At 71.6% G+C, this 49,013-nt stretch carries 29 protein-coding genes and 2 pseudogenes; 18 read left to right on the forward strand and 13 right to left on the reverse strand.

Going from position 1 to position 49,013, the window contains the following annotated elements:
* Nucleotides 1–127, reverse strand: a pseudogene (locus ACWGKQ_RS41785) (DNA gyrase subunit A); the annotation flags it as partial.
* Between the two features lie 91 nt (nucleotides 128–218).
* Here ACWGKQ_RS41785 and ACWGKQ_RS41790 point away from each other — a divergent pair.
* Together ACWGKQ_RS41790 and ACWGKQ_RS41795 are read left to right on the forward strand one after the other, a co-directional pair.
* Complete coding sequence (locus tag ACWGKQ_RS41790) at nucleotides 219–1,781, forward strand: glycoside hydrolase family 30 protein (RefSeq protein ID WP_453297269.1); 1,563 nt, start codon at nucleotides 219–221, stop codon at nucleotides 1,779–1,781.
* 149 nt (nucleotides 1,782–1,930) lie between these two features.
* Nucleotides 1,931–3,160 carry an alpha/beta hydrolase family protein gene (locus ACWGKQ_RS41795; protein ID WP_453297270.1) on the forward strand — a complete coding sequence of 410 codons (1,230 nt, stop codon included), beginning with the start codon at nucleotides 1,931–1,933 and terminating at the stop codon, nucleotides 3,158–3,160.
* Between the two features lie 33 nt (nucleotides 3,161–3,193).
* On the opposite strand, the gene ACWGKQ_RS41800 is transcribed toward ACWGKQ_RS41795, so the two are convergent.
* Nucleotides 3,194–4,708 carry a tryptophan 7-halogenase gene (locus ACWGKQ_RS41800; RefSeq protein WP_453297271.1) on the reverse strand — a complete coding sequence of 505 codons (1,515 nt, stop codon included), beginning with the start codon at nucleotides 4,706–4,708 and terminating at the stop codon, nucleotides 3,194–3,196.
* Nucleotides 4,709–4,745: 37 nt separating this feature from the next.
* A complete protein-coding gene (locus ACWGKQ_RS41805) occupies nucleotides 4,746–12,746 on the reverse strand; it encodes an SDR family NAD(P)-dependent oxidoreductase (RefSeq protein WP_453297272.1) in 8,001 nt (2,666 codons plus the stop codon).
* Nucleotides 12,747–13,066: 320 nt separating this feature from the next.
* On the opposite strand from ACWGKQ_RS41805, the gene ACWGKQ_RS41810 reads away from it, so the two are divergent.
* Nucleotides 13,067–14,218 (forward strand): glutathione-independent formaldehyde dehydrogenase, encoded by a 1,152-nt coding sequence (locus tag ACWGKQ_RS41810; protein ID WP_453297273.1) that lies wholly within the window; start codon nucleotides 13,067–13,069, stop codon nucleotides 14,216–14,218.
* Nucleotides 14,219–14,303: 85 nt separating this feature from the next.
* Here ACWGKQ_RS41810 and ACWGKQ_RS41815 read toward each other — a convergent pair whose 3' ends face one another.
* The 3 genes from ACWGKQ_RS41815 to ACWGKQ_RS41825 all read right to left on the reverse strand — a co-directional run bounded on the left by ACWGKQ_RS41815 (nucleotide 14,304) and on the right by ACWGKQ_RS41825 (nucleotide 17,560).
* Nucleotides 14,304–14,720 carry an acyl-CoA thioesterase gene (locus ACWGKQ_RS41815; RefSeq protein WP_453297274.1) on the reverse strand — a complete coding sequence of 139 codons (417 nt, stop codon included), beginning with the start codon at nucleotides 14,718–14,720 and terminating at the stop codon, nucleotides 14,304–14,306.
* A gap of 107 nt (nucleotides 14,721–14,827) precedes the next feature.
* A complete protein-coding gene (locus ACWGKQ_RS41820; RefSeq protein WP_453297275.1) occupies nucleotides 14,828–15,181 on the reverse strand; it encodes an ANTAR domain-containing protein in 354 nt (117 codons plus the stop codon).
* 201 nt (nucleotides 15,182–15,382) lie between these two features.
* Complete coding sequence (locus ACWGKQ_RS41825) at nucleotides 15,383–17,560, reverse strand: MMPL family transporter (protein WP_453297276.1); 2,178 nt, start codon at nucleotides 17,558–17,560, stop codon at nucleotides 15,383–15,385.
* A gap of 292 nt (nucleotides 17,561–17,852) precedes the next feature.
* On the opposite strand from ACWGKQ_RS41825, the gene hglS reads away from it, so the two are divergent.
* On the forward strand, nucleotides 17,853–19,250 hold the full coding sequence (hglS, locus tag ACWGKQ_RS41830; RefSeq protein ID WP_453297294.1) for a 2-oxoadipate dioxygenase/decarboxylase: 1,398 nt from the start codon (nucleotides 17,853–17,855) through the stop codon (nucleotides 19,248–19,250).
* A 25-nt stretch (nucleotides 19,251–19,275) separates the two neighbouring features.
* Nucleotides 19,276–20,805 carry an L-piperidine-6-carboxylate dehydrogenase gene (gene amaB / locus ACWGKQ_RS41835; RefSeq protein ID WP_453297277.1) on the forward strand — a complete coding sequence of 510 codons (1,530 nt, stop codon included), beginning with the start codon at nucleotides 19,276–19,278 and terminating at the stop codon, nucleotides 20,803–20,805.
* Here the strand turns inward: amaB and ACWGKQ_RS41840 are convergent.
* On the reverse strand, nucleotides 20,792–21,964 hold the full coding sequence (locus tag ACWGKQ_RS41840) for a PP2C family protein-serine/threonine phosphatase (protein ID WP_453297278.1): 1,173 nt from the start codon (nucleotides 21,962–21,964) through the stop codon (nucleotides 20,792–20,794). The two genes, amaB and ACWGKQ_RS41840, sit on opposite strands and share 14 nt — an antisense overlap.
* 372 nt (nucleotides 21,965–22,336) lie before the next feature.
* On the opposite strand from ACWGKQ_RS41840, the gene ACWGKQ_RS41845 reads away from it, so the two are divergent.
* The 3 genes and pseudogenes from ACWGKQ_RS41845 (at nucleotide 22,337) to ACWGKQ_RS41855 (ending at nucleotide 25,482) form a co-directional block, all read left to right on the forward strand.
* Entirely contained in the window at nucleotides 22,337–23,005 is a 669-nt protein-coding gene (locus ACWGKQ_RS41845; protein ID WP_453297279.1) for a glycoside hydrolase family 11 protein, read from the forward strand.
* Nucleotides 23,005–23,691 (forward strand): annotated as a pseudogene (locus ACWGKQ_RS41850) (polysaccharide deacetylase family protein); the annotation flags it as partial. The gene ACWGKQ_RS41845 and the pseudogene ACWGKQ_RS41850, both read left to right, overlap by 1 nt.
* 132 nt (nucleotides 23,692–23,823) lie before the next feature.
* Nucleotides 23,824–25,482 carry a hypothetical protein gene (locus tag ACWGKQ_RS41855; protein ID WP_453297280.1) on the forward strand — a complete coding sequence of 553 codons (1,659 nt, stop codon included), beginning with the start codon at nucleotides 23,824–23,826 and terminating at the stop codon, nucleotides 25,480–25,482.
* Nucleotides 25,483–25,561: 79 nt separating this feature from the next.
* Here the strand turns inward: ACWGKQ_RS41855 and ACWGKQ_RS41860 are convergent, their stop codons facing one another.
* Complete coding sequence (locus ACWGKQ_RS41860; protein WP_453297281.1) at nucleotides 25,562–27,625, reverse strand: SpoIIE family protein phosphatase; 2,064 nt, start codon at nucleotides 27,623–27,625, stop codon at nucleotides 25,562–25,564.
* A 226-nt stretch (nucleotides 27,626–27,851) separates the two neighbouring features.
* Between ACWGKQ_RS41860 and ACWGKQ_RS41865 the strand changes: the two genes are divergently transcribed.
* Together ACWGKQ_RS41865 and ACWGKQ_RS41870 are read left to right on the forward strand one after the other, a co-directional pair.
* Complete coding sequence (locus tag ACWGKQ_RS41865) at nucleotides 27,852–30,347, forward strand: SpoIIE family protein phosphatase (RefSeq protein WP_453297282.1); 2,496 nt, start codon at nucleotides 27,852–27,854, stop codon at nucleotides 30,345–30,347.
* A 225-nt stretch (nucleotides 30,348–30,572) separates the two neighbouring features.
* Nucleotides 30,573–32,090: a hypothetical protein gene (locus ACWGKQ_RS41870; RefSeq protein WP_453297283.1), complete on the forward strand. Its 1,518-nt coding sequence runs from the start codon at nucleotides 30,573–30,575 to the stop codon at nucleotides 32,088–32,090.
* A gap of 182 nt (nucleotides 32,091–32,272) precedes the next feature.
* Here the strand turns inward: ACWGKQ_RS41870 and ACWGKQ_RS41875 are convergent, their stop codons facing one another.
* Nucleotides 32,273–32,998 (reverse strand): TetR/AcrR family transcriptional regulator, encoded by a 726-nt coding sequence (locus ACWGKQ_RS41875; protein WP_453297295.1) that lies wholly within the window; start codon nucleotides 32,996–32,998, stop codon nucleotides 32,273–32,275.
* A gap of 94 nt (nucleotides 32,999–33,092) precedes the next feature.
* Here ACWGKQ_RS41875 and ACWGKQ_RS41880 point away from each other — a divergent pair, with 94 nt between their 5' ends.
* Nucleotides 33,093–34,217: an FAD-dependent oxidoreductase gene (locus tag ACWGKQ_RS41880; protein WP_453297284.1), complete on the forward strand. Its 1,125-nt coding sequence runs from the start codon at nucleotides 33,093–33,095 to the stop codon at nucleotides 34,215–34,217.
* Here ACWGKQ_RS41880 and ACWGKQ_RS41885 read toward each other — a convergent pair.
* Nucleotides 34,108–34,458, reverse strand: a complete 351-nt coding sequence (locus ACWGKQ_RS41885) for a transposase (RefSeq protein WP_453297296.1) — start codon at nucleotides 34,456–34,458, stop codon at nucleotides 34,108–34,110. The genes ACWGKQ_RS41880 and ACWGKQ_RS41885 overlap by 110 nt on opposite strands.
* A gap of 605 nt (nucleotides 34,459–35,063) precedes the next feature.
* On the opposite strand from ACWGKQ_RS41885, the gene ACWGKQ_RS41890 reads away from it, so the two are divergent.
* The 5 genes from ACWGKQ_RS41890 (at nucleotide 35,064) to ACWGKQ_RS41910 (ending at nucleotide 43,063) form a co-directional block, all read left to right on the forward strand.
* Nucleotides 35,064–36,185 carry an FAD-dependent oxidoreductase gene (locus ACWGKQ_RS41890; RefSeq protein WP_453297285.1) on the forward strand — a complete coding sequence of 374 codons (1,122 nt, stop codon included), beginning with the start codon at nucleotides 35,064–35,066 and terminating at the stop codon, nucleotides 36,183–36,185.
* A 133-nt stretch (nucleotides 36,186–36,318) separates the two neighbouring features.
* Nucleotides 36,319–36,765 carry a hypothetical protein gene (locus tag ACWGKQ_RS41895; protein ID WP_453297286.1) on the forward strand — a complete coding sequence of 149 codons (447 nt, stop codon included), beginning with the start codon at nucleotides 36,319–36,321 and terminating at the stop codon, nucleotides 36,763–36,765.
* 462 nt (nucleotides 36,766–37,227) lie between these two features.
* Nucleotides 37,228–40,722 carry an nSTAND1 domain-containing NTPase gene (locus ACWGKQ_RS41900; RefSeq protein WP_453297287.1) on the forward strand — a complete coding sequence of 1,165 codons (3,495 nt, stop codon included), beginning with the start codon at nucleotides 37,228–37,230 and terminating at the stop codon, nucleotides 40,720–40,722.
* A gap of 591 nt (nucleotides 40,723–41,313) precedes the next feature.
* A complete protein-coding gene (locus tag ACWGKQ_RS41905) occupies nucleotides 41,314–41,445 on the forward strand; it encodes a hypothetical protein (protein WP_453297297.1) in 132 nt (43 codons plus the stop codon).
* Between the two features lie 10 nt (nucleotides 41,446–41,455).
* The gene (locus ACWGKQ_RS41910) at nucleotides 41,456–43,063 is read left to right on the forward strand and encodes a serine/threonine-protein kinase (RefSeq protein WP_453297288.1); all 1,608 of its coding nucleotides are present in this window, start codon (nucleotides 41,456–41,458) and stop codon (nucleotides 43,061–43,063) included.
* 6 nt (nucleotides 43,064–43,069) lie between these two features.
* Here the strand turns inward: ACWGKQ_RS41910 and ACWGKQ_RS41915 are convergent, their stop codons facing one another.
* The 3 genes from ACWGKQ_RS41915 to ACWGKQ_RS41925 form a co-directional block, all read right to left on the reverse strand.
* Nucleotides 43,070–43,795 (reverse strand): flavin reductase family protein, encoded by a 726-nt coding sequence (locus ACWGKQ_RS41915; protein ID WP_453297289.1) that lies wholly within the window; start codon nucleotides 43,793–43,795, stop codon nucleotides 43,070–43,072.
* Nucleotides 43,796–43,848: 53 nt separating this feature from the next.
* A complete protein-coding gene (locus ACWGKQ_RS41920; RefSeq protein WP_453297290.1) occupies nucleotides 43,849–44,790 on the reverse strand; it encodes a D-2-hydroxyacid dehydrogenase family protein in 942 nt (313 codons plus the stop codon).
* A gap of 111 nt (nucleotides 44,791–44,901) precedes the next feature.
* On the reverse strand, nucleotides 44,902–45,519 hold the full coding sequence (locus ACWGKQ_RS41925; protein WP_453297291.1) for an NADPH-dependent F420 reductase: 618 nt from the start codon (nucleotides 45,517–45,519) through the stop codon (nucleotides 44,902–44,904).
* A gap of 280 nt (nucleotides 45,520–45,799) precedes the next feature.
* Here ACWGKQ_RS41925 and ACWGKQ_RS41930 point away from each other — a divergent pair, with 280 nt between their 5' ends.
* Both ACWGKQ_RS41930 and ACWGKQ_RS41935 read left to right on the forward strand, forming a co-directional pair.
* Nucleotides 45,800–47,047: a ThuA domain-containing protein gene (locus tag ACWGKQ_RS41930; RefSeq protein WP_453297292.1), complete on the forward strand. Its 1,248-nt coding sequence runs from the start codon at nucleotides 45,800–45,802 to the stop codon at nucleotides 47,045–47,047.
* A gap of 407 nt (nucleotides 47,048–47,454) precedes the next feature.
* Nucleotides 47,455–49,013: MFS transporter (locus tag ACWGKQ_RS41935; protein WP_453297293.1), on the forward strand; the 1,559-nt coding region annotated here is incomplete at its 3' end.

The following is a 49,013-nucleotide window of genomic DNA, read 5'->3' on the forward strand; positions in this document are numbered from 1 at the left end:
GGGAGCCGAAGTTGCCGTGGCCGTCGACGAGGGGCAGCCGCATCGAGAAGGGCTGTGCCATCCGCACCAGGGCGTCGTAGATCGACGCGTCACCGTGGGGGTGCAGCTTGCCCATGACCTCGCCGACGCCGCCCACCGCGAAACCCTTTCTTCACACCTTGACTTAACATCACGGATATTGCTTGGATCGCACATTGCCGTCCACTCGAGGAGTTGCTGTGAGACGTACGATCACCGCGATCGCGGCCGTTACTGTCATGACCCTGCCACTCATCGGCGCGGGGCCGTCGGCGCAGTCCGACCGGACCGGGACCGGCAGCACCGGGCACGGCCGGGTCGTCACCGGCACCTACTCCACCGGCGCGGCGCAGGCGTGGCAGCCCCTGCCGATCGTCAGGACCGGCGCGGACCCGGGCGGCGCCGTCGACGCCACCGTGGTCGCCGACCCGAGCGCCCTGCGGCAGAAGTACACGGGCATCGGCTTCTCCCTGGACGAGACCAGCGTCTCGAACCTGTGGAAGCTCCCCCCCGCCGAGCGGGCGAAAGCCATCCGGCTCCTGGTCGACCCGAAGCACGGCGCGGGACTCGACCGGTTCCGGCTGACCATCGGCAGCCCCGACCTCATCGAGCACCTGCCGTTCTGGTCGGAGGACGACCTGCCCGCCGGCGTCACCGAGGACTTCGGCCTCAAGCACTTCTCCGTGCAGCGGGACCTCGACCTGCACATCATCGACACCATCAAGCTCATCCAGCGCTACAACCCGCACGCCACGTTCTTCGCCTCGGCCTGGAGCGCCCCCGCCTGGATGAAGACGAACAACCGCTTCCTCGGCGAGGTCGCCCTCAAGCCCGGCAGCAGCACGGACTACTACCAGGTCGGCAAGTTGCGGGACGACTGCATCGAGGTGTTCGCCCGGTACTACGTCAAGTTCGTCCAGGCGTACGCCAGGCACGGCATCCGCGTCGACGCGCTCACCCTGCTGAACGAGCCCGGCATGGACGTCGTCTACCCGGCCATGGACATCAGCATCGCGCAGCAGCAGAAACTGGCCCTCGCCATCAAGCGCGAGATGCGCGCCGCCCACCTGGACACCCAGCTCTACGTGCACGACTTCAACTTCTGGGACTGGCACGACCCCAACAGCACCGCGACCAAGAACTACTACCGCATCTTCCAGGACGCCCCGGACGGCTCGGTGACCGGCGCCGAGGTCCGCAAGGCGGCCGACGCCATCGCCTTCCACCCCTACTGGGGCGACCCGACGGTCATGCGCGACGCGTTCGAGGAGTTCGGCAAGCCCGTCCAGCTCACGGAGACCAGCGACCTGTCGCCCTCGACCGTCCTGGACGACTTCCGCCTGGACGCCGGTTCGTACATCCTGTGGGCCCAGACCACCGACCAGGACGGCGGCACCCTGCACTGGACACCGGCCCGGGACAACAACATCGACTGGGACCAGGTCGCCGCCACCACCAAGTGGACCAACCGGCTGGTGACCGTCGACACCGGGACGAAGAAGTTCACGGTCCGCGACGAGCTGTACGGGCTCGGGCAGTTCGCGAAGTACCTCTCGCCCGGTGACGTCCGCCTGGAGTCCAGCGCCACCGAACACGGCGTCAGCAACGTGGTCTACCGCACCCGTGACGGCGGCTACGTCACCGTCCTCGGCAACGCCAACAGCACCGACAGCAAGGTCCGGGTCACCGTCGGCGGCCAGAGCTTCGTGACGACCGTACCGGCGGGCTCCTACGCCACCTACCGGTGGCAGGGCCGGGCGTAGGGCTAACCCCCCGGGCTGACAACCGGCTTGCCGGATGGTGACCGCCGGGCCCGTCCACAAAGCTGAGAGGAGTCACTGAACACGCGCAGTCCGCGCAGTCCGCGCGGTGCGCACAGTGCGCGCAGGCTGCGCAGCCGAGGAGGCCCGCCTTGCTCACCCGCCGTACCGCCCTGCTGTCGGCCGTCGCCGCCACCGCCCTGTCCGCCGTCGCCGCGCGCACCGCGTCGGCCGCGCCGCACCCGGCAGGGCAGCTGGGGCTGACCCTGCCCACGCCCAGCGGGCCGCATCCGGTGGGCACGGTCTCCCTGCGCCTGGTCGACACCGCACGCGCCGACCCCTGGGTCACCGCACAGCCGTACCGGGAGCTGATGATCAGCATCCGCTACCCGGCGCGGGACATCGGCGGCCGCCCCCGGGCACCGCAGATGCTGCCCGGGGAGGCCGCCGGTTTCGCCGCCGTCAACAACCTCGCCGGCGTGCCCGCCGACCAGGTCGACTGGGCGGCCACCCGCACCCACGCGCACGAGGGAGCCCCGGTCGACCGGAACCGGGCCCCCTACCCGGTCGTCTGCTACTCACCCGGTGCCGGCGACCCGCGCTCCCTCGGCACCACCCTCTGCGACGACCTCGCCTCCCGCGGCTACGTCGTGGTGATGCTCGACCACACCTACGACGCCACCGCCGTCCAGTTCCCCGACGGCCGGGTCGAACACACCGTGCTGCCCGCGGAGTACGACAAGGCCTACCCGGACAAGAAGCGCATCAGGGCCCTTCTGAAGAAGACGATGGCCGTACGGGTGGCCGACACCCGCTTCCTGCTCGACGAACTGCCGCGTGCACTGCCCCGGGAACTGCGCGGCACACCGGACTGGGACCGCATCGGCATGTTCGGCCAGTCGGCCGGCGGCTTCACCGCCCTCCAGGCGATGCACGACGACCGGCGGATCGTCGCGGGAGCCAACCTGGACGGCGTGGTCGCCTACGTCCAGGACGACGGCGACTCCGGCAGCCTCTCCACGGTCGCCGTCGAAGGCCTCGACCGCCCCTTCCTGCTGCTCGGCAAGGACGGCAACGACCTGAGCACGGTCCCGTCCTGGAACGCCCTGTGGCGGCACAGCCGCGGCCCCCGCGAGGGCCTGACCCTGCGCGGCGCCGAACACGCCACGTTCACCGACGAGGAGGCGATGGTCCCGCAGCTCGCCCGCCGGCTCGGCCTGCCCCGCAAGACGGTCGTGAACCTCATCGGCACCATCGCCCCGGCCCGCGCGATCTCCGCCGAACGGGCCTGCCTGGCCTCCTTCTTCGACCGCCGGCTGCGCGGCCGGGACGACACCGGGCTGCCGGGCCGGGTGCCGGAGGTGCAGCCCTTCGCGCGGTGAGCGGCCACCTGATCGACAGAGGCCGTGGGGGAGTCACACCGGAAGCCAGGACAGACCGTCCTCGGTCACCCCGAGCGCCCCGGGGGCGGACGGCGGCAGGACCGGACCGTCCAGCGGGGCGCCGTACAGGGCCTGCTCCTGGAGGTCGTTGCCGGTGCGGAAGGTCTCGGTGACGACCCGGGTGGTCAGCAGCGGGTTCGTGCGGTCACCGGCGGTGGCCAACCGGCCCACTGCGCCGTCCAGTTCGGCCGCCGCGCCGCTCCACCGGACACCGAGCCCGCCGGCCGCCGGTATCCCGGTGTCACCCGACGCCACACCCCCGGCCAGCTCGGCGAAGGCTGCGGCCTCGTCGACGTCCACCCGGGTGATCTTCTTCGCCGACCAGAAGTACGAGTCCTCGTCCCGCTCCATGTCGTAGAACGCGACGAGGAACTCGTAGAACACGCCGTACTCCCGGCGGTAGCGCGCCTCGAACTCGGCGAAGCCACGCTCCTCGGGCACGCTGCGCTCCAGCGCCGCGTTCACCGCACGGGCCGCCAACAGGGCGCCGTAGGTGGCCAGATGGACACCCGAGGAGAGCACCGGGTCCACGAAGCAGGCGGCGTCGCCGACCAGCGCCATGCCCGGGATCCACAGGGACGTCTTCCAGTAGGAGTAGTCCTTGCGCACCCGGACCCGGTCGTACGGCGGCTCGGTCGCGACCGGCACGTCCGTCAGCAGCCGGTCGACCTCGGGGCAGGCCTTGATCATGTCCTGCCACGCGGCCCGCGGGTCGTTCTGGACGGCCGCGTAGTGCTCCGGCGCGATCACGGCGCCGACGCTGGTCAGGTCGGAGCGCAGCGGGATGTACCAGAGCCAGCCGGCGTCGAACGCGGCGCAGAAGATGTTGCCGTCGTTCGGCGCGGGCAGCCGTCGGCCGCCCGCGTAGTAGCCGAACACGGCGAGGTTGCGGAAGAAGTCCGAGTACACCCGGGCCCCGCCCACCCGGGCGTGGATCCGGCTGGTGTTGCCGGACGCGTCGACGACGAACCGCGCGTGCGCGGTGCGCGGGGTGCCGTCCCGGCCGGTGTACTCGACACCGCACACCCGCTCGCCCTCGCTCAGCACCCGGCGCACCGGGCAGCCCTCGCGGACCTCGGCACCCGCGCGTGCCGCGTTGCGCAGCAGGATCTCGTCGAACCGGGAACGCTCCACCTGGAAGGCGGTCGCCGTGGGATCCGGCAGCCGGGGGGTCGTCGCGAAGGAGAACTGCCAGGGCTCCGGGTCCCGGCCCCAGCGCAGGGTCCCGCCGCGCTTGAGGGTGAAACCGGCCTCCGCGACCTCGTCGGCGACCCCGAGCAGACGGCACAGGCCGTGGACCGTGGCGGGCAGCAGCGACTCGCCGATCTGGTAGCGGGGGAAGGTCTCCCGCTCCAGCACCAGCACGCGGTGCCCGCGCCGGGCCACGGCCGTCGCGGCGGTCGAGCCGGCCGGCCCGCCCCCGACGACGATCAGGTCGTACTCCTCATGGTCCACGTGCTCCTCGTACTCCTTGTGCCGCGAAGACATGCGGGAGCTCCTTTTCCGAACGAGCCGGGGGCGGTGGTCAGTTGGGCAGCCAGGCGCGGATCGCCGTAGCCGTGCCGGCGGCTTCCTGGTGGAGCAGGGAGTAGTGGTCGCCGGGCACGTCGACGCCGTCGTGCGGCAGCGGCCAGTGCGGCCGCCAGTCGGCGCCGGGCGCGCCGCGCAGCATCTCCGCGGTGGGCCGGCCGCGCAGCAACAGGGCCGGGACCGGGGACGGTTCGGGCCGCCAGCTCTCCAATACCCGGGCGTACCCGCCCCCGACGATCAGCAACGAGTCGTCCAGCCGGTCGACCACCTCGGCGTCGAGCGCGGCACCCGCGGCCATCAGCGCCTGCCCGCGAGCGTCCCCGCGGCGCAGCACCCCGGCATGCGTGTCGAGCAGCACCACCCCGGCCGGCGGTTCGCCCTCCGCCGCCAGCTCGCGTGCCACGGCATGGGCGATCGCCCCGCCCGCGCAGTAGCCGACCAGGACGGGCGGCCGCTCGACGGGCAGCGAGCGCACGGTGTCGGCGTGCGCCCGCACCAGCGTGGCCACGCTGTCCGGAACGGCCCGCCGGGTGCCGAAACCGGGATGCTCCAGCACATGCAGATCCCGCTCGCCGTCGAACTGCCGGGCCAGGCGGGTGGGCAGGCGCAGGTGCGGTGCCAGGTAGTCGGGGAGGTAGACCAGCGGGGTGCCGTCGCCGTGGGCGAGCTGGAGCGGCGGGACGGTGTGCCGGGCCCGCTCCTGGTCGGAGAAGACCGGCAGGGCGTACGACGCGAAGAAGCGCAGCGTCATCGCCTCCTTCGGCCCTTCCTCGCGCAGGACACGGTGGTAGAGGGGGCTGAACCGGTACGGGGCGTGGGGGAGTCGGGCGGGCGAGGTGGTCGGTGGCGTGGGCTCGGGCCGGGGTTGCCGGGCGCCGTCGGCAGGCTCCGGATCCGTTTCCGTTTCTGCTCCCGGTTCCGGTTCCGGTTGCATGTCCGGTCCCGGCACCGCGCCGTCGTCGAGCAGCACCCCGTGGATATGTGCCGTCAGCTCGGGAAGCGTCGGGTACTCCAGTACGACCGTCGGTGACAGCCGGACCCGGGTGAAGGCGCTGAGGCGGTTGCGGACCTGCACCGCGGAGAGGGAGTCGAATCCGATCTCGGTGAAGGAGCGTTCGGCGGGCAGCGCGGACGGGTCCGGGAAGCCCAGCACCGCCGCGATCTCGGCGCGGATCAACTCGGCCAGCAGCTGCGCGCGTTCGGGGGATGCGACGGCGGCGATCCGCTCGCGCCAGGCGCCGGGCGTCCGGGTGGTGTCGTCGTGGGGCGTCGCGGCGACCGCGGCCGGGCTGCGCGGCAACAGGTCGGCGAGGACGGGCGGCGCGTCCGGTCCCGCGGCCGCCCGCAGGTCCAGCGGCACCGGTACCAGGACCGGTTCCGCACGGCGCAGCGCGGCGTCGAGAAGAGCGATGCCCTCCCGCTCGCCGACGGGCAGCACACCGCCCTCGCGGAGCCGGTCCGGCGCCACCCGGCCCGCCATGCCCTCCGCGCCCGCGGTGGTCCACGGTCCCCATGCCAGCGACTGCGCCGGCAGGCCGCGGGCCACCCGATAGCGGGCGAGCGCGTCCAGGAACCCGTTCGCGGCGGCGTAGTTCGACTGTCCCGGCCTGCCGAGCACGCCCGCGGCCGAGGAATAGAGCACGAAGGCGGCCAGACCGAGGTCCTGCGTCGCCTCGTGCAGATGCCAGGCACCGTCCGCCTTCGGTGCGAGCACGGCCGCGAGCCGCTCGGGCGTCATGGCGTCCGTCACGCCGTCGTCCACCACCCCGGCCAGATGGAAGACCGCGGTGAGCGGCGGCCGGCAGGACGCGACCAGCGCGTCCACCGCCGCCCGGTCGCTCACGTCGCACGCCACCACGCCTACGTCGGCGGCCAGTTCGCCCGCCCAGTCCGGTACCTTCCCGCTCCGGCCGGCCAACAGCAGGTGACGCACCCCGCGTTCGGCGACCAGGTACCGGGCCAGGCTCGCCCCGAGCGCACCGGTGCCTCCGGTGACGAGGACGGTCCCCTCGGGATCCAGTTCGGCAGGCTTGGCGGCCTCGGCGGTCGGCGGATCGGCGGGGGCCAGCCGGGGTGCCATGACGACATCGGCGCGCAGGGCGAGTTCCGGCTCGCCGGAGCGCAGCGCCGCCGCCACGGCCGCCGTCGTGGCCGGAGCGCCCTGCCGGTCGACCAGCACGAGCCTGCCGGGATGTTCGGACCCGGCGCTGCGGACCAGCCCGGCGACGGCGGCCTCGGCCAGGTCGGGCGCGTCCCCGGTGGCATTCCCGGTGAGGACCAGCAGCCGCCCCGGCCGTGCACCGGCGGTCCAGTCCCGCACCCGCTCCAGCACGGCGGTGAGCAACGCCCGTACCCGGTCGGGCAGGGGCGTGTCCGGGGGCAGGGCGGCGGCCAGCGAGGCCACGTCGAGCACTTCGTGCTCCGGGCTCGCGGCGTCGGCCTGGCCCGCGCTGCCGTCCGGACTCGCGTTGCCGGTCGCGGTCGCGGTCGCGGTCACGGGCCGCCAGGTGAGCCGGTACGTCTCGGCCTGCGGCCCGGCCGCCGGGATCGTCCGGGTGACCACGGACTCCACGGCCGCCACCGGCAGCCCGGCGCGGTCGGTGAGGGTGACGCTGAACTCGTCCGGGCCGAGCCGTCGTACGACCGCTCGCGCGGCGGCGGTGCCGGTCGCGTACACCGTCACCCCGGAACAGGTCACCGGCGCCTTCGGCTCGCCCGGCTCCTCGGCCAGCAGCGCGGCGTGCAGGGCCGCGTCGAACAGGGCCGGATGCAGGGTGTACGACCGCGCGGTCACCGCTTCACCGGGCGGCAGCGCCAGTTCGGCGAAGGTCTCCTCGTCCCGGCGCCAGAGCGCGGTCACCGCGCGGAAGGCCGGCCCGTAGCCGTGGCCCAGGTCGGCGAGGCGCTCGTAGTCGACGGCGATCCCCGCCGCGCCCGCCGGCGGCCAGACGCCGGGCGCTTCCGCGGGCGGCGCCTCGGCCGGGGCGGTCGTCGCGGTGGCGTGCCGGGTCCACGGCCCGGACGTGTCGGCCCGCCGGCCCCAGACGGTGACCGGCCGCCCGCCCGTCCCGTCCGGCGCCCCGGCCACCACCTGCACCTGCGCCGCCCGCCCGGGAGCGAGGACGAGCGGGGCGTGCAGGGCGAGTTCGGCCAGCCGGACCGGCCCCGCCGAGCCGTCGGCACCGGCCGCCAGCTCGGCGAAGACGGTCGCGGGCACCACCACCCGGCCGCCGATCGCATGGTCGGCCAGCCAGGGATGGCGGTCCAGGGACAGCACGGCGGTGTGCCGGATCCCGGGGCCGTCGGCATCGGGCACCGGCTCGCCCAGCAGGGGATGCCCGGACCCGCTCTGCTGCCGGGCGGCGTCCAGCCAGTAGCGCTGCCGCCGGAAGGGGTGGGTGGGCAGCGGACGCCGTCGGGCACCGGAGTCCGCGTACACCGACCGCCAGTCCACCCCGGTCCCGTGCACGTGCAGCGCGGCCAGCGCCTCGACCGTCGTCCGGGCGTCGCCGCACGACACGAACACCGCGCCCGCGTCCGGCCCGACGCACTCCTCGGCCGCCACGCCGAGCGCGGGGGACGGCCCGGCCTCCACGAAGGCCGTGACGCCGTCCTCGGCGAGCACACCCACCGCGTCGGCGAACCGGACCGTCTCACGGGCCTGCCGCACCCAGTGCCCGGCGGTGGCGAGCGCGTCCGTCTCCGCGCGCCCGGTGAGCGTGGACACGACCGGTACGGACGGCCGCCGGTAGGTCACCGACTCGGCGACCGCGCGGTACTCGGCCAGCACCGGGTCCAGCAGCGGCGAGTGGAAGGCATGGCTCACCCGCAGCCGGCGCCGCGGCCCCCCGACGGCGGCGGCCAGCGCCGTCACCGCGTCCTCGGGCCCGGAGAGCACGACCGACTGAGGGCCGTTCACCGCCGCGACCGCGACGGCCCGCCCCGGAACCCCGTCGAGCAGGGGCGCCACCTCGGCCAGCGGCGCCCGGACCGCGATCATCGCGCCGCCCGCGGGCAGCTCCGCCATCAGCCGGCCGCGCGCGGCGACCAGCCGTACCGCGTCGGCACGGGAGAACACCCCGGCGACATGGGCGGCGGCCAGCTCGCCGACCGAGTGCCCGACCAGCCGGTCCGGCCGTACGCCGAAGCCGGCGAGGAGGGAGTGCAGGGCAACCGCGTAGGCGAAGAGCGCGGGTTGCGCGTAGTCGGTACGGTCCAGCACGGCCGGGTCCGGGTCGTCGATCACCTCCAGCAGGGGGCGGTCGAGCCAGGGGGTGAACTCCTCGCACAGACCGGTGAACGCCGCGTCGAAGGCGGGGAAGGCCGCCCGCAGGTCGCTGCCCATCCCGGGGCGCTGGGCGCCCTGACCGGGGAAGAGAAGCGCCACTCTGGGACGTGGGCGCGCGGTGCCTCGCAGCAGTGCCGGACCGTCGTCGCCGACGGCGAGCTCGCGCAACCCCCTGAGCAGGCCTTCGGCGTCCGTGGCCGGCACGGCCGCCCGCTGTGACAGCGGGGCCCGGGTGGTGGCCAGCGAGAACGCGACGTCCAGGGCGTCCGCGTCGTCCCGTACGCCGGCAAGCTCTTCGGCCAGCCTCGCGGCATGGGCGCGCAGCCCGGCCTCGTCGCCCCCGCCGACCAGCCAGGGCATCGGCGGCAGCGGCCGGGGCAGCGGCGCGGCCGGGTCCACGCCGGCCGCGATGCTCTCCGCCGGTTCGGCCTCCGTCGGCTCCTCGATGATCACGTGGGCGTTCGTGCCGCCGATACCGAACGACGAGATCGCCGCCCGCCGCGGACGGTCCCGGCGCGGCCACGGGCGGGCCCGGTCGAGCAGCCGCACCGCACCGCCGGACCAGTCGACGTGCGGCGACGGCTGCTCCGCGTACAGCGAGGCGGGCAGTTCGTCGTGGCGCAGCGCCTCGATCATCTTGATCAGGCCCGCCACCCCCGAAGCGGCCTGGGTGTGCCCCAGGTTGGACTTCACCGAGCCCAGCCACAGCGGGTCGGCCGGGTCACGGCGCTGCCCGTAGGTCGCGAGCAGGGCGCCCGCCTCGATCGGGTCGCCGAGCGCGGTGCCCGTACCGTGCCCCTCGACCGCGTCGACGTCGGACCCCGCCAGCCCCGCGTCGGCCAGTGCCAGCCGGATCAGGTCCCGCTGCGCCTCGCCGTTGGGGGCGGTCAGGCCGTTCGACGCCCCGTCCGAGTTGACGGCGGAACCGCGCAGCACCGCCAGCACCGGATGGCCGTTGCGGCGGGCGTCCGACAGCCGTTCCAGCAGCACCAGACCGACGCCCTCGGCCCAGGCGGTGCCGTCCGCGCCCGCCGCGAACGACCGGCAGCGCCCGTCCGGCGACAGCCCGCGCAACCGGCTGAACACGACGAACGGCCGCGGATTCGACAGCACCGTCACCCCGCCCGCCAGCGCCAGCGAACACTCCCCGGCCCGCAGCGACCGGGCCGCCAGGTCCAGCGCCACCAGCGAGGACGAACACGCCGTGTCCAGCGTCAGCGCCGGACCGCGCAGCCCCAGGACGTAGGAGATCCGGCCGGACGCCACGCTCGGCGACGAGCCGATGCCGAGCTGGGCCTCCAGCTCCTGCGCCGACCGTCCGCCGCCGTACCCGCCGGCGTGCATCAGGCCGACGAACACCCCGGTGTCGCTGCCGCGCAGCTCCGGCGCCGGGACACCGGCGCGTTCGAAGGTCTCCCAGGCCACCTCGAGGAGCAGCCGCTGCTGGGGATCGGTGGCCAGCGCCTCGCGGGGCGACATGCCGAAGAACAGCGGGTCGAAGTCCGCGACCCCGTCGAGGAATCCGCCGCGGCGCGTGTACGTCGTCCCGGGCCGGTCGGGGTCGGGATGGTGCAGCGACGCCAGGTCCCAGCCCCGGTCGGTGGGGAACCCGCCGGTGGCGTCGCGTCCTTCGGCCACCAGGCGCCAGAGGTCCTCGGGCGAGCTCACGCCGCCCGGGTAGCGGCAGCCGGCCGCCACGATGGCCACCGGCTCGGCCTCCGGACCGCGCCGGGGCCCGCTCCCGGCCGCCCCGGCCGTGCCGTTCCCGGCCGTCCCGTCCGGCGCGGGACCGGCCGTCCCCGCGAGGGCGGGCCCGGCCGTACCGTGCAGCAAAGCGTCCAGGTGGGCCGCGACCGCGGCCGGGTTCGGGTGGTCCCACACCAGGGTGGCCGGCAGCCGCAGCCCGGTGCGGGTGCCGAGCCGGTGCCACAGGGTCATGGCGTCCATCGACGTCAGACCGAGGTCGGCGAACGCCGTGCCCGGATCGGCGGCCGTCCCCCGGATCGCCGCCGTCTCCGTGCACACCAGGTCGGTCAGCGCGGCCCGCCGCTCACCGGGCGTCCGGCCGGCCAGTTCGGCGAGCCCCGGATCGGCCGGGCGGTCGGTGAGCGCCCGGCGCAGCAGGGCCCGGCGCGGTTTGCCGCCGGAGGTGCGCGGGACCGCCGGGGTCAGCAGCACCTCTTCGGGCACCTTGTGCGCGGAGAGCACCGCGGCGCAGCCGCGCAGCAGCGGCGCCGGGTCGAGGTCCGGGCGGTCCGGCACCACGAACGCCACCGGAACCTCACCGAGCAGCGGATGGGCCCGCCCGACCACGGCCGCGTCCCGTACCCCGGGCAGCCCGCACAGCACCCGCTCCACCTCGGCCGGGTCGACGTTCTCGCCGCCGCGCACGATCCGGTCGCCCGCCCGGCCGGTGACGGTCAGGAAACCGTGCTCGTCGAGCCGGCCCAGGTCACCCGTGCGGTACCAGCCGTCCCGCAGTACGGCGGCGGTCTCCTCGGGCCGGTCGTGGTAGCCGAGCATGACGCCGGGGCCGCGGACCCAGATCTCGCCGTCCTCACGGTCCCTGCCGTCCCCACCGGTCTGCTCCGCCCCGACGGCCGCCCTCACCTCCACCTCCATACCGGGCAGCGGCATCCCGCTGCTGCCCCGCACGCGCGGCCCGCTCGGCGACTCCATGGCGATCTTGCCGCAGGTCTCGGTGCTGCCGTAGCCGTCCAGCAGCGGGGCGCCGAACCGCGCCTCGGCCTCCTCCCGCAGCCCGGGGTCGCAGGGTGCGCCGGCCGTGACGCACAGCCGCAGCGAGGGCACGGCACCCAGTCCGGCGTCCAGCAACTGCCGGTAGGTGAGGGGCACCCCGGCCAGGACGGTCGGCGCGAACTCGGTGACCAGCCGTACCAGCGCGGCCGGTTCCCGGACCGTGGTGATCCGGGCGCTCGCCCCGGCCATGGTGGTGCCCAGGACGCCGAGCGAGTGGGCGTAGGTGTGCGAGAGGGGCAGCGGCCACAGGACGCGGTCCGCCGCCGACAGCCCGAGCCGGGGCAGATAGCAGGCGGCCGACGACCACAGCGCGGACCGCTGGCTGGAGATCGCGGCCCGGCTGGTGCCGGAGGTCCCGGAGGTGTAGAGCAGCCAGGCCGGCTCGTCCAGGCCGAGGTCGTCCGGGGGAGCGGGCGACGGGGTCACGGCCAGTGCCTCCCAGGCGGCGAGCCGGTCGCGCAGCGGACCCGCGTCGGCGAGCAGGTCGGGCAGCGGACCCGCGTCGGCGAGCAGGTCGGGCAGCGGACCCGCGTCGGCGATCCGGCCGGGCAGTGGTTCCTCGCCGGTGACCAGCAGCCGGACGGGACGGCCGGCCGTCAGCCGGGTGATCCGTGGCAGGCCGTGTCGGTCGGTGACCAGCACCGCCGGATCGCAGTCGGCCAGCAGCCCGGCGAGCTCGGCGTCCGTGGCGCGGGAGCTCAGCGGCACCCCCACCAGGCCGGCCCGCACCGTGGCGAGCAGCCCCTCGACCAGCTCCACGCCGTCGTTCAGGCAGAACGCCACCCGGGCGGCGCGGCCGATCCCCGGTAGGAGCCTCAGGCCGGCTGCCAACCGGCCGGTCCTGAGCTCCAGCTCGGCCCAGCTCACCGTCCGCCGGTCATCGGCGAAGGCGACTTTGCCGCCGTGCCGCACGGAGTTCTCGACGAGCAACTCCGCAACGGGCCGCACAGCCGACGCCCTCGTCACTCCCACCAGGCTCCCCCTTGGTCCAACACCCTTGCCGGTCATCCCCGTTGGCGAGCCTACGGCCGACCGCACCGCAGGTGTCCGCGGCTCGCTGGGCCAGGCACTTTCCGTGTAGGAGGGCGTCGTCGGGGCCGGGGTTGCAGCGCCTGTGCGATCGGCGTTCTCTGGAAGTATCCGATGGTGAAACAAGAGCGCCCAGGGTCGCGGTACGGACCGTGGGCTCCGTCCCGGCTGTTCCCCCTGGCCAGGCCTTGGCCCGCGCGGTCCGTCGTCGCCCGGCGTTCGACACGGAGGTGAGCCAGGTGAAAGCCGTCGTCTACGAGAAGCCCTTCAGTGTCACGGTCCGGGACGTCGACGATCCGCGCATCCAGCACCCGAACGACGTGCTGGTACGGGTCACGTCGACCGCCATCTGCGGATCCGACCTGCACATGTACGAAGGGCGTACGGCCGCCGAGTCGGGCATCGTCTTCGGTCACGAGAACCTCGGCATCGTCGAGGAGATCGGCTCCGGCGTGACCTCGCTGTCCGAGGGCGACCGGGTGGTCATGCCCTTCAACGTCGCCTGCGGTTTCTGCAAGAACTGCCTGGCCGGCCGGACCGGCTTCTGCCTCACGGTGAATCCGGGCTTCGCCGGCGGTGCCTACGGCTATGTGGCCATGGGCCCCTACAAGGGCGGGCAGGCAGAGCTGCTGCGGGTACCGTTCGCCGACTTCAACTGCCTGAAGCTGCCGCCGGGCAACGAGTTCGAGACGGACTTCGTGCTGCTCGCGGACATCTTCCCGACCGGCTACCACGGCTGCGAGCTCGCTCAGGTGATTCCGGGCGAGAGCGTCGCCGTCTTCGGGGCCGGCCCGGTCGGGCTGATGGCCGCGTACTCCGCGCTGCTGCGCGGTGCGGCCAAGGTGTTCTCGGTCGACCGCGTGCCCGAGCGGCTCGCCAAGGCGGAGCAGATCGGAGCGATACCGATCGACTTCACCAAGGGCGACCCGGCCGAACAGATCAAGGAACAGACCGGGGGCGAGGGAACGGACAAGGGTGTCGACGCCGTCGGCTACCAGGCCCAGGCGCACGACGCGAGCCACGAGGAACCCGCCGTCGTCCTGAACACCCTCGTCGAGACGGTACGGCCGACCGGCATGCTCGGCGTACCGGGCCTGTACGTCCCGTCCGACCCGGGCGGACCCGACGAGCACGCCAAGCACGGCCAGCTGCTGGTGTCCATCGGCAGGATGTTCGAGAAGGGGCAGCGGATGGGCACCGGTCAGTGCAACGTCAAGCAGTACAACCGGCAGTTGCGTGACCTGATCATCGCGGGGCGGGCCAAGCCCAGCTTCGTGGTCTCCCACGAACTGCCGCTGGAGGAGGCGCCGGGCGCCTACGAGAAGTTCGACCAGCGGATCGAGGGCTACACCAAGGTCGTCCTGCACCCGGGGCACGCTCTCGCGGCGTAGCACCGGCGACGACACGACACGACACGACACGCGCGCGGTGGGTCGGCCTCCGTGACCGGCCCACCACGTGCGGCCACGGCGACCGCTACGGCTGCCGGGCGCCGGTCACGCCGGTTCCTGCACCAGGGGCCGGGGCGAGGGCGGTGATCCACTCGGCGGGCCAGGGGGTACTCGTCCGGTCCGCCCGCTGCGGCACGTGGACGACCGTGTAGCGGCCGGACGCGGCGAGCTGCCTGGGCCGGCCGTCGATCTCCTCGCCCCACACCTCGAACCCGAACGTCATCGAGGACGTGCCGACGCGCTCGACGGTCAGGACGGTCGTCACCTCCTGCTGGAACCAGAGCGGAGCGGTGAAGTCGACCTCGTAGCGCACCCGTGGCGCGGCACCGAAATAGCCGACGACGCCCCGCTCGCGCACCAGGGCCGCCTCGGCCGCCTCCACGAACCGCACCACCGCCGAGTTGTGGTAGTGCCCGGAGGCATCGGTGTCCGGCCACTCCACCCGGCACCGGTGGACGGCTCGGACCGCTTCAGGAGCCGGAGTAGCCAACGGAGCCGTCCTTTCACCGCGATCTGGCATCTCGTATTTTTCACGATCGTCACGCGAAGTCAATGCCGCGAGGGAACCCCACAGGCCCAGCACCGGTCGATCGCCCGCCGCAGGGCGGCCTTGTCGAAGTCCGGCACGGGCTTGCCCTGCGCGTACGTCAGGACGTGCTCGGCGACGGTGCGCAGCTTGGTGTTGGTGTGCTGGGACACCTCGCGCAGGACCTCCCAGGCCTTCTCCGGAGACATCCGGCCGAAGGCGACGACCGCGCCGATGGCCTGGTCGATGACGGCGTGCGACGTGACGGCCTGTCGCAGCTGGGCGGTCTCGGCCCGGAGCCGGTCGTGCTCCGCGGCCAGTTCGGTGGCCGACAGCAGCCGCAACGGCTGCGTGCGGGAGAGCGCGAAGAACGTCATGCATCACCTCGACGAGGACGGGGTCCGGGGTCAGCTCTACGGCTTCCCCCGGACCCCGCCCGTACGCGACCGGAATCGCGCCCCTCGCGGACCGCGGTTCGGCAGCGCCCCAAAGGGGCGCGGGGAACTGCGCGACCAGCCACGACGGCGCCGCTGACGGCTGACGGCAGACGGCACATCGCGGCACTTCCAGCGGAGCGCCTAGCTGCGCCGCCCCGCGGGCGTGTTCCGGTCCTCCCCGGCCACCGGCGCCGCACCCTCGTGCCCGGTGCCCGTGCCCGCCGCCGGTTCCGCCCGGTCGGCATGGCCCGGCCACCAGGCCGCGTGGCCGATCAGCGCCGTGAGGCTCGGGGTGAAGAACATCGCCATGACGAAGGCGGCCACCGCGATGCCGAAGGAGACCGCGAAACCCATCTCCGTGAGCAGCGCGTTGCCCGCCAGCATCATCGTGGCGAAGGTCGCCGCCAGGATGAAGCCCGCCGCGGCCACGGTGGGACCCGCGTGCCGCAGCGCCATGCCGGCCGCCTCGCGCGGCTCCCGGCCCTCGCGGGCCTCCTCGCGGAGCCGGGCGATCATGAGGATGTTGTAGTCCGTGCCGATGGCGACCACGAAGAGATACATGATCACCGGGAGCATGAACATCAGTCCCGGCTTGTTCTGCGCCTCCTGGAAGATCCAGACCGTGGCGCCGAGCGTGGCGCCGAAGCCGAGTCCCACCGAGGCGATCAGGTACCAGGGAGCGACCACGCTGCGCAGCAGCAGCCCCAGGATCACCATGATCAGCAGGGCGGCGACGGGGAACACCGTCCGGTAGTCGTGGTTGACCGCTGAGTCGATGTCCTTGTAGATCGAGGACATGCCGCCGACGAGTGCCTCGGTCCCCGAGGGGGCGTCGGCGTGCGCGACGTCACGCACCCGGCCCACGGCGTCTATCGCCTTGTCCGTGGACGCCTCGTACTTGAGGGTGACGGTGAAGTCCGCCGTGGTTCCGGCCTTGTTCACCTGGGCCATGCGGGCGCTCGCGACCCCGTCCACGGCCCCGAGCTTCCGCGCGTACGCGTCGAAGGACGACGTGTCCAGCGGCTTGCCGTCGGTGCTGGAGAGGTAGACGTCGGTGGGCGCGGCGGCACCGGCCGAGTACGCGCTCTGCATCCGGTCCTGGACGACCATGGACTCCTTGGTCTTGGGCATGGAGCCCGACGCCAGGTCGAACGTGGCGTGGAAGCCCAGGGTGCCCAGTGACAGCACCACCAGCACGAGACCGGAGACCGCGGCGGTCAGCCCCGGGCGGCGCTGCACACCACGGCCCAGGGCCGCGAAACGGGCGTTCGAGGGCTCCTGCTGCCAGGACTTCGAGGGCCAGAACACCTTCGGGCCGATCAGCGACACGACGGCCGGGATCAGGGTGAGGCCGGCGACCAGGGTGACGGAGACCGCGATGGCCAGCGCCGGGCCCATCTGCTTGAGGAACCCGAGCGTGGACAGCACCAGCGCGAGGAAGGCGATGATGACCGCGCCGGCCGCGGAGGCGATGGCCTCGCCGACCCGCGCGACCGCGTTGACCATGGCCTGCTTGGGTTCGTCACCCGCGCGCAGGCGTTCGCGGTACCGGAACATCAGGAACAGGAAGTAGTCCGTGCCCACGCCGAACAGCACGACGATCAGGATCGACGACACGGAACTGTTGGCCTGGAGGCCGAACAGCTTGGTGGCGTACGCGATGAGCCCGTTGGCGATCGCGGACACCACACCGATCACGATCAGCGGCAGGAACGCGAGGATCGGCGCCCGGAAGATGATCAGCAGGGTGACCAGGATGATCACGAACGTGCCGATGCCGATCAGCGCCTCACCGCGCTTGGACGAGTCCTGCTGGTCCAGGGCCTGCGCGGCCGAACCGCCCAGTTTGACCTCCAGGTCCGTGCCCTTGGCCAGTTGCTTGACGTCGTCGCGCAACACCTTGGCCGCGTCCGCCTGCACGGGCTGACCGGCGTTCTTGCTGTCCATCTGCACCAGGATCAGGTCGTACCTGCCGTCCTTCGACGGCTGGCCGGGGACGACCTTCTGGACCTGGTCGATGTGCTTGCCGCCCAGCTCGGTGGCGAACCGGGAGACGTCCTTCTTGTCCTCGGCGGTGAGCGTGCCGCCGTCGGTGCGCTGGTAGAGCGCGATCGCGGACGGGGTGAAGGCGCTGGGGAACGCCTTCGCCTGGAGATCGGCCGCTTTGATGGACTCGTAACTCTTGGGCAGGAAGCTGCTCTCGTCGCTGTTCGAGGGCAGGCTCGGGGCGGTGGCGACGATCGCCACCGCCGCGATCAGCCATGCCACGATCGTCCAGACTGGATGTCGGACGACGGCAGTGCCAATTCGTCGGAACATGCGGAAGGTCCTCCTGGGTAGGAAGATCACCGCAGCCCGGGGAGCGGACCCTGGCATCGGCGACCCCGACCGGCCCGCGTTCCAACGAGCCGGTCGCATGGTTGTCTTGACGCCATATGTTAGGGATCACCTGTGAAGATCGGTCCACTGGGTTTTCCGCACCGCGCCCATCTGCGCTTTTCCCGGCGCCCTCAGGCGGCCCTGTCATCTGTACGGCGGCGGTCCGGTCGGCGACCATCGAAGACGTGATCGCGGCACCGTCGCCCGTCCCCGAAAGGGCCGAACCATGTCAATGACCGGTCAGTGGCAGCTGCGGGCCGCGTTCGCGGTGCGGCTGTCGGAGATGTACGGCCGGGAGGTGCCCGCCTACACGACGCTGGTGGACGTCTCCCGCGAGGTCAACGAGGACGTCCTGCGCACCCGCGGAGCCGACGCCGAACGCCTCGGCTCCATCGGCAGGGTCACCGCCGAGCGGCACGGCGCCATCCGCGTCGGCACACCGCGCGAACTGCACCAGGTCGCCCGCGTCTTCGGCGCCCTCGGCATGCACCCGGTCGGCTTCTACGACCTGCGGGAGGCCGCGGCCAGCGCCGTCCCCGTCGTCTCCACCGCCTTCCGCCCGGTCGACGGCGAGGAACTCGCCCGCAACCCCTTCCGGGTGTTCACCTCCCTGCTCACCCCGGACGACCCCCGCTTCTTCGACACCGGCCTGCGCGCCCGCCTGGAGACCTTCCTCGCCGCCCGCGAGCTCTTTCCCCCGGAACTGCTCACGCTCGCCGACCGTGCCGCGGCCGACCGCGGACTGCCGGCCGAGGACGCCGAGCGCTTCCTCGAACTGGCGGTAGGGGCCTTCGAGTTGTCGTCCGAGCCGGTGGACCGGGCCTGGTACCGGACCCTGGAGAAGGTCTCCGCCGTCGCCGCGGACATCGGCGGCGTCCGCAGCACCCACATCAACCACCTCACGCCGCGCGTCCTGGACATCGACGAGCTGTACCGCCGGATGACCGACCGCGGCATCGAGATGATCGACACCATCCAGGGCCCGCCCGCCTGGAAGGGCCCCGACGTCCTGCTGCGCCAGACCTCCTTCCGCGCCCTGGCCGAACCCCGCGCCATGCGCACCGAGGACGGCAGCGTCGTCAGCGGCGCCCTGCGGGTGCGCTTCGGCGAGGTCGAGGCCCGCGGCATCGCCCTCACCCGGGAGGGGCGTGCACTGTACGACGAACTCCTCGGGCGCGTCGACGAGCAGACGGCCCGGCACCCCGCGGCCGCGCGCGCCGACATCGCGCGAGCGGTCTGGGAGCAGCACCTGCCCGGCAGCGAGGAGGAACTGGCGGCCCAGGGGCTGGCGTACTTCACCTACCGGCCCGCCGACGACCGCCCGCACGACGGCCGCACACCGCCCACCGGTGTCGCGGAACTGGTGCGGCAGCGCTGGGTGCGCGCCGAACCCGTCGTCTACGAGGACTTCCTGCCCCGCTCCGCCGCCGGCATCTTCCAGTCCAACCTCGGCGGCGAGGGCGAGGCCACCCGCGACGACGACCGGCAAGGCACCGCCTACGACGCCGACTGGCTCTCCGGCGCTATGGGCCGCGAGGTCCTCGACCCCTTCGCCCTCTACGAGCAGCAGCAGAACCGCTCCCTCGCCCGGGTCGCCCGCACCCTCGGCCTCACCGGCGCCCTCCGCTGACCCCCCCACCCCCTGGAGGACCAGGATGACCAGCACCGCGCTGCCCACCACGGACGAACTGCGCGCCCGCGCCCGGACCTGTCTGCGGAACATCGGTGCGGAGGTGGCCGAGGGCGACGGCCTCCCGGCCCGCACCCCCGTCACCGGCGAGCACCTCTTCGGGCTGCGGGCGGCCACCGCCGACGACGTCGAAGAAGCCCTCACGGCCGCCCGTGCCGCCTTCCTGACCTGGCGCACCACCCCCGCCCCGCGCCGTGGCGACCTGGTGCGCCGCCTCGGGGAGCTGCTGCGCGAGCACAAGGGCGACCTGGCCGACCTGGTCACCGTCGAGGCGGGCAAGATCCGCTCCGAGGCGCTCGGCGAGGTCCAGGAGATGATCGACATCTGCGACTTCGCGGTCGGCCTGTCCCGCCAGCTGTACGGCCGTACGATCGCCTCCGAACGCCCCGGCCACCGCCTGGCCGAGACCTGGCACCCGCTCGGCGTGGTCGGCGTCGTCTCCGCCTTCAACTTCCCCGTGGCCGTCTGGTCCTGGAACACCGCCGTCGCCCTGGTCTGCGGCGACACCGTGGTCTGGAAGCCCTCGGAACTCACCCCGCTGACCGCCGTCGCCTGCCACCACCTGCTGGTCCGGGCCGCCGAGGAGACCGGCGCCCCGCGCGACGTGCACCGCCTGCTGCTCGGTGACCGCGCGGTCGGCGAGCGACTCGTCGACGACCCCCGGGTGGCCCTCGTCAGCGCCACCGGCTCCACCCGCATGGGCCGCGAGGTCGGCCCGCGCGTGGCCGCCCGCTTCGGCCGCAGCCTGCTGGAGCTCGGCGGCAACAACGCCGCGATCGTCGCCCCCTCCGCCGACCTCGACCTCGCCGTCCAGAGCATCGTCTTCGCCGCGGCCGGCACGGCCGGCCAGCGCTGCACCACCCTGCGCCGGCTCATCGTCCACCGCGACATCGCCGACACCCTCACCGATCGCCTGACCGCCGTCTACGGCAAGCTCCCCGTCGGCAACCCGTTCGACGACACGACACTGGTCGGGCCGCTCATCACCACCGACGCCCTCGACCGCATGCAGCACGCCCTCACCCGCGTCCGGGCCGAGGGCGGCAAGGTCCTGGCCGGCGGGAACCGGCGGCTGGCCGAGGCGGCACCCGCGGCGGCCTACACCGAGCCCGTCCTGGTCCGCGTCGACGAACAGACCGACGTCGTACGCGAGGAGACCTTCGCCCCGATCCTGTACGTCCTCACCTACGACACCCTCGACGAGGCGATCGCACTCCACAACGACGTCCCGCAGGGCCTGTCGTCCAGCATCTTCACCCGCGACCAGCGCGAGGCCGAGGTCTTCCTCTCCGCGGCCGGCTCCGACTGCGGCATCGCCAACGTCAACATCGGCACCTCCGGAGCCGAGATCGGCGGCGCCTTCGGCGGCGAGAAGGACACCGGCGGGGGCCGCGAGTCCGGCTCCGACGCCTGGAAGTCGTACATGCGCTCCGCGACCAACACGGTCAACTACTCCGGCGAACTCACCCTGGCCCAGGGCGTCAGCTTTCTCTGACCGGCGGTGGCTCGCCGAAGTTCCCGGTGACCGTGTCGTCCTGGCCGCCCCCGGCCGCGTCCGCCGCCCCCTCGGGCAGCAGGAAGGCGGTGAGGGCGGCGGTGTCGTCCTGGAGCTGGTCGTGGCTGTAGTCCAGCAGGTCCTGATGGAGCCGTTCCAGCAGCTCCGGCGGCGGCATCGGGCCCCAGGAACGCAGCCGTTGGAGCAGGGGATAGAAGGAGCCGGCCGGATCCCGGGTCTCCGTGACGCCGTCCGTGTACAGCAGCAGCTGGTCGCCGGGGCCGAAGGAGTAGGTGTCGACACGGTAGGGATCCCCGACCAGCATGCCGAGGTTCAGCGGCGGACCCGGCTGCCCCCGGTCCAGCTCGCGCACCTCGCCGGGGCGGATGAGCAGCGGCGGCGGGTGGCCGCAGTTGAGGATGCGGACGACCCTCTCGGCCTCGGGGACCTCGGCGAAGACGGCCGTGACGAACCGCTCGCCCAGCTCGGTCCCGCCCAGCCGGTCGGCCCGGCGCGTCATGCTGACGTCCACCCGCTCCACCAGGGCACGCAGGTCGGGTTCGTCGTGCGCGGCCTCCCGGAACGCGCCCAGCATCGCCGCCGCGGTCTCCACCGCGAGCAGTCCCTTGCCGCGCACGTCCCCGATGAGCAGCCGCACCCCGTGGGCGGTGGGCACGGCCTCGAAGAGGTCGCCGCCGATCCGTGCCTCCGCGGCGGCGGACAGGTAGAAGCTCTCCAGCAGCAGGTTCCCGATCCGGTGCGGGACCGGTCTGAGCAGCACGCGCTGCGCGATCTCGGCCACGAACCGGACATCGGCCAGGGTGCGTTCCCTGCGGGTCCGGTGCGCCGCCAGAATCGTGCCCAGGGCTCCCACCAGGGCCGTACAGATGTAGGCGGCCACGTAGTGCCGCTCCCAGATGTAGCCGACGGAGCGCCCCGCACAGCACGGGGTTCCGGCCAGTAAAAGTTCGAGCCCGACGGCGAAGGCGGTGGCGACGGCGACGATGACGGGCGGGTGTGCGAAGGCGGTCACCAGGGGCAGGGCGATCAGTACGAAACTCACCGGCCACTCGACGGGGGTGACCGGTTCGATCAGCAGGACGCCGGCGACGTACAGGACCGGTAGCCAGCGCATCCACGCGGGGGGCGGCGCGGGCATTGGTGGGTTGCGACCGTCGTGCCTCACCCGGGACTCCTGGCATACGAATCTGGACAAGACGCCAAGCCTCCCGGGCCACCGCCCGGCACGCCGGTGATTGCTCCACTCAGCGGCATGTTCCAGCCCCGCAGAAGCATTCGCGCCAGGCGTCGAAACATTCGGAGTTCGGGCAGTCAATGAATGGATCTCATATCTGCTCGCTCCTGGTGGTATCGATCTCTGATTCGTGAATCAGATGTCCCATCTGGGAAAACGGTTCGTCGATCACATCGAAGGTTTCGAAATAATTACCGAAACCGTTGACAGGTGACATGGCCAGACCAAAACTCCCCACCAGGCCACACCCGCACAGGCCACACGAGGAGGCATCCCATGAACCCGCTCGACCACGCCCTGAGCCGCAGGAGTGCCGGCGCCCTGCTGCTGGGCGCCGCCGCCGGGCTTGCCCTGCCCGGCACCGCCCGGGCCGCCACGGTCGTCACCACGAACCAGACCGGCACCAACAACGGCTACTACTACTCGTTCTGGACCGACGCGCAGGGCACCGTCTCCATGACCCTGGGCTCCGCCGGCAACTACGGCACCAGCTGGAGCAACACCGGCAACTTCGTCTGCGGCAAGGGCTGGAGCACCGGCGCCCGCCGGAACGTGACCTACTCGGGCAGCTTCAGCCCCTCCGGCAACGGCTACCTGTCCCTCTACGGCTGGACCTCGAACCCGCTCGTCGAGTACTACATCGTCGACAACTGGGGCACCTACCGGCCCACCGGAACGTACAAGGGCAGCGTCACCAGCGACGGCGGCACCTACGACATCTACCTGACGACGCGGTACAACGCCCCGTCCGTCGAAGGCACCAAGACCTTCAACCAGTACTGGAGCGTCCGCCAGGCCAAGCGGACCGGCGGCACCATCACCACCGGCAACCACTTCGACGCCTGGGGCAGGGCCGGCATGTCCCTCGGCAGCTTCAGCTACTACCAGATCCTCGCGACCGAGGGCTACCAGAGCAGCGGCAGCTCCAACATCACGGTGGCGTGATGAGTGCCGTGCCGGAGCGCTCGTTACGTCCCCTGGTGGCGACCGCCGCCGCCGTCGCGCTGGCCGCCGCGGGCACCCTCGCCGTCGGCGCGGCCCCCGCCCACTCCGCCACCTGTGCCGGCTACGTCGGACTCACCTTCGACGACGGGCCGTCCACCGCCCACACCCCGGGCCTGCTCAGCGCGCTTAAGGCGAACGGACTGCGGGCCACCATGTTCAACGAGGGCCAGTACGCGGCCGCCTACCCGGCCCAGGTCAAGGCCCAGGTCACCGCGGGCATGTGGGTCGGCGACCACAGCTACACCCACCCGCACCTGACCCAGGAGACCCAGGCCCAGATCGACTCCGAGATCTCCCGCACCCAGTCGGCCATCGCGGCCGCCGGCGGCGGGACACCGGTCCTGTTCCGGCCGCCGTACGGCGAGACCAACGCGACCGTGCGAGCGGTCGAGGCCAAGTACGGGCTCACCGAGATCATCTGGGACGTCGACTCGCAGGACTGGAACGGCGCGAGCACCGACGCGATCGTGGCCGCCGTCGCCCGGCTCACCAGCGGCCAGATCATCCTCATGCACGAGTGGCCGGCCAACACCCTGGCCGCGATCCCGCGCATCGCACAGACCCTGGCGGCCAAGGGGCTGTGCTCAGGACGGATCTCCCCGCAGACCGGACGCGCGGTCGCACCCTGACCGACCACGGCGCGAGCCGCCACCAGCGGCGCCGAGCGGCGCGGCGGGGTCCGTCAACCGCCGCGCCCCTCTCATGACTTCGGATGAACGGGAATCATCGGTCCGGTCCGCGTCGGTAGGTTCGTCGCCGTGGACTACTACGACCTGGGCAGTCACAGCCGGCGCGTGACGACGTCGTCCCCCGAGGCGCAGACCTGGTTCGACCGGGGCCTGAACTGGACCTACGCCTTCAACCACGAGGAGGCCGTCCGCTGTTTCGAGGCGGCCGGCGCGGCGGACCCGGACTGCGCCATGGCCGACTGGGGCGTGGCCTACGCCCTCGGCCCCAACTACAACAAACCCTGGGAGTTCTTCGACGAGGAGGACCTGACGCGCACCGTGGAGCGCACGCACGCCGCCGTGGAACGCGCCCACGCCAAGGCCGTGCAAGCGACACCCGTCGAACGCGCCCTGATCGAGGCGCTGCGCGCCCGCTACCCGCAGGCCACGGCGCCGGACGCGGCGGCCTGCTCGGTCTGGAACACCGCCTACGCCGACAGCCTGCGGACCGCGTACGAACTGGCGCCCGACGACCTCGACGTCGCGACCCTCTACGCGGACGCGCTGATGAACCTCACCCCCTGGCAGCTCTGGGACATCCGTAGCGGCCGGCCGGCCGACGGGGCCCGCACCGAGGAGGCGCGGACCGTGCTGGAGCGGGCCCTCGCGGCCGAGGCGGGCACCAGACACCCCGGGCTGCTGCACCTCTACATCCACCTGATGGAGATGTCGCCCACGCCCGAGACCGCCCTGCCCGTCGCCGATCTACTGCGCGACCTGGTGCCCGACGCCGGGCATCTCCGGCACATGCCCTCGCACCTGGAGGTCCTCTGCGGCGACTACCGGCGCGTCGTGTCCGACAACGCCGCGGCCGTCGCCGCCGACGAGAAGTACCACGCCCGCGAGGGCGCGATGAACTTCTACACCCTCTACCGCTGCCACAACCTGCACTTCGGCATCTACGGCGCGATGTTCCTGGGCCGCCTCCAGGACGCCCTCGCCATCGCCGCACGGCTCGAAGCCGCCGTACCGGAAGAACTGCTGCGCGTGCAGAGCCCGCCGATGGCCGACTGGCTGGAGGGCTTCCTGGCCATGCGGGTGCATGTGCTGGTCCGTTTCGGCCGCTGGGACGACATCCTGCGGCTGCCGCTGCCCGCCGACCCCCTGCTGTACTGCGTGAGCACCGCGATGCTGCACTACGCGCGCGGGGTCGCACACGCGGCCACCGGCCGGGTCCCCGAAGCCGAGGCCGAGCGTTCCCGCTTCCGGGACGCGGTCGCAGCGGTCCCGGAGACCCGCATGCTGTTCAACAACACCTGCACCGACATCCTGGCGATCGCCTCGGCCATGCTCGACGGCGAACTCGCCTACCGCAGGGGCGACTACGACACGGCCTTCACCGAGCTGCGCCGGTCGGTCGAGCTGGACGACAACCTCCCCTACGACGAACCCTGGGGCTGGATGCAGCCCACCCGGCACGCCTATGGCGCCCTGCTGCTCGAACGCGGCCGGGTCGCCGAGGCCGAGGCGGTCTACCGTGCCGACCTGGGCCTGGACGACACCCTGCCCCGGCCGTTGCAGCACCCGGGGAACGTCTGGGCTCTGCACGGCTTCCACGAGTGCCTCCGGCGGCTCGGCAGGGAGGGCGAGGCGGGGATCGTGGCGCAGCAGCTGAAGCTTGCGGGGGCTGTCGCGGATGTGCCGATCAGGGCGTCTTGCTTCTGTCGGGCGGAGTGTTGCGGTTCGTAGTGAACGCCGCGGTCTGCCGTCGTTCGTCTGCGGCGCCGCTGTGGCTGGTCGCGCAGTTCCCCGCGCCCCTTACGGGGCGCTAAAGCGCCCGCGCTACCAGAAGTGCGACGTCGTCGTGGTCGTCGGGGTGGCGCAGGCCGTGCAGGAGCAGGTCGCAGGTCTCCTCCAGGGGGCGTTGGGGCTCGTCGAGGAAGCCGAGGAGGACGTCGAGGCGGTCGTCGATGGGGTGTCGGCGGGTCTCCACCAGGCCGTCGGTGTACAGCACCAGCAGGTCACCCGCGTCGAGACCGACCGTCGTGGTCTCGAAGGGAACACCGCCGACGCCGAGCGGCGCGGCCGCCGGCAGCTCCAGCAGGGCCGGCGGCCGGCCGGCGTGCACCAGCGCGGGCGGCATGTGGCCCGCGTTGGCCATCTCGCAGCGCCGGGTGTGGGGGTCGTACACCGCGTACAGACAGGTGACGATGTAGTGCTCCAGATCGCAGGTGATCTTGTCCAGATGCCGGAGCACCGCGGCCGGGGGCAGCTCCAGATCCGCGTAGGCGCAGGTGGCGGTGCGCAGCCGGCCCATGGTGGCGGCCGCGTCGATGCCGTTGCCCATCACGTCGCCGACGACCAGTGCGGTCCTGTCCTGCGACAGCGGGATCACGTCGTACCAGTCGCCGCCCACCTCGCTCGTCGCCTGGGCCGGTTCGTAGCGGGAGGCCAGTTCGAGACCGGTGTGCTCGGGCGGGTGCTCGGGCAGGAGGCTGCGCTGGAGGGTGAGGGCGGTGTTGCGGACGCTCTGGAACCAGCGGGCGTTGTCGATGGCCACGGCCGCCCGGCCGGCCAGCTCGCTGGCGAGGACGACGTCGTCCTCGTCGAAGGGGAGCGGATTGCGGGTCCGTTTGAGGTCCAGGACGCCGAGCACCTCACCGTGCGCGATCAGCGGCACCGCGAGATACGAGTGCACGCCCGCCTGCTCCAGCAGGGCGCCGGCCTCCGGGCTGCGGGCGATGCGCGGCAGGTCGTGCCGGCCGACCTGCGGGACCAGCACCGGGCGGCCGGTGTGCACGCACAGGGTGACCAGCCGGTCGCCGTCATAGGCGGCGAGGTCGCCGGGCGGGTCGGCGGCCCGCAGGGCGACCGTGGGATGGGCCGCCTCGAGGGCGAGGGCCCGGAACAGCTCCGGGCCGTTGTCCGGGCGGCGCGAGCGGCGCAGGGCCAGCGCCGCGTCCAGCACGTCGACGGCGACCACGTCCGCGAGCACCGGGGTGGCGATCTCGGCCAGCTCGTGCGCCGTGCGCTCCACCTCCAGCGAGGTGCCCACCCGGGCCGAGGCGTCGGCGATCAGGGCGAGGCGGCGCCGGGCCCGGTCGGCCTCGGCGGCCGCGCGGTGCCGTTCTGTCACGTCGACGACCGAGATCGCCGCGCCCAGCACCCGGCCGCCGGGATCCTCGAGGCGGTAGAACGACAGTGACCAGGCGTGCTCGTGCTCCGGATCGGCGGGCGGCCTGCCCACGTGGTACTGGTCGAGCAGCGGGGTGCCCGTGGTGAGCACCTGGTGCAGTGCCGATTCCACGGTGTCGATGTCGGGCAGCGGCAGCGTCTCCCGCAGATGGCGGCCGATGTGCTCCTCGGCGGGAACGCCGTCGATCCGCTCCAGGGCCGGGTTCACCAGCAGATAGTGCAGGTCGGGGTCGAGCAGGGCCAGGCCGATCGGGGACTGGCTGATCAGCCGCTCGCACAGCGCCAGGTCGGTCTCCAGCCGCTGCAGCAGAGTGTGGTCGGCGACGATTCCCAGGGCGTAGACGTCGCCGAGATCGTCCAGCAGCCGCATGGTGCGGAACTCCATCAGCCGGCTGCTGCCGTCCTTGTGCCGGACCGGGAAGGCGCCGGCCCAGCTGTGCCCGGTCTCCAGCACCTCCATGAAGAGGTCCACCGCAGCTTTCAGATGATCGGGGTGCACGAGCAGTCGCGCCGCGTACGCGCCCAGGGCCTCCTCGGCCGAATAGCCGAAGAGCTCCTCGGCCTGCGGGGTCCAGAACACGATCCGGCCCTGTGAGTCCAGGGCCACCGCGGCCACGCTCAGCACGTCGAGCAGACCGGTCGGACGCGGTCTGCCGGAGCTGTCGGTGTCACCGGACCGCAGGGAACCCGTAGCCATCCCTCAACCACCTCCACCGGCTCGCGGGCCGATGCCGATGCCACGGCCCTTCCATGCTGCCCCGGGCCCGCAGCGCGCCCCAACTCCAGACCGGGTACCCCGGTCCGCGCACGACCTCACCCACCGTGTCCGGCACCGCCTCCATCGGCCCGTTCCGCCGCCCGGGCGGGGCCGTGCGCATCGGGCGGACAAGCAGGAACATTGGGGTACGTACAGGATGTAGCCAATGGATTCTCCGCGAGAAGACCGAGAAGATTTCGACGTGCCGACCACCGTGGGGCCGCACGACCTCCTGGACGCCTCCAGTGACGCCGCGGCGGTGCTGTCGGCCGAGGGTGACGTGATCGGCTGGACCCGTGGCGCCGAGGCGCTGCTCGGCCGTCCGGCCGCCGCGGTGCTGGGCCGCCCCGCGGCGCCGCTGCTCGCCATGCGCGTCGACCCGGCCCGTGCCGCCGGTGTCGCCGAGCGCTGCCGCTCCGGCATGGGCTGGAGCGGGCTCGTCCCGGTGCGGCACCACGACGGCCGCGCCGTCATCGTCGACCTGCGGGTCTCCGCGTCCTTCCGGATCGCCGGCACGGAGTGCTTCCTGCTCTCGGCGCGCGAGCAGCGCCCGCAGTGGACGGTGGGCCAGTCCGTCCTCGACGGCTTCCTCACCCGCTCGCCGATCGGCATGGCCGTGATGGACCTGGAGCTGCGGTACGTCTGGCTGAACGACACCCTGGAGCAGTTCGGCGGTGTCCCGCGCGAGCAGCGCCTGGGGCGCCGGCTGAGCGAACTGCTCCCCGGGTTGCAGGGGAGCACCATCGAGAGCCTGATGCGCAAGGTCCTCGCGACCCGGGAGCCGGTCACCGACTACGAGTACCTCGGCTGGAGCTGGTCCGATCCGCACCGCCAGCGCGCCTACTCGACGTCCTTCTTCCCCCTCGTCGACGCCGACGACTCCGTGACGGGCGTCTGCTACATGGTCTCCGACGTCACCGAACGCTGGAACGCCCGGCAGCTGCTGTCGCTGGTCAACGAGGCCGGCACCCGCGTCGGGACCACTCTCGACGTGCTGCGCACCGCCCAGGAGCTCGCCGACTTCGCCGTTCCCCGCTTCGCCGACTTCGTCATCGTCGACCTCCTGGAGCCGGTCCTGAGCGCCGGGGGACACGGCGCCTGGCTGACCGACGCGGGACCGGCCCCCGCCCGGCCGCTGATGCGGCGCGCCGCCCTGCGGACCGTGCGCGAGGGCAGCCCCGAGGCCGTGGCCCAGATCGGCGACACGGTGGACTTCCTGCCCCCGCCGCACGGCGTCGACCTGCTCATCAGCGGCGAGGCCGTCCTCATCCCCGAACTCGACCCGGAGGACCCCTTGTGGGTCACCCGCCAGCCCGAGCGGACGGCCCGCATCCGGGAGTTCGGACTGCACACCCTCATCTCGGTCCCGATGCGGGCGCGCAACACCACCCTGGGTCTCACCACGTTCGCCCGCTCCGTCAACCCGCTCTCCTTCCAGCCCGACGACGTCCTGCTCGCCCAGGAACTGGTCGCCCGCGCCGCCCTGTGCGTCGACAACGCCCGCCGCTACACCAGGGAGCACACGGCGGCCGTCACCCTCCAGCGCAGCCTGCTGCCCCAATCCCTGACCGGGGGGACGGCCCTGGACGTGGCCTCCTACTACCTGCCGGCGGACGCGACGGACGGTGTCGGCGGCGACTGGTTCGACGTGATCCCGCTGTCCGGCGCCCGGGTCGGCCTGGTCGTCGGCGACGTGGTCGGCCACGGCCTGGCCGCGGCGGCGAGCATGGGCCGGCTGCGCACCGCCGTACAGACCCTCGCCGACATGGAGATGCCCCCCGACGAACTCCTCGCCCACCTCGACGACCTGGTGCTGCGGCTGGGGGAGGAAGGGAACGCCGGCGCGGCGGTGGAGGGCAGCACGGACACGTTCGTCGGGGCGACCTGCCTGTACGCCGTCTACGACCCCGTCACCCGGCGGTGCGCGATGGCCAGGGCCGGACACCCGCCCCCGGTCGTCGTGTCACCCGACGGGCACGCCCACTTCCCCGAGATCCCCGCCGGCCCGCCGCTCGGGCTCGGCGGCATGGCCTTCGAGGCCACCGAGATCGAACTCGCCGAGGGCAGTCTGTTCGGCCTGTACACCGACGGGCTCATCCAAGGCGCCGACCAGGACGTCGAACTGGGCATGGCCCGCCTCCGCTCCGCCCTGGCCAGCCCCGGCAGCGACCTCGACACGCTGTGCACGGCGGCCGTGCAGCAGCTGGTCCCGGTGCCCCAGCCCGACGACATCGCCCTGCTGCTGGCCCGCACCCACGCCCTGGGTGCCGACCACATCGTCTCCTGGGACGTGCCCGTGGATCCGGCCGCCGTCGCCGACGTCCGGGCGAAGGCGGTCCGTCAGGTTGCCGCGTGGGGTTACGACGAACTGGCGACGACCACCGAACTGATCGTCAGCGAACTGGTCACCAACGCCATCCGCTACGCCGAACCGCCCATCCGGCTGAGGCTGTTGCGTGACTCCCGGCTGACCTGCGAGGTCGCCGACGCCAGCAGTACCGCACCCCGGCTGCGGCACGCCCGCAGCACCGACGAGGGCGGCCGCGGCCTCTTCCTGGTGGCCCAGCTGGCCCACCGCTGGGGCGCCCGCTACACCGGAGAGGGCAAGATCATCTGGGCCGAGCAGGAGATCCCTGGGGGGATGACCGGCGCCGTCGGGTGACCGGGGCCGTCCGGACCGCCCTTGGGCCCTGTCGAATTCGCACGTATGGCCGTACGCTGTCAATTCATAAGGATTCGGCAGCAATTGGGGGGAGCCGCCATGTCCGGGGACTCGTACGGTCCGAACCAGGAACTACCGAACCAGGGACCGCCGAGCCACGGCTTCCCGAGCCAGGGTTTCCCGAATCCGGGCCCCTTCGTACCGCCCGCGCCACCCATGCCGCCCATGCCGGCGAGTCCGCCGCCCGCCCCGCCGGACGCCCTGCGCGCCACCGCAGTCGCCCTGCTCAACCTGAGCGGCCTCGGCCTCGGCTATCTGCTCCTGCGAAGATGGATCCCGACGGCCGCGTGTCTGGCGGCCACCGTCGTCCTGCTGCTCGTGGCCCTGCCCGCGGACGCCGACGGCGTATCGGGTACCGCACTCGTCCTCTACGCCGTGTTCCTCCTGCTGGCCGCCGTCCACGGCTGGTTCGCCGGCCTGCGCACCCGCCTGGTGTGGCCGGGACAGCGACCCGTCGCGCTCGTGCTCGGCATCGTCCTGCTGGCCGTCCCGGTGGGCGGCGCGCTCTGGTATGACAGCGCGCAGAACGAAGCCGTCGAACGCGCCCTCCTCGGCCGTCTCGACCGCGCCGACCAGCAGGTGACCGCGGCCGGCCGGCAGGACTTCACCACCGCCAAGTCCGACTACCGGGACGCCCTGGCCGTCTACCGCGACCTCGCCGTCCACCACTCCGGCTCCCGCGCCGCCGCCCAGGTCCCCGACCGCCTGAAGACCTACTACACGACGGTCGCCGCGGCCTACAGCCACCGCGACTACTGCTCGGCCGTCGAACCGCTCAAGTACCTGCGGACGGTGCCCGATTCCATCCCCAAGGACCAGCTCGGCACGCTCGCTCACTGGCCCGACGACCGGCTGGCCACCTCGTTGTACGAGTGCGGGGCGGACGGTCTCACAAGCGGCGGGACCGGCTGGGTCACCCAGTTCGGCGACCTGCTGGGCACCTTCCCCGACTCGGACCAGGCCGCCAAGGTGGTACCCGCCGTGGACACCGCCGAGAAGAAGGCGGCGAAGGCCGTCTCCGGGAGCGATCCCTGCACCGCCGTCAAGGACCTGCACACCCTGAACACCCAGATCCTCCAGCTGTCGAACGGCAGCAGCGCCGGGTCCGACGGCCTGGTCAAGGTCGCGGCCCGGGCCGACAGCAGCGGTGACGCGGGGGAGTACGAGTGCGGCGTCAAGCAGTACAAGGACGGTGACTTCGAGCAGGCGCAGCAGACCATGCAGCAGTTCGTCACCGACAACCCGCACCACAGCAACGTCGCCCGGGCCCGGAAGATAGTCATCGGCGCCGAGGTCGCCCAGACCCTTCCGGCCGCCGGCAAGAAGCTGCCCACCACCTCCTCCGGCGGCGGCATCTCCGTGACCGTCAAGAACGACAGCCCCGACGACATCACCGTCCTGTACACGGGCCCGGTCACCGGCAGCTTCACCCTGAAGGCGTGCGGCAGCTGCAAGGCGTACTCGTTCGCCAGCTCGCTCATCAGCGGCTGGCAGCCGTGCAGCGACAGCGGCAAGAACTACCCGCAGCGCACGATCAGCCTGCCGCCCGGCACCACGTACTTCGTGCACAAGCCGAAGAACGACACCACCGCCACCCCGGGCTCCGACACCGCCAAACTGCGCTACGGCTACATCTACACGGAGTGCGCCTACACGACGCAGACGCTGGGGTCCACTTACTGAGCTTGTTCCCTGCGGTCTGAGGGGGATGCCGATTTCTGGTCTGGGCGCGCGGCCATCCATCATGCTTTGCGGATGTTCCGACGTGCCCGGCAAGCCCGGGAGAACCGGCGCGTGGCGGTCTGGATGAACGACTTCTATCGCGAAGGGCGCCTCGGTGCCATGTGGCCACCGTACGTCGCAGGTCAACCGGATGCGGGCCGCAGGTTGTTCATGAGCAGGCCGAGGGTGAACTCGAAGCGGTCGTGTCCGGTGCCGGAGATCAGCTCGGCGGCGTGGCGTCGGGTCTGCGGGAATTTCTCGGCAGGCAGTGCGGTGAAGCGGTCCAGCAACTCCTCGCGGCTGAGCACCCATTCCTGATCCTGGTGCCGGCGCCGTTGCTGGACCAGCGACTGCTCCATTGCGTAGGCGCTGACGTAGAGGGACAGCGCGTCGCGGGCCCATCCGGCCGCCCGCGGTTCGATGCCGCCCGCGAGCAGGATCGCCAGGATTCCCTCGCCGACCCGCAGCGTTTCCAGGTTGGTCGGCACCGTGGCCAGCGCGGCGCGCGAGACTCCGGGGTATTTCAGGTACAGGTCGCGGATCTGTGTGTACACCGCGAGCAGCTGCTCGCGCCAGGCAGCCGGGTCCGGTTCGGGGAGCACGACCTCGGCGTAGAGCCTCCCGATCAGCAGATCGTCGATGTCGTCCTTGTTCACGATGTGCGCGTACAGCGACGACGGACCGGTGCCGAGCACGGCGGCGACCCGGCGGATGGTCAGCGCGTCATACCCCTCGGTGGCGACGACTTCCAGGGCGGCGTCGGTGATCCGGTCTACGGTGATCGGCTTCTTACGTGGTCCCGACGCGGCGACCTCCCCCGCGGGTTGGGCATGGCGAGCTGCGCGGCGTTGGCTTGGATCGGCGGACATGACGACCACTGTAGCTTGACACGATCTAAGTTCGTTAACTAGAACTTAGATCGTCTGAACGAACTAAGTTCGTGTCGATATCCGGAGGTGTGTCATGCGAGTTTCCGTTGTCGGGGCCGGTCTGGGAGGTCTGGCTCTCGCGCAGGGGCTGCGTGGTGCCGGGATCGAGGCCGACGTGTTCGAACGCGACCCGGGGATCGTCGCACGGTTCCAGGGCTACCGGCTCGTGCTGAACCCGATCGGTTTCCAGGCGGTGCGCGACTGCCTGCCGACGCGCTGGCACCCGCTGCTGGACGAGATCGTCATGGACGCCTCCGCCGAGCAGCTGATCCTGGACCCGCAGCTGAACGAGATCGGCAAGCTCGGCGCGGGCCGGACCGGCATCGTGGTCGACCGGCAGGTGCTGCGACACCTGTTGCTGACCGGCCTCACCGTGCATACGGATGCCGCGCTGACCGGCTACGACGTGCTGGCCGACGGCAAGGTCCAAGCCCGGTTCGCCCGCCGCGACCCGGCCACCGCCGACCTGCTCGTCGGCGCGGACGGCGTCACCTCCATGGTCCGCGGGGTGTTGTCGCCGCAGACCACCCCGACCGACACCGGCGTCCGGTTCGTCATCGGCCGCACCCCGCTGACCGACGAGTTCGCCAGCCTGTCCAAGGCCTACGGCTCGAAGATCACGGGCGACGGTGTCAGCCTGCTGCTCGGCGCGATGCGCTTCCGTACCCCGCCGAAGCGGGCCGCCGAGCAACTGGCCCCCGAAGTCACGCTGCCCGACATCGGCGACTACGTGCGCTGGGCCGTGATCCTGCCGCCGAACGGCTCGCTGGGGGACCTGACCGCGCAGGACGCCGTGCTGTCCAGGATGGAAGGTTGGCACCCGGAGCTGCGTGCGCTGATCGAGCAGGCCGATCCGGACAACAGCACGCTGCTGTCCATCCGGGTGGTCGAGCCCGGTGAGCGCTGGGCGTCCGGCCCGGTAACGCTGCTCGGCGACGCGATCCACGCCACCTCCCCGACCGGCGGCAACGGCGCGAACACCGCGCTGCGCGACGCCGACCTGCTGCGCCGCTGCCTGGTCAAGGCCGACGAAGGCCACCAGGATCTGCTCAGCGCGGTCGACGACTACGAGCGGCAGATGTTCGAGTACGGCGCCGAGGCCGTGCGCAGCAGTCTCGAGAAGCTGCCCGCCTTCGCCCCCCAAGCGAAACTGTCCTGAGGCCGACATTCACCCTGTGCGATCGACCGGACTCGTCGCTGGTGGCGGCATCGGGACGCAACCAATGGGAGACGTCCATGGCCAGGACCAGCCGGCCAGGCGCAGCCCGCGGCAGCGACACAACAGCCAAGGAGCGCCGCAGCCGGCCGATGTCGATGAGGCCCCGGTTCAGGCCGCCGTACACGGTGTCGTGCGCGCGCCGGTGCTCGGGCGCCGGCGCCAACCCGGTCGGCGTCTTCACCGGTCCCTCCGGGCACGGCAGCGCGTCCGCGGGCTCGAACAGCTCGTCGCTCGGCCCGGCCGGACGGTCGTGGAACTCGCCCTGAAAGCGGCACAGTTCGGCGAACGCGTCCCTGCCGGTCCTGTCACACGACGCACTCGTCCCCAACGGCTTTCGATCCGATCATCCGCCCCTAGTACTGCCAGGCTGGTTTCGTGATCTATTCCGTGGGCCCGACGGCGGTCCGTCGTCGGGAGTGGCTGCGTCGGGTTGTTGCCCGTGGCGTCTGCGCCAGATGTACCGGAGCGGGCGAGTGCCACCTTTCCGGGTAGCACCCCGACGACACCCCCGAGCACTGCCGAGCCGGTCGAGGCGGTTGTCGAGGATGGGCCCGGCGGGCGCGGTGCGTCTCAGAGTTGGCGGACCCGGCTACCGCGAGGCCGACTCCGAGCTATAGTCCTGTGGTCGCGAAAAGCGGTGTTCCGCGGGTTCCTCCGCAGGACATCGTTCGTACATCGATGCAGATGGTTCTGATCGTTGAGCGTCTCCTTGCTGAGACCGGGCATCCCGTCCGCTCCCGGCACTGACCATCGTCGGCGAGTGCCGGCGCGACAGAGGAGCGCACTATGCAGAAGACCATCGCCATTGTCGGAGCGGGACTGGGCGGGTTGACGCTCGCCCGGGTGCTTCAGGCTCACGGCGTCGCCGCGACGATCTACGAGGGTGAGGCTTCGGCGACGACCCGTACGCAGGGCGGCCTGCTCGACATCCACGAAGAGACCGGCCAGGTCGCGCTTCGCGCAGCCGGTCTGTACGACGAGTTCCTCACTCTGGTCCGCCCGGGCGAGGACGCCAAGCGTGTGGTCGACCGCCACGGCACGATTCTGTTCGACATGCCTGCGGACCCCGGTTCGGCCCGTCCTGAGGTGGACCGTGGCGAACTCAGGCGCCTGCTCATCGACTCGCTGGCGCCCGGGACGATCAGGTGGGGTCACAAGCTCGCCTCGATCCGGCACCGTGTGGAGGGCGGCTACGACCTCACCTTCGCGGAAGGTTCCGCCACGCGCGCCGACATCGTCATCGGCGCGGACGGTGCCTGGTCGAAGGTGCGTCCGCTGCTCACCCCCGCCAAGCCTCTCTACAGCGGAACCTGCTTCATCGAGATCGCTCTCGCCTCAGGCGGTCAGAACTGTCGGGCGAGCGTGGCCGCGATCGGCAGCGGCACGCTGATGGCGGTCGCACCGGGCAAAGGCATCATCGCCCATCGCTACGCCGACGGGCGCGTGCTCGGATACGTGGCGCTGAACAAGCCCGAGGAGTGGATGAGGTCGATCGACTTCGGCGACCCGTCCGCGGGCCTCCGTCAAGTTGCCGACGAGTTCGATGGCTGGTCGCCGCTGCTCACGGCCTTCGTGACAGAGAGCGATGCGGAACCGTGGCTCCGACTCATCCATGCCCTTCCCGTCGGGCTCAAATGGGACAGGGTGCCCGGCGTGACGCTCGTCGGCGACGCCGCGCATCTGATGTCGCCCTTTGCCGGCGAGGGCGCGAACCTCGCCATGTACGACGGCGCGGACCTGGCGAGCGAGCTGGTTGAGCAACTCGACATCGAGGTCGCGCTCACCGCCTACGAAGAGCGGCTGTTCCTGCGCAGCAGCGACGCCGCCGGCCGCTCGGCGCAGAACCTGGAGATCTTCTTCGGCCGGGAAGCACCGCAGAGCGCAGTCACTCTGTTCGATCACTCCTGATATCTCAGTCCATGCGCTGGCCGGCGACGCGGCGGCCACCCGACGCTATGGGCGTGCCATCGAGGTGTACGAGAATGCGGTCGACTGGCCACATCAGGTCCTGGCTGACGGATACGACCATTACGGCCGGGCGATGCACCTCATCGGCGACCCGGCGGCGGCACCGGCCTTGCGCCACGCCGTCGATCTTTACCGCAAGCACGATGTGCTGTTCAGAGGGCGGTACGACGTCGAACAGTTCATTGAGACCGTGTTCCTGGTCGCGGATACCGCTAAACCGGTCACCGCGGCCGCGGCACCCGAGATACTTTCCATGCTGGGGGACGCCGCCGCCTGGGCCGGACGGCTTCCACGGACGATCCGGTCGCCGCACCCGCTGCTTCCTTCGCCGCAGTACTACATCGACTTGTTCGACATGATGTCGATCCAGAGACGGATGGCCCAGTGGCTTGAGGTGTTGGACGCGCCGCAGCTCGCCGAGTGTCACGACAGACTCGGCGAACTCTATCCTCGCGGCCCAGACGGTCCCCTGTTCTGGTCCAAGATCCAGCAAGCTCTCGATGAGCAGGGCACCCCCTGACATCGGTGCGGCCACCGCGAGGGTCTCCGAAGTGCGGTCGGGCAGCACATCCTCGACCGTCTCGCACGCCATGGCGGGAAGCACCCTGCCGAAGCGATCCCGCATCCGCGGCTTCGTCGTCGAGCACCTGCACCACGAGGATGCGGTGCTGGTCGTGGATGCGCCCGGCACGGCCTGCAGAAGGGCACGGGCACAGTGGGGGTGCAGCGTCAGTGCACAGGCCGTGCCGGGCGCATCGAGTCCACCCGGGTCGCCGTCCACATTGCCCACTCGACTTTGCTCGGACACGCGGCGATGGACCGGGAGCAACGGCGGTCATTCGGGCCTGGCGGTTGTCCGGACCTGGCCGGCGTCCGGGTCCGGGCCGGCGTACGGCCGGATGGCACCTTGACTGCGAGGGACCAGCCGTCCCAGGGCCCGGCGCGCATTGGCCAGTGAAGGACCGGTGCCGTACTTTGCGAGATGGCGAGGCATTCGAGAGCGACGTGGGGATGCGGGGAGGGGTGTCGGCCGGTGGCTCGTCCGGAACGTCCGCTGGATGCGAGTGCCGGACCGGCGCAACGGCTTGCACACGAACTGCGCCGGCTTCGGCGGGAGGCCGGCAGTCCGACCTACCGGGCAATGGCGCAGCATGCCGGCTGCGTGGCCAGTACCCTGTCCCAGGCGGCGGCAGGGGAGCGGCTGCCCACCCTTCCGGTGATGCTCGCCTACGTCCGGGCCTGCGGCGGCGATGCCGCGACGTGGGAGGAACGCTGGCGTGACGCTGCCCGGGAAGCTGCGGTCCGACCGCAGGCCCCGGATGACGCACCTGCACCGTATCGAGGCCTGGCCCGGTATGAACCCGCAGACGAGGCGCTGTTCTTCGGCCGCGACCAACTGTCCGCCGATCTGCTGCGGTTGGCTTCGCGCTGCAGGGTGAGCGCCGTGGTCGGTGCCTCCGGCAGCGGCAAATCCTCACTGCTGCGAGCCGGATTGATCCCGCGACTGCGCAGAGGAGACATAGAGGGCGGCCGACCGGCGGCGGTGCGTATCCTCACACCAGGACCGCACCCGATACGCACATATGCCGCCCAGCTGGTGCCAACTGACGCTGAGGCCGACTCCACCCCTGGTGACACGTGGCTGGTCGTAGACCAGTTCGAGGAGCTGTTCACGCTCTGTTCTGACTCCGGCGAGCGGGAGGAGTTCATCGGCCGACTACTGGCCGCGCGTGATGCCGGCAAACGATTACGAGTGGTGCTCGGGGTACGGGCGGACTTCTTCGGCCGCTGTTCCCAACATCCCGATCTGGCCGCCGCGCTGCGAGCCGGGACGCTGTTGGTCGGCCCCATGGAGCCGGCGGAACTGCGGCAGGCCGTGATTGGACCGGCCCAGCGCGCCGGCCTGGTGGTTCAACGCGCCCTGACCGACCGGCTTCTACGAGAGGTCGCGGCCGAACCGGGCGGTCTGCCGCTGTTGTCGCACGCCCTGCTGGAGACCTGGCGTCGTCGCCACGGCCGGATTCTCACCGAGCAGGCATATGTCGCGGCCGGCGGTCTGCATGGTGGCATCGCCCGCACTGCTGAGGACTGCTACACCAGCTTGCCCCCTGACCAACACGACCTGGTCCGCCGTCTTCTGCTAAGGCTGATCACTCCCGGCGACGGCACCCCAGACACCCGCCGCCCGGTCGACCACGTCGAACTCGATCTCGGCCCGTCGGCCGACACAACGACCGTCATAGAGCGACTGGCTCGCGCGCGGCTGCTCACCCTCGACGGCACCACCGTCGACCTCGCCCATGAGGCTCTGATCACCGCCTGGCCCCGGCTGCACGGGTGGATTGAGGACAGCCGTGACCAAATCCGCAAGCACCGCCACCTCACCGAGGCCGCCTCGGCCTGGCAGGCCCTGGGCCGAGATCCCGGCGCGCTGTATCGCGGCACCCGCCTGGCCGCTGCCGAAGAGACCTTCGCAGCGCCCGCGGCACACAGCAGCCTTACCCCACTGGAGCATGATTTCCTCACCGCCAGCGCCGACGCTCGCGACCGTGAGAACCAGGCGGCCGCCCGCTACACCCGGCGCCTACGCCTCTTCGGTCTCGCGGTGTCGGTCCTGCTCGCCTTTGCCCTGGCCACAGGAGCCATTGCCTGGAAGCAGTACCAGAACAGCGAACAGAAGCGGCTCACCGCCGTCGCCGCCCAGCGGACCGCGCTCTCCCGGCAACTCGCGGCCCAGTCCGCCGGCCTACTGGGCAACAATTCAGATCTCGGCTCGCTGCTCGCCATCCAGGCGTACCGCCTCAGTCCAACCGCCGAGGCCACGGCGAGTCTCTACGCTGCTGCCGCAATGCCTCTGCTTCGTCGCTTCACCGGCCATGTCGGCCAAGTCGAGGCGGTGGCGTTCAGTCCCGACGGCAAGACAGTCGCCACCAGCAGCGCGGACAAACCTGTGCGCTTGTGGGATGTGGCCACCGGCCGTCTTCGCGCCATACTGACGGGCCACAGGGCCAAGGTCTACTCGGTGGCGTTCAGTCCTGACGGCCGTACTCTGGCCTCCGGCAGTTATGACAAAACCGTGCGGTTGTGGGATACGGCCACCGGCCGCCTTCGCGAAACGCTGACCGGCCACAGCGCCAAGGTGCATTCGGTGGTGTTCAGCCCGGACGGCCGCACTCTGGCCACGGGGAGCGCGGACAGGACGGTGCGATTGTGGGATGTCGCCACAGGCCGCCTTCGCAGGACCCTGACCGGCCACAGCGGCAAGGTCTTCTCCGTCGCGTTCAGTCCTGACGGCCGGACCGTGGCGTCAGGGAGCGCGGACAGGACGGTGCGGTTGTGGGACACGGCCACCGGCCGGCACCGCACAACCTTGACGGGCCACTCCGACATGGTCGAGTCGGTGGCGTTCAGTCCTGACGGCCGGACCGTGGCGTCGGGGAGCGCGGACAGGACGGTGCGGTTGTGGGACACGGCCACCGGCCACCACCGTAAAACCCTGACCGGTGACACCGACATGGTCATGGCGCTGGCCTTCAGCCCTGACGGTCGCAGCCTGGCGTCGGGCAGTTGGGACCGCACGGTGCGGTTGTGGGACACGTCGACCTGGCGACTCCGCACCACCTTGACCGGCCACACCGACGGCGTCTCGGCGATCGCGTTCAGCCCCGACAGCCGTACTCTCGCCTCTGGCAGCTACGACGAGACGGTGCGGTTGTGGGACATGTCTGCCGGTCAGCCTCGCAAGACCCTGACCGACCACACCGGAAAGATCCTGTCGGTGGTGTTCAGTCCTGACGGTCGCACTCTGGCCACGGGGAGTACCGACAGGACGGTCCGCCTGTGGGATGCGCGATCCGGTCGTCTTCGTATGACGTTGAGGGGGCACGCTGGTGTGGTCGAGTCGGTGGTGTTCAGTCCTGACGGTCGCATCCTGGCCTCCGGCAGCGACGACAAGACCGTGCGGTTGTGGGACGCTGCCGGCGGCCGGCCTCTTGAAACTCTGACCGGCCACGACGACTACGTCATGGGAGTGGCCTTCAGCCCGGACGGTCGTACCCTGGCGTCGGGCAGTTGGGACCGCACGGTGCGGTTGTGGGACACGTCGACCTGGCGACTCCGCACCACCCTGACCGGCCACACCGACACCATCACGACTGTGGCGTTCAGCCATGACGGTGGCACGCTGGCCTCCAGCGGTTATGACGACACGGTGCGGTTGTGGGACACGTCCACCGGCCAGCCACGCGAAACCCTGACCGGCCACAGCGACAAGGTCGAAGCGCTGGCGTTCAGTCCCGACGGCCACAATCTGGCTTCCGGTAGCGACGACAGAACAGCACGTCTGTGGAACGAGGAATCCCTCACCCCGGCACAAGCAGCAAAGAAGATCTGCCGGACGATCCACCGTGACCTGACAGCCGCTGAGCGGGCGGTATATCTTCCCGGGCAATCAGTCCGCGCAGTGTGCCGCTCCTAGCGCACGAGCCGCTGGACGAACTGGTCGTGGACCGCTCGCGTCCGATCAACCCGACAGCGCACGGTCCTCGAACGGATCGACGGCCGCAGACGGAAGGGCGAAGAAGCCCAGCGCCACGAGGACCACCACTCTCGCCGCGAGCACCAAGGCGCCTGGACAGGACCGGGTTGCGACCGGTCCGGCGATCGCGGCTCCCGGGGCAAATCCCGTGATCTTGGAGCCGGCGCGGTGGTGAGGATCGCCCGCGGAGTCGTTCCAGCGCCTCCCGGCGCCGGGCCGTGAAGAAGGCGGGCGCTCGGGGCCCTTCACCGATCCCAACGATGAGCGCGGCCACGACGGACACGGCTGGCTGATCCGAGATGCTGAGGCGATGCGCACGGCTGCCGCCCTGCTGCGAGAGGCCTTCGCCGCGGAGCACGCCGATGACGCCGCAACCATGCTCAACCGCCTCCTGCACGAACACACCGGATCTAGCCGCCTGACCTCGCACGGCAGAAGCACCCCCCGGCATCGTCACCTCGACCGCGACGACAACACCCCCTGGGAGCACCCGGCAGGATCTGCGCATCACCCAGCTTCGAGCACGTCTTCATTTCGGAGGGCAGCGGCCCTGAACGCCGCTGCTGCTCCCGCGGATGCGCAACCCGCGAACGCGTCGCAGCCCACCGGCACTCCCATTCGACAGAGCAGTCGGGGGGAGAGGCTGTCGGCGGGGCCAACTAAGCTCCCGCGCATGAACGACGAGGGCAGGGGCGACCCCGCGAGACGGGTTGTCGACGGGCGGTTCGAGCTGGTGGCACGGCTCGGTGGTGGCGGCATGGGCATGGTGTGGCGCGCCACCGACCTGGTGCTGCACCGGAGTGTGGCCGTGAAGGAGGTCCGGCCGTCCGACCCCGGGCTCGCCGAGTGGGACCCAGAGGCCGCGCGGCTGCTGCGGGAGCGGGTGCTGCGGGAGGCCCGTGCCCTGGCCCGGGTCGACCATCCGAACGTGGTGACGATCCATCACATCGTCGACGGCGGCCCGGGGACCTACCCGTGGATCGTCATGGAACTCGTCACCGGCGGCTCGCTGGCCGACCGCCTCGCCGCCGGCCCGATGAACCCCGTCGAGGCCGCGCGCATCGGCCGCGAGGTGCTCGCCGCCCTCCGCGCCGCCCACGCGGCGGGCATCGAACACCGCGACGTCAAACCGGCCAACGTCCTGCTGCGCCCCGACGGCCGCCCGGTGCTCACCGACTTCGGCATAGCCGCCGTCCGCGAGGCCACCGCCCTCACCGCCACCGGGTCGGTCATCGGCACTCCCGACTACATGGCGCCGGAGCGCGTCTCCGGCAAGGACGGCGGGCCGGCCGCCGACCTGTGGTCGCTCGCGATGATGCTGTACGTCGCCGTCGAGGGCCACCATCCGCTGCGCCGGGGCACGACCCTCGCCACGCTTGCCGCGGTCCTCGGCGAGGACGTCCCGCCGCCGGTCCGAGCCGGGGTCCTGACGGACGTCCTCACCCGCGTCCTCGTCCGCGACCCGGCGGCCCGCCCCGACGCCGCCGAACTGGAGCGGATGCTGGCCCGGGCCGCCCGGCAGACCGAGTCGCCCACCTCCTTCCCTCTGCAACCCCCGTCGGCGCCACCGCGGGACGCCCCGCCCCAGGACGCCGTACCGCAGGACACGGCGCCCACGTCCCCCGGACCCGCCCCGCGCCGCCGCCGGACCCTGCTCCTCCTGCCCGCGGCCGCGGTGGCCGTCGCCGGTGCCATCGCGTTGACGCAACTGCCGGGCACCGGCAGCCACGACTCCGGGGCCAACGACCCCACCACCGCGCCCGCCACCACATCGCCCTCGGCCGGGAGCACCGCCTCACCCACGGCCGCACGGACGGCCGCCACGACCGACCTGCTGACCCCGCAGGGCATCCGCACCGCCGCCGCGGCCTTCGAGAAGCAGACCGGCCGGGACCGGTTCGGCAAGTTCGCGGTGTATCCCGACTACGTCATCGCCTGGGTGATGGTGAAGGGCAGCGACACCGCGTACGACATGTACACCTACCGCCCCGGCCAGGGCGTGCAGAAGGACATCATCGAGGGCGCCCTGCCCGGCAACGAGACACCAGTCCGCCTGGACGGCTTCGACTGGGACAAGGTCCCCTCGCTGCTGGCCCAGGCCCGGCAGCAGCTCAAGGTGCCCCACCCGACCAGCCGCTACCTGCTGGTGGACCTGCCGGGCAACGCCCTCGGCGACCCCGCCGGGATGTCCGTCTACCTCAGCAACGAGCACACCCAGGGCGGGTACCTTCAGACGGACGCGAAGGGCAAGGTCGTCAGGGTGATGCCGTACGACGGCTGAGCGGGCTCACGTGCCGGGAGCGGCCGTGGAACCGGACGGGGACCACTCCGCGGTGTCGATCGGGGACCAGTTGCCCGGCTTCGCGTCCAGCCGCTCCATCCGGCGCCCGCGCCGGGCCTCCAGCACCTCCTTGTCGAGAGGCGTCGTGAAGACGTTGTCGACCAGGGTGTATTCGGCGGCGAGCCGGCCGACGGCCGGCAGCGCGGCGGTGTCGATGCGGCCGCGCTCCAGGTACAGGTCGTCCCGGACGTGGAACCGTACGACCCTGCCCCACACCACGTGGTCGACCCCGTCGTCGCCGACCGGAATGATCCGGTCGACGACGCACTCGAAGGAGATCGGCGCCTCCTTGACCCGGGGCGCGCTCACCACGACGGACGGTGCCTTCGCCAGGCCGAGCGTCTCGAACTCGTCGACTCCGGGCTCGTACTCGAACGCGGACGCGTGCAGGGCGTCGGCCTGCGGCAGGGTCGCCATGTTGGTGACGAACTGCCCGGTGTCACGGATGTTGAGGTACGTGTCCTTGAGGGTCGTCCCGTCCGCGAGCGGTTGCAGGGTGAGCGAGACCATCGGCGGCCTGCGGCCGACGACCGTGAAGAACGAGACGGGCGCGAGGTTGGCGACGCCCTCCCGGGACACCGTGCTCACCCAGGCGACGGCGCGCGGAACGACGCTGCCGATCAGCAGTTTGTAGGCGTGGGCGGCGTCCAGTTCTGCCGCGTCGATGATCATCGGAGAGACCTCCATCGATTGTGGCGCCGTACCGCCGGCCGGCCCGCCGGCGGTCAGAAGAGGGTCCGCACCGGCGTTCCGGCCTGCCAGGCCGCGATGTCCTCGACCGCGTCCCGGTAGAACACCTCGTACAGGTCCCGGCTGACGTAGCCGATATGGGGGGTCACCACGGCGTTCGGCAGCGAACGCAGCGGGTGACCGGCCGGCAGGGGTTCGCGGTCGAAGACGTCCAGTGCCGCCGAGGCGATCCGCCCCTCGCTCAGTGCCCTGATCAGCGCCGCCTCCTCCACCACGGGCCCGCGTGAGGTGTTCACCAGGATCGCCGTCGGCTTCATGAGGCCCAGTTCGCGGGCACCGACCAGGCCCCGGGTGCGCTCGCTCAGCACCACGTGCACGCTCAGCACGTCGGAGCGCTCGAACAGCTCGTCCCGTGCAACGTAGGTCACTCCCTTCGCCCGCGCATCCGCAGGCGTCAGGTGCTGGCTCCAGGCGATGCATTCCATGCCGAAGGCGCGCCCCACCTCGGTCACCGCGGTGCCCAGCCGGCCGAGGCCGAGCACGCCCAGCGTGGCGCCCCGCAGACTCGTCCCCAGGCCCTGCTGCCAGCCGCCCCGGCGCACCGAGTCGACCTGCTGCGGGATCAGGCGCGCCGCGGAGAGGATGAGCCCCCAGGTGAGTTCGGCCGTCGGGTACGAGAAGTACCCGGTACCACTGACCGTGATCCCCAGCCGGCGCGCGGCGTCCAGGTCGATCGCCGCGTTGACCGGCCCGGTGGTGACCAGCAGCTTCAGGCGCGGCAGCCGGTCCAGGACGGACGCCGGAAAAGGGGTCCGCTCGCGCATGGCCACGACCACCTCGAAGTCGGCGAGCGCGGCCACCACCTCGCCCTCGCTGCCGAAGGCGTCCGAGAAGACCTGCACGTCGACGCCGAGTGAATCCCAGTCCGCCAGGCTCAGCGCCACACCCTGATAGTCGTCCAGGACCGCGATCGTCATCCGCATTCCTCTCGATCCCCGCTCTTGGCTCCGAGGTCCAGGTTGGCACCCCAGTCGTACCGGAGGCATCACGTACGGCACGTGGTCCGCGGCCGGCCTTCGGGCGGCTTGTCAGCCGACATCCTGCAACAGCAGGTGCCTCGCGCTGAGCGGACCGTCCAGCTGCATCAGCCGCCCGCCGTCCCGCAGGCCGCCGAGGTCCAGGGCGGCGAACCCGAACGAGTCCAGCACCTCGGCCACGGCCGCCTTCGCGTCGGCATCGTCACCCGCGTAGAAGGCGACCTGCCGGCCTTCGGCATGCCGGGGATCCGCGGCGATGAACGGGGCGAAGAGGGTGTTGAGGGCCTTCACCACCCGAGCACCGGGAAGGTGCCGGGCGACCCACTCGCTGCCCGTGAGGTCACCGACGTCGTACCGGCCCCGCCAGGGGTCGGCCGCGGCGAACTGGTTGGTCGTGTCGACGACCGTCTTCCCGGTCCAGTCGGTGAGACCGGTCAGTTCCGGTACCGCGAAGAACGGTACCGCGAGAAACACCAGATCCTGCCGTGCGGCCTCCGCGGCCGCCCCTGCCCGGGCTGTCGGCCCCAGCTCGCTCACCACCGCCCGGAGGGAGTCCGGGCCCCGGCTGTTGCCGATGACCACCCCGAAACCGTGCCGGACGGCCTGACCGGCGACCGCCCGGCCCACCTCGCCCGCGCCGAGTACACCGATCGTGCTGTGCCTGCCCATGCTGCGCTCCCTCCGTCGTGTCCGACCGGCTGTCCCGGCGTCCAGGAGGACTTTGCTGTTCTTCTCGAGGTACACCGCAGGGCCCGCCGTACGGCGTCCTCCTCGTACCAGGGTGCCGCCTCCTCGGTGCGGTTGTCGCCGCGCGGCAGGTGGAACGGGACGGTGAGGCGGTCCCACAGGGCCTACTTGGTCTGCACCATTGACATGTACGCGTAGCGGGGCCTTCAATGCGGCTCAGCCGGATATGTATCCGGCGGTCACGTATGAGGAAGGCCGCCGCATGATCACCCCCCACCCGCACCTCACCTGGCCCCGCACCCTGTTAAGACTGTTCGCCCTGGTCGCCGTCGTGCTCGGCATCCAGGCCGGCCCCGCCCACGGCAACGCCCACGCCGCCACCCCCGTCAATGTGATCGCCTTCTACGACGGCACGTACGACGCGGCACACATCAGCTTCGACCACGAGGCCAACACCTGGTTCCCGCAGGCCGGCGCGCAGAACGGCTTCACGTACACCGCGACCACGGACTGGAGCCGGCTCAACGCCTCGACCCTGGCCAACTACCAGGTCGTCATGTTCCTGGACAACTATCCCCACACCGCGTCGCAGCAGACCGCCTTCCAGAACTACATGGCGGGCGGCGGCGGTTTCATCGGCTTCCACGTCTCGGCGTACAACGACGACACCAGCGACTGGCCCTGGTACCACAACACCTTCCTCGGCACCGGCACCTTCAAGAGCAACTCCTGGGGGCCGACCCAGGAAACCCTGCAGATCGACGACCCCTCGCACCCGGCGACCGCGAACCTGCCGTCCACCATCACGTCCTCGGTCAGCGAGTGGTACAGCTGGCAGAACGACCTGCGGCAGAACCCGGCCATCGACATCCTCGCCTCGATGGCCCCGTCCACCTTCCCGGTCGGCACCGACCCCAACCAGACCTGGTACAGCGGCTACTACCCGATCGTCTGGTCCAACCGCAACTACAAGATGGTCTACAACAACTTCGGCCACAACGCGATGGACTACGCGACCAACACCACCCTGTCGTCGACGTTCGCGAGCGCCCAGCAGAACCAGCTCCTGCTGCAGGAGATCAAGTGGGCGTCCGGGCAGTCCGGTCCGGTCACCCCGCCCACGAACGCCACCGGCCCGATCCACGGGTACGGCGGCAAGTGCGTGGACGTCGCGGGCGCGAGCAGCACCAACGGCACCGCCGTACAGCTCTACGACTGCAACGGCACCACCGCCCAGAACTGGACGGTCGGCAGCGCCGGAACCCTGGGCGCCCTCGGCAAGTGCATGGACGTGACCGGGGCCGGCACCGCCGACGGCACCAAGGTGCAGCTGTACGACTGCAACGGCACGGCATCGCAGGTCTGGCAGTCCGGCGCGAACGGCTCCCTGGTCAACCCGCAGTCGGGCAAGTGCCTCGACGCCACCGGACCGAGCTCGGCCAACGGCACCAGGCTGCAGATCTGGTCCTGCTCGGGAGCCGCCAACCAGAGCTGGACACTCCCGTCCTGAACCACCCGGCACTCACCTGAGACGCGGGCATGCCGCCACGCAGCACACGGCCTTGGCGCGGCTCGGGTTTTTGCGTGTGTCGGATTTTCCGCGTTTACGGTGATCGGGGGCGGCGAGACCGTAGTTAACCGTATGTTGGAGGGCCAAGGGCATCTCCGCAGGCCGCAGGTCGGTATACGGTCCGAACGCCTGCCCCGACAGCAGTGCCTCACGTCAATGGAGATTCCGGTCGAACCCGCCGCGCAGGCGCCGCGCGGACGGCAGCCGGGACCGCCATGGCGCGGCTCCCGCTGTCGGTCCGGGCGGCAGAGCCGCGGTGCACCCGTCGATCGGGAGTCGACAGGTCACCCCAGCGCCGCCCAGATACGTCGCCCTGTCACTCCACTGCTCCGAGGTGCCCTGTGGCCATGCCTTCTCCTGCCTCGTCCCCGTCCGCGCCGCCCGACACCGGCAGCCGGCACATCACGGCCACCATCGTGCTGGCCTGCCTCGGGGTGTTCGTCTCCTACCTGCCGGTCGTGGGGGTCTCCGTCGCGCTCCCCGTCATGCAGCAGGCACTCGACGCCTCCACCGAGGGCCTGCAGTGGATCACCGACGCCTTCATCCTGCCGACCGCGGCACTCCTGCTGACCTGCGGCATGGTGGGTGACCTCTACGGCCGCAAGAAGACGTATCTGGCCGGACTCGCGCTGTTCTGCCTCGGCTGCGTGGTCTGCCTGACCGCCGGCAGCGTCGTACAGGTCTGTGTGGGCCAGGCCCTCACCGGCGTCGGCACCGCCGCGCTGCTGCCGTCCACGCTCGCCCTGATCGGCCATGTCATCCCCGACCCCCGCAAACGCGCCCGCGCGATAGCCCTGTGGACAGCCGCCCTCGGCCTCGGACTGACCCTCGGCCCGGTGGTCAACGGCGTGATCGTGGCGCACTCGAGCTGGCGCTGGATCTTCCTGCCCTCGCTCGTCCTCGCCGTGGTCACGGCAGTGATCGGCGCCGTCGTCCTGACCGACTCCCGCGCGGAGCGCGAACGGCACTTTGACGTCCCCGGCCAGCTCCTGGCCGTCGTCGCCATCACCGGACTGGTCTACGGCGTCATCGAGGGCGGCAGCGCCGGCTGGTCGTCCGTCCAGGTCGTGATCGCCTTCGTGGCCGCCGCCCTCGGCGCCGTCGGGTTCGTCCTCGTGGAACTCCGCTCCGCCTGCCCGATGCTGGACATGCGCCTGTTCAAGTCGTCGGCGTTCTCCGGAGCGGCGCTCGTCATGGCCGTCACGCTGTTCGCCCAGGTCGGCCTGGTCTTCGCACTGAGCGAGTACTTCGGGCTGGTCCACCACGCCTCGACCCTGGACATCGGCATCCGTCTCATCGCCATCAACGGCTTCACGGTGGTGCTCGGCCCGCTGGTCGGGCGGCTGATGAACCGGGCCACGCCCGGCCTGCTCCTGGTCACCGGTCTGGTGATCGGCGGGATCGGGGCGCTCCTGATGAACGCCTTCCAGGCCGGCACCGGCACCGGCGAGGCCGCCCTGGTCATCGGAGTGTTCGGCATCGGCATCGCGCTCGCCATGGCGCCGATCACCACCATCGCCATGAACGCCCTGCCGCACCGGCTCGGGGGGACCGCCGCCGCGGCCAACAGTGCGCTCCGCCAGATCGGCAGCGCCCTCGGCCCCGCCGTCTTCGGTGTCATCCTCACCCACCGCACCCTGGCCACGCTGCCCGGACACCTCGCCTCGTCCGGACTGAGCCCCGCCGACCAGGGCCAGGTGAACGGCCTGGTGTCCGGCGTCGGCATCCAGGCCGGCGCCTTCCTGCACCTGAAGACCCCGGCGAGCACCGGACAGGCGCAGGCCGCCTACGGCGCGAGTTTCACCGACGCGCTGCACACCTGCGCCCTCGTCGGCGGAATCGGGATGCTGGTGGCCGCGGTGATCGCCGTGGCGCTGATCGGGATCCGCCCGGCCCGGGCCGCGCA

This window comes from Streptomyces sp. NPDC054770, assembly GCF_053611985.1.

Coding starts and splice junctions, on each gene's coding strand:
- ACWGKQ_RS41875 (WP_453297295.1), bottom strand. CDS start 32,998: ATGTCCGCCGATCCAAGCCAACGCCGCGCAGCTCGCCATGCCCAACCC.
- ACWGKQ_RS41860 (WP_453297281.1), bottom strand. CDS start 27,625: ATGGCTACGGGTTCCCTGCGGTCCGGTGACACCGACAGCTCCGGCAGA.
- ACWGKQ_RS41910 (WP_453297288.1), top strand. CDS start 41,456: ATGAACGACGAGGGCAGGGGCGACCCCGCGAGACGGGTTGTCGACGGG.
- ACWGKQ_RS41930 (WP_453297292.1), top strand. CDS start 45,800: ATGATCACCCCCCACCCGCACCTCACCTGGCCCCGCACCCTGTTAAGA.
- ACWGKQ_RS41915 (WP_453297289.1), bottom strand. CDS start 43,795: ATGATCATCGACGCGGCAGAACTGGACGCCGCCCACGCCTACAAACTG.
- ACWGKQ_RS41865 (WP_453297282.1), top strand. CDS start 27,852: ATGGATTCTCCGCGAGAAGACCGAGAAGATTTCGACGTGCCGACCACC.
- ACWGKQ_RS41900 (WP_453297287.1), top strand. CDS start 37,228: ATGGCGAGGCATTCGAGAGCGACGTGGGGATGCGGGGAGGGGTGTCGG.
- ACWGKQ_RS41880 (WP_453297284.1), top strand. CDS start 33,093: ATGCGAGTTTCCGTTGTCGGGGCCGGTCTGGGAGGTCTGGCTCTCGCG.
- ACWGKQ_RS41920 (WP_453297290.1), bottom strand. CDS start 44,790: ATGACGATCGCGGTCCTGGACGACTATCAGGGTGTGGCGCTGAGCCTG.
- amaB (WP_453297277.1), top strand. CDS start 19,276: ATGACCAGCACCGCGCTGCCCACCACGGACGAACTGCGCGCCCGCGCC.
- ACWGKQ_RS41825 (WP_453297276.1), bottom strand. CDS start 17,560: ATGTTCCGACGAATTGGCACTGCCGTCGTCCGACATCCAGTCTGGACG.
- ACWGKQ_RS41800 (WP_453297271.1), bottom strand. CDS start 4,708: ATGTCTTCGCGGCACAAGGAGTACGAGGAGCACGTGGACCATGAGGAG.
- ACWGKQ_RS41870 (WP_453297283.1), top strand. CDS start 30,573: ATGCCGGCGAGTCCGCCGCCCGCCCCGCCGGACGCCCTGCGCGCCACC.
- ACWGKQ_RS41840 (WP_453297278.1), bottom strand. CDS start 21,964: ATGCCCGCGCCGCCCCCCGCGTGGATGCGCTGGCTACCGGTCCTGTAC.
- ACWGKQ_RS41890 (WP_453297285.1), top strand. CDS start 35,064: ATGCAGAAGACCATCGCCATTGTCGGAGCGGGACTGGGCGGGTTGACG.
- ACWGKQ_RS41845 (WP_453297279.1), top strand. CDS start 22,337: ATGAACCCGCTCGACCACGCCCTGAGCCGCAGGAGTGCCGGCGCCCTG.
- ACWGKQ_RS41925 (WP_453297291.1), bottom strand. CDS start 45,519: ATGGGCAGGCACAGCACGATCGGTGTACTCGGCGCGGGCGAGGTGGGC.
- hglS (WP_453297294.1), top strand. CDS start 17,853: ATGACCGGTCAGTGGCAGCTGCGGGCCGCGTTCGCGGTGCGGCTGTCG.
- ACWGKQ_RS41895 (WP_453297286.1), top strand. CDS start 36,319: ATGCACCTCATCGGCGACCCGGCGGCGGCACCGGCCTTGCGCCACGCC.
- ACWGKQ_RS41820 (WP_453297275.1), bottom strand. CDS start 15,181: ATGACGTTCTTCGCGCTCTCCCGCACGCAGCCGTTGCGGCTGCTGTCG.